Below are 54,730 nucleotides of genomic sequence, written 5' to 3' on the forward strand. Positions count from 1 at the left end.
GTACGCCCGCTCCCTGGCCGCCGACGTGGTGGCCGAGGACGGCACGCTGATCGCGCAGGCCGGCCAGGACCTCGGCGACGTGCTGATCGGCCAGCTGGTCGACGCCAACGTCGCGGAGGTCAAGGTCCGCTGCGTCCTGACCTGTGAGTCGCTGCTCGGCACCTGCGCCACCTGCTACGGCCGCTCGCTGGCGACCGGCAAGCTGGTGGACGTCGGCGAGGCGGTCGGCATCATCGCCGCCCAGTCGATCGGTGAGCCCGGCACCCAGCTGACGATGCGCACCTTCCACACCGGTGGTGTCGCGGGTGAGGACATCACCCACGGTCTGCCGCGTGTGGTGGAGCTCTTCGAGGCCCGCGTCCCCAAGGGCAAGGCGCCGATCGCCGAGCTGGCCGGCAGGGTCCGCATCGAGGACGGCGAGCAGTTCCGCAAGCTCACGATCACGCCGGACGACGGCTCCGACGAGGTCGTCTACGACAAGCTGTCGCGCCGGTCGCGGCTGCGCGTCGAGGACGGCGGCCACGTCGAGGTCGGCGAGCAGCTCACCGAGGGTGCGGTCGACCCGCACGAGGTGCTGCGGATCATGGGCCCGCGCGAGGTGCAGCTGCACCTGGTCCGCGAGGTCCAGGAGGTCTACCGCAGCCAGGGTGTGTCGATCCACGACAAGCACATCGAGGTGATCATCCGGCAGATGCTCAAGCGGGTGACCATCATCGACTCGGGCGCGACGGAGTTCCTGCCCGGTGCGCTGGTCGAGCGGACGCTGTTCGAGACCGAGAACCGCCGGGTCGTCGCCGAGGGCGGCGAGCCGGCCTCGGCCCGCCCGGTGCTCATGGGCATCACCAAGGCCTCGCTCGCGACCGAGTCGTGGCTGTCGGCCGCCTCCTTCCAGGAGACGACCAAGGTGCTCACCGACGCCGCGATCCAGGGCAAGAGCGACAGCCTGCTCGGCCTCAAGGAGAACGTGATCATCGGGAAGCTGATCCCGGCCGGTACCGGGATCAGCCGCTACCGGAACATCACGGTCGAGCCGACCGAGGAGGCCCGCGCCGCCGTCTACACGATGGCCGGGTACGACGACGGGCAGTACTACAGCCCGGACGTCTTCGGGCAGGGTTCGGGCGAGGCCGTCCGCCTCGAGGAGTACGACTGGCGAGGCTGATCCACGCTCGTGTATGAGAAGGGCCCCGCAGATCGCGAGATCTGCGGGGCCCTTCTCGTTGCCGTCCCCGTCCAGCCGACGACCTGCCGTCACGTGACGGAACTCGGGCCCTCTACCGGTCCGCGATCCGGCGCATCGTCTCGACGGTCCGGAGCCGGCCCTCGGGACTGGCGTCGAGCGGCTGCAGCATCAGCGTCGTCACGCCGGCCTCGCGGAAGGCGGCGACCCGCTCGGCGACGTGGGACTCCGGCCCGATGAGCGACGTCGCCCGCACCAGTTCGTCGGGCACCGCCGCGGCCGCCTCGTCCTTCTTGCCGTCGAGGTAGAGGTCCTGGACGGCGCGGGCCTCCTCCTCGTACCCGTAGCGACGGGCCAGGTCGTTGTAGAAGTTCTTGCCGCGGGCGCCCATGCCGCCGATGTAGAGGGCCAGCTGCGGCCGCACGGCGTCGAGCAGCCCCTCGACGTCCTCTCCGACGGCGACCGGGACGCCGGTCACCACCTGCAGGTCCCCGAGCGCGGGGTCGCGCTTGGCCCGCCCCGCGGCCAGGGACTCGCCCCACACCGAGGCCGCCTTCTCCGGCACGAAGAAGATCGGCTCCCAGGCCTCGGCGATCTCCGCGGCCAGCTCGACGTTCTTCGGGCCCAGGGCGGCCAGCAGGACCGGGATCCGCTCGCGCACCGGGGTGTTGATCAGCTTGAGCGGCTTGCCCAGGCCGGTGCCCTGCTCGGCGGGGAGCGGGACGGTGTACTTCGGCCCGTCGTGGACCAGCCGGTCGCGGCGCCACACCTGCCGGCAGATCTCCACGATCTCGCGGGTGCGCTGCAGCGGGGCGTCGTAGGGGACGCCGTGCCAGCCCTCGATCACCTGCGGGCCGGACGCGCCCAGGCCGAGGGTGAACCGGCCGCCGGACACGAAGTCCAGCCCGGCCGCGGTCATCGCGGTCAGGGCCGGGGTGCGGCTGTAGATGGGGAAGATGCCGCTCATCAGCTCGACGCGCTCGGTCACCGCGGCCAGGTAGCCCAGTTGGCTCACCGCGTCGAAGGTGTAGACCTCCGCCACCATCGCGAGGTCGAGCCCGGCGGACTCGAGGTCGCGAATCTCCGCGGCGGTCTCGCGGAACCCGCCGCTGTAGCTGGCCTGGATGCCGATGCGCACGTCCACTCCTCAGGTCGGCGGCGCCGTCGTCGGCGCCCGCGGCCGACCGTATCGGCAGGGACGAGCGGCGGTGGCTCCGTCCGGGGTCCGCCCCGCGCTCGCGGGGCGGGGAGAGGGGCCTCCGTCAGACGGCGCGGACCACCCCGACGACCTCGGTGACGACGCGGACGCCGTCCACGTCGCCGGGGACCCGGCTGGCCGCGCGCGCGTCGGCCAGGTTCACCTTCACCACGTAGCCGCTCTCGCCCCGGGCCAGGCCCACGCCCACGACCCCGGGGTCGGCGGCCAGTCGCGCGCTGAGGGCGCTCTTGGCGGCTCGGGCGGAGGCGCGGTCGGTCATGGCCCCATGGTGCCCCCGATCAGCCCGGCGCGACAGTAGGAGGACCCTGCGGGGCCGAGGGCCGGCAAGTCAGGCGGGGACCCACTCCAGGTCGAGCAGCTCCAGCACCGTGGCCATGGGGTTGGCGTAGGTGACGCCGCCGCCGTTGCGGCCGCCGGTCTCACTGCCGGCGAACAGCAGGCCCATCGGCGCCCGGTCCGAGCTCCGCCAGATCACCGACCCGCTGTCACCGCCCGCGCTGAACCCCCCGCTGAGCCCCTCGACCTCGACCTGGTCGTCGAAGGTGTGCACCGCGTCGTCGTACTGCACGGTCACCCCGTCGACCTCGACGGCGGTGATCCGGCCGAGCGTGTGCCCGGTTGTGCGGCCGACCTTCTCCACTCGCTCGTCGGGGTCGACGTCGTCGGTGTCCGGCGCCTCGTCGGCGAGCGGGCCACCCGGGAGCCGGCCGGGCTCGGCCGGCACCTCGGGGTCGAGGACCGCGGCGGCGGCGTCGACCAGGTTGGTCCCGCCGTCGCCCCGGAACCGGACGAAGGCCGCCAGGGAGCCCACCCGGTCGGTGGGGAGCACGCCGCCGTCGGCCGGACCCGGCTGCAGCACCGGGTCGCCGAGCGAGGCGGCCCCGCTGGCGGCCAGGACGTGGTTGTTGGACAGCAGCGCCAGTCGCCCGTCCACCCGCACGAAGCCGCCCAGCGTCCCCGCCGTCACCGCGGCGTGGGCCACGGACAGCCCCGGGTACAGCGGGCGGGTCCGGCGCTGCAACTGGTCGGGCGTGGGGGAGGACAGCGCCCGCACCGGTCCGATCACGCGGACGTCGATCTCGTCGAGCACGGCGTCGTCCAGGCCGGCCAGCAGGACGTCGGCGTCGTCCTTGACCGCCAGCCGGATGGCCAGGTGGGCCTGCTCCGGGCCGATGGGTGCCAGGCCGAGGGCCGGCCGCGCCCAGCCGCGGGGCCCGGCGACGTCGCTGGCGGTGACCCGCCCCCCGGTCTCGGCCAGGCGCGCGGCCAGGTGGGTCTTCAGCTCGCGGGCCAGGTCGACGTGCACGGCATCCTCCGGTGGCGGTCGGTGGGCGTCCTGACACCGACCGTAGGGCCGGGGTACGACAGCCGGTGCGCCGCCCCCCGGGGCCGTCGGCGTCGCGGGGTGTCGCGCGTCGCAGTGGCCGGCGGTCGGCAGGCAGCCGGTACAGTCGCCGCACCGCCGGCCCCGCCGTCCGGTCCGCCCCCGTCCGAGGGAACACCCCGGCCGGCAGAGGTGTTGACCAGGGCGTACGGACCCGGCGGGTGGCTTGACCCTCGCCTGTCGACATGTGGCGGACCCGGCTTTGACCGGTCTCCGGCACACGGGTATCGTGGTCAGCCGTGCCCAGGGTGCCCTGGGCCTGCTCCCGTTCGCGGTGCGCCTGCCGACAAGGTGGTGGCGCCGAGTCGCGGGGGGCGACCGATCCGGTAGACCTCGCCGGCCGGTCCTGGGGACGGCGACACGCCCGACCGCGGGGACCGGTGGTGGTTGGCGGGCCGGCCCGGGTACGACCCCAGCAGGACCGGCACCCCGAGTACGCCAGAGCAGAGCACCATCCACAGCACGACCCAGCGCAGGTAGGAGATCCAGGCCACCCATGCCCACGATCAACCAGCTGGTCCGCAAGGGCCGCGAGGACAAGGTCGAGAAGACCAAGACCCCGGCGCTGAAGGGCTCCCCTCAGCGTCGTGGCGTGTGCACCCGCGTGTACACGACGACGCCGAAGAAGCCGAACTCGGCGCTGCGCAAGGTCGCTCGTGTCCGCCTCACCAGTGGCATCGAGGTGACCGCCTACATCCCCGGTGTCGGTCACAACCTGCAGGAGCACTCGATGGTGCTCGTGCGCGGCGGTCGCGTGAAGGACCTGCCCGGCGTGCGTTACAAGATCATCCGCGGCTCGCTCGACACCCAGGGTGTCCGCAACCGCAAGCAGGCTCGCAGCCGGTACGGCGCGAAGAAGGAGAAGAGCTGACATGCCGCGCAAGGGCCCCGCGCCGCGCCGGCCGCTGGTCGCCGACCCGGTGTACCAGTCGCCTCTGGTGACCCAGCTGATCAACAAGGTGCTCGTCGACGGCAAGCGCTCGGTCGCCGAGTCGATCGTCTACGGCGCCCTCGAGGGCTGCCGCACCAAGACCGACACCGACCCGGTGGTCACCCTCAAGCGCGCGCTGGACAACGTCAAGCCGGCCCTCGAGGTCCGCAGCCGCCGCGTCGGTGGTGCGACCTACCAGGTCCCGGTCGAGGTCCGCGCCTCGCGCAGCACGACGCTGGGCCTGCGCTGGCTGATCCAGTACAGCCGGGCGCGCCGTGAGAAGACGATGACCGAGCGGCTGATGAACGAGCTGCTCGACGCGAGCAACGGCCTCGGTGCCGCGGTCAAGCGCCGCGAGGACACCCACAAGATGGCCGAGTCGAACAAGGCCTTCGCGCACTACCGCTGGTAAGCGCCATCCCGGCTGGCTCCGCCAGCCCCCGCGGCCCGCGGGTGGTCCGGGCCAACCCCTGGACCACCCGCACGCGCACAGCGAACCAAAGAGGAGAGACGAATGGCCGACACCCAGGCCACCCTCGCCAAGACCCGCAACATCGGGATCATGGCGCACATCGACGCCGGCAAGACCACGACGACCGAGCGCATCCTCTTCTACACCGGTATCAACTACAAGATCGGTGAGGTCCACGACGGCGCGGCCACGATGGACTGGATGGAGCAGGAGCAGGAGCGCGGCATCACCATCACGTCCGCCGCGACGAAGTGCTCCTGGAACGGCCACGACATCAACATCATCGACACCCCCGGGCACGTCGACTTCACCGTCGAGGTGGAGCGGTCGCTGCGGGTGCTCGACGGTGCCGTCGCGGTCTACGACGGTGTCGCCGGCGTGGAGCCGCAGACCGAGCAGGTCTGGCGGCAGGCGGAGAAGTACGGCGTCCCGCGCATGTGCTTCGTCAACAAGCTCGACCGCACCGGCGCGAACTTCTTCCGCTGCGTCGACATGATGGTCGAGCGCCTGGGCGCCAACCCGGCGGTGCTGCAGCTCCCGATCGGTGCCGAGGCCGACTTCATCGGTGTCGTCGACCTGGTCGGGATGCGGGCGCTGACCTGGCGTGGCGAGACCCAGATGGGCGAGGACTACTCGGTCGAGGAGATCCCGGCCGAGCTCGCCGACCAGGCCGCCGAGTACCGCGAGAAGCTGCTCGAGACGATCGCCGAGACCGACGACGACCTCATGGAGGCCTACCTCGGCGGCGAGGAGATCTCCGTCGAGCGGCTGAAGGCGGCCATCCGCAAGGCCACCATCTCGGCCCAGGTCAACCCGGTCCTCACCGGCACGGCGTTCAAGAACAAGGGCGTGCAGCCCCTGCTCGACGCCGTCGTCGACTACCTGCCCAGCCCGCTGGACATCGAGGCGATCGTCGGCACCGCGCTGGACGGCGAGACCGAGGTCATCCGGCACGCCGACGAGGACGAGCCGTTCTCCGCGCTGGCCTTCAAGATCCAGACCGACCAGCACCTCGGCAAGCTGACCTACGTCCGGGTCTACTCCGGCAAGGTCTCCTCCGGGTCCCCGGTGCTCAACAGCACCAAGGACCGCAAGGAGCGGATCGGCAAGATCTACCAGATGCACGCCAACAAGCGCGAGGAGCGCGAGGGCGTGGGCGCCGGCCAGATCGTCGCCGTGGTGGGCCTCAAGCAGACCACCACCGGTGACACGCTCTGCGACCCGCAGAAGCCGGTGATCCTGGAGTCGATGACCTTCCCGGCCCCGGTCATCTCGGTCGCCATCGAGCCGAAGACCAAGAGCGACCAGGAGAAGCTCGGCACCGCCATCCAGAAGCTGGCAGAGGAGGACCCGACCTTCCAGGTCCGCCTCGACGAGGAGACCGGCCAGACGGTCATCTCCGGCATGGGCGAGCTGCACCTGGAGATCCTCGTCGACCGCATGCGGCGCGAGTTCAAGGTCGAGGCCAACGTGGGTAAGCCCCAGGTGGCCTACCGCGAGACGATCCGCAAGGCCGTCGAGAAGGTCGACTACACCCACAAGAAGCAGACGGGTGGGTCCGGCCAGTTCGCGAAGGTCCAGGTGACCCTGGAGCCGCTGGAGATCAGCGGCGACTCCGCCACCTACGAGTTCGTCAACGCCGTCACCGGTGGTCGCATCCCGAAGGAGTACATCCCGTCGGTCGACCAGGGCATGCAGGACGCCATGCAGTACGGCATCCTCGCCGGCTACCCGGTCGTGGGCGTCAAGGCGACCCTGATCGACGGTCAGTACCACGAGGTCGACTCGTCGGAGATGGCGTTCAAGATCGCCGGCTCGATGGTCTTCAAGGAGGCCGCGCGCAAGGCCAGCCCGGCCCTGCTCGAGCCGATGATGGCCGTCGAGGTCGTCACGCCCGAGGACTACATGGGCGACGTCATCGGCGACCTGAACTCCCGGCGCGGGATGATCCAGGCGATGGAGGAGCGCTCCGGCGCCCGCGTCGTCCGGGCCCTGGTCCCGCTCTCGGAGATGTTCGGCTACGTGGGCGACCTGCGCAGCCGCACCCAGGGGCGGGCGAGCTACACCATGGTGTTCGACTCGTACGCCGAGGTCCCGGCCAACGTCGCCAAGGAGATCATCGCCAAGGCGACCGGCGAGTGACCTGCCGGGCGGGGTAGCCCCCCGCCCGGGCCCCAGCAAGCCCACCCCAGAGTTCGCGCACGACGCGAGACCACGAGGAGAGGAACCCAGTGGCCAAGGCCAAGTTCGAGCGGACCAAGCCGCACGTCAACATCGGCACCATCGGGCACATCGACCACGGGAAGACCACCCTGACCGCGGCGATCACCAAGGTGCTGCACGACAAGTACCCGGACCTCAACGAGGCGTCGGCCTTCGACCAGATCGACAAGGCGCCCGAGGAGAAGGCCCGCGGGATCACGATCTCGATCGCCCACGTCGAGTACCAGACCGAGAACCGGCACTACGCGCACGTCGACTGCCCCGGTCACGCCGACTACATCAAGAACATGATCACCGGTGCGGCGCAGATGGACGGCGCCATCCTGGTGGTCGCGGCGACCGACGGCCCGATGCCGCAGACCAAGGAGCACGTCCTCCTGGCCCGCCAGGTCGGCGTCCCCTACATCGTCGTGGCGCTCAACAAGGCCGACATGGTCGACGACGAGGAGATCCTCGAGCTCGTCGAGCTGGAGGTCCGCGAGCTGCTCAGCGAGTACGAGTTCCCGGGCGACGACGTCCCCGTGGTGCGCGTCTCCGCGCTGAAGGCCCTCGAGGGCGACGCGAAGTGGGGCGACGCCCTCATGGAGCTGATGGCCGCCGTCGACACCGCCATCCCCGAGCCGCAGCGTGAGATCGACAAGCCGTTCCTCATGCCGGTCGAGGACGTCTTCACCATCACCGGTCGCGGCACCGTCGTCACCGGTCGCGTGGAGCGCGGCATCGTCAAGGTGAACGAGGAGGTCGAGATCGTCGGGATCCGCTCCTCGTCGACCAAGACCACCGTCACCGGCGTCGAGATGTTCCGCAAGCTGCTCGACCAGGGCCAGGCCGGCGACAACGTCGGTCTGCTGCTGCGCGGCATCAAGCGCGAGGACGTGGAGCGCGGCCAGGTCGTCGTGAAGCCCGGCTCGATCACCCCGCACACCAACTTCGAGGGTTCGGTCTACATCCTCTCGAAGGACGAGGGTGGCCGTCACACGCCGTTCTTCAACAACTACCGTCCGCAGTTCTACTTCCGGACCACGGACGTCACGGGCGTCGTGACCCTGCCGGCCGGCACCGAGATGGTCATGCCGGGCGACAACACCGAGATGACGGTCGAGCTGATCCAGCCGATCGCCATGGAGGAGGGCCTGCGGTTCGCCATCCGTGAGGGTGGCCGCACCGTCGGCGCCGGTCGCGTCACCAAGATCCTCAAGTAACACCCCGACGGGCGGCGGTGCGCACGTGTGCGCCGCCGCCCGTCCCCGGGTGGCCGCCTGTGTGCAGTGCCACCCATCCCGCTGGGGCCAGACCGGATGCGGTCAGGACCACCCGGCGTTCCCCAGCTACGAACAGACACCGATCGGCAGGAGCAGAAGACAGCGATGGCGGGACAGAAGATCCGCATCCGGCTGAAGGCCTACGACCACGAGGCGATCGACGCCTCGGCGCGGCGCATCGTCGACACGGTGACCAAGACCGGTGCGCGCGTCGTCGGCCCGGTGCCGCTGCCGACGGAGAAGAACGTGTACTGCGTCATCCGCTCGCCGCACAAGTACAAGGACTCGCGGGAGCACTTCGAGATGCGCACGCACAAGCGGCTCATCGACATCCTCGACCCGACGCCGAAGACGGTCGACGCGCTGATGCGCATCGACCTGCCGGCCTCGGTCGACGTGAACATCCAGTAAGGGCAGTCAGCAGACATGGCGAGCACATTCCGTGGTCTCCTCGGCGAGAAGCTGGGCATGACCCAGGTCTTCGACGAGAACAACCGCATCGTGCCGGTGACCGTCGTCAAGGCGGGCCCGTGTGTGGTGACCCAGGTGCGCACCCCCGAGGTCGACGGCTACTCCGCCGTCCAGCTCGGGTTCGGTGAGATCGACCCGCGCAAGGTGAACAAGCCCGAGGGCGGGCACTTCGCCAAGGCGGGCGTCACGCCGCGTCGTCACCTGGTCGAGCTGCGCACCTCGGACGCCTCGAACTACACGGTCGGCCAGGAGCTGACCGCCGAGGTCTTCGACGGCGTCGCGAAGGTCGACGTCATCGGCACCAGCAAGGGCAAGGGCACGGCCGGTGTCATGAAGCGGCACGGCTTCCGCGGCCTGGGCGCCGCGCACGGCACCCAGCGCAAGCACCGGTCGCCCGGTTCCATCGGCGGGGCGTCGACCCCCGGCCGCGTCTTCAAGGGCCTGCGCATGGCCGGCCGCATGGGCGCGGTGAAGACGACGACCCTCTCGCTCAACGTGCACAAGGTGGACGCCGAGCGTGGGCTGCTGCTGATCAAGGGCGCGATCCCGGGCCCGAAGGGCGGCCTCGTGCTCGTCCGCTCGGCCGTCAAGGGCGGCCCCGTGGGGAGTGACAACCAGTGACCCAGTCGACCCAGACCCGGTCCGACCGCCAGGTCGACGTCCGGACCCCGGCCGGGGAGACCTCCGGCAGCGTGACGCTGCCCGGTGAGCTCTTCGACGCGTCGGCCAACGTCGCGCTCATGCACCAGGTCGTGGTGGCCCAGCTGGCCGCCGCCCGCCAGGGCACGCACGCGACCAAGACGCGCGGCCAGGTCAGCGGTGGTGGCGCCAAGCCGTACCGCCAGAAGGGCACCGGCCGCGCCCGCCAGGGCTCGACCCGTGCGCCGCAGTTCGAGGGCGGTGGCACCGTCCACGGCCCGCAGCCGCGCGACTACTCGCAGAAGACCCCGAAGAAGATGAAGGCCGCCGCGCTGCGTGGCGCCCTCTCCGACCGGGCCCGCGAGGACCGCGTGCACGTCGTGAGCACCTTCGTGGACGGCGACGCCCCGAAGACCAAGGCCGCGCAGGCCACCCTCCAGGCGATCACCACCGCAAAGCGGGTCCTGGTCGTGCTCGACCGCGAGGACGTCCTCAACTGGGTCAGCCTGCGCAACCTGCCGCAGGTGCACCTGATCGAGGCCGGCCAGCTCAACACCTACGACGTGCTGGTGTCCGACGAGGTGGTCTTCACCGAGGCCGCGCTGGCCGAGTTCGTGGCCGGGCCGGCCACCGGCAAGCGCCGGGGCGTGGAGAAGCCCGACCTGACCACGCCGGACGTCCCCGGTGCCATCCCGTCGATCCAGCCGGTCGAGGGCACCACCGACCTGGACATCGCCACCGAGACCACCGAGGAGAAGGCGTGAGCGTCCGCGACCCCCGGGACGTCCTGCTGTCCCCGGTCATCTCGGAGAAGAGCTACGGGCTGCTCGACGAGAACCAGTACACGTTCGTCGTCCTGCCTGAAGCGAACAAGACGCAGATCAAGATCGCGGTCGAGCAGATCTTCAACGTGAAGGTCCTCGGCGTGAACACCATCAACCGCCAGGGCAAGCGCAAGCGCAGCCGGGGCAACAAGCTCGGCAAGCGCAAGGACACCAAGCGCGCCATCGTCTCGCTGGCGCCGGGCGACCGCATCGAGATCTTCGGGGGCCCGGGCGCCTGAGCCCGGGACCGCCGGACCAGAGATAGAGGACTGAGTCAGCAATGGCTATCCGCAAGTACAAGCCGACGACGCCGGGCCGCCGCGGCTCCAGCGTCGCCGACTTCGCCGAGGTCACCCGCGACCACCCCGAGAAGTCGCTGGTCCGGCCGCTGCACGGTCGCGGCGGGCGCAACGTCCACGGGAAGGTCACCGCGCGGCACCAGGGCGGCGGGCACAAGCGCGCCTACCGGGTGATCGACTTCCGCCGGGCCGACAAGGACGGCGTGCCGGCCAAGGTCGCGCACATCGAGTACGACCCGAACCGCACCTCGCGCATCGCGCTGCTGCACTTCGCGGACGGCGAGAAGCGCTACATCATCGCGCCGGCCCGCCTGAAGCAGGGCGACACGGTGGAGTGCGGTCCCTCGGCCGACATCAAGCCGGGCAACAACCTCCCGCTGCGGAACATCCCCGTCGGCACCGTCGTTCACGCCATCGAGCTCCGTCCCGGTGGCGGTGCGAAGATCGCCCGCTCGGCCGGCACCAGCGTCCAGCTGGTCGCCCGAGAGGGTCGCTTCGCGCAGCTGCGCATGCCGTCGGGCGAGATCCGCAACGTCGACGTCCGCTGCCGCGCGACCGTCGGCGAGGTGGGCAACGCCGAGCAGTCGAACATCAACTGGGGCAAGGCCGGCCGCATGCGGTGGAAGGGCAAGCGCCCGACCGTCCGCGGTGTCGCCATGAACCCGGTGGACCACCCGCACGGTGGTGGTGAGGGCAAGACCTCCGGTGGTCGCCACCCGGTGAACCCGAAGGGCAAGCCGGAGGGCCGCACGCGCAAGCGCAAGGCCAGTGACGCCCTGATCGTGCGCCGCCGGCGCACCAACAAGAAGCGCTGAGCGGGTAGAGGAGTCCGACAGACATGCCACGCAGCCTGAAGAAGGGCCCGTTCGTCGACGACCACCTGCTCAAGAAGGTGGACGCGCAGAACGAGAAGGGCACCAAGACCGTCATCCGGACCTGGTCCCGCCGCTCGACGATCATCCCCGACATGCTCGGGCACACCATCGCCGTCCACGACGGTCGCAAGCACGTCCCGGTGTTCGTGACCGAGGCCATGGTCGGGCACAAGCTGGGCGAGTTCGCGCCCACCCGCACGTTCCGTGGGCACGTCAAGGACGACCGCCGGTCCCGGCGCGGCTGAACCAGGTAGAGAGAGAATCCACATGACTTCCCAGGTGGGACAGGAGGCGCCGGTCGCCCGGGCTACGGCCCGGTTCGTCCGCGTCACCCCCATGAAGGCACGCCGGGTGGTGGACCTCATCCGCTACCTGCCGACCGACGAGGCGCTGGCCCTGCTGCGCTTCGCGCCGCAGGCCGCCAGCGAGCCGGTGCTCAAGGTCGTCGCCAGCGCCGTCGCCAACGCCGAGCACAACCTGCGGCTGGACCCGGCCGCGCTGGTCGTGAGCGCCGCGTACGTCGACGAGGGCCCGACGCTCAAGCGCATCCGTCCGCGGGCCCAGGGCCGCGCGTACCGGATCAACAAGCGGACCTGCCACATCACGGTCGAGGTCGCCGAGGTCTCGGCGAACGCCGAGCTGGCCGGCAAGTCGCGCACCGCGCGCCGTCGCACCGGTCAGTCCGGGCCGGCCACCCAGCAGCAGAGCAGCAACACGAGGGGAGGGACCCGCTAGTGGGTCAGAAGGTCAACCCGCACGGGTTCCGACTGGGCATCACCACGGACTACAAGTCCCGGTGGTACGCCGACAAGCTGTACAAGGACTACGTCAAGGAAGACGTGGCCATCCGCAAGCTCATGAGCAAGGGGATGGAGCGGGCCGGGATCTCCAAGGTGGAGATCGAGCGCACCCGCGACCGCGTCCGCGTCGACATCCACACCGCCCGGCCGGGCATCGTCATCGGCCGCCGCGGCGCGGAGGCCGACCGCATCCGCGGCGAGCTGGAGAAGCTCACCGGCAAGCAGGTGCAGCTGAACATCCTCGAGGTCAAGAACCCCGAGTCCGACGCGCAGCTGGTCGCCCAGGGCGTCGCCGAGCAGCTCTCCAGCCGGGTGAGCTTCCGTCGCGCCATGCGCAAGGCCATGCAGTCAGCGCAGCGCAGCCCGCAGGTGAAGGGCATCCGGGTGCAGTGCTCGGGTCGCCTCGGCGGCACGGAGATGAGCCGGTCGGAGTTCTACCGCGAGGGTCGTGTGCCGCTGCACACGCTGCGGGCGAACATCGATTACGGCATCTACGAGGCCCGCACCACCTTCGGCCGCATCGGCGTGAAGGTCTGGATCTACAAGGGCGACGTCAGCGGCTCGCGTGCCGAGCGGGAGGCCCTCGAGGCCCTCGCGGCCCGTCAGCAGCGCCGTGAGCGGGCCCAGCGTCCGCGCCGGTCCGGCTCGTCCGGCACCACCGCCGGCGGCACCGAGGCCGGTCGCGCTGCGGCCGAGTCCTCGACCGGTCCCGCCGTCGACACCACCGAGAGCGCGGTCGCCGCGACGTCCGGCGAGGTCGCTCCCGAGCAGACCGTCGCCGAGAACGTGGGCACCGAGGCGACCGCTGCGGCCGAGAACACGGCCGCGCAGAACACCACGGAGGGCTGACACGTGCTGATCCCACGGCGCGTCAAGCACCGCAAGCAGCACCACCCGAGCCGCTCGGGTCGTGCCAAGGGCGGCACCGCCATCAACTTCGGCGAGTACGCCATCCAGGCGCTCGAGCCGGCGTACGTGACCAACCGGCAGATCGAGTCGGCCCGTATCGCCATGACCCGGCACATCCGTCGTGGCGGCAAGGTGTGGATCTCGATCTACCCGGACCGCCCGCTGACCAAGAAGCCGGCCGAGACCCGCATGGGTTCCGGTAAGGGTTCGCCCGAGTGGTGGGTGGCCAACGTCAAGCCCGGCCGCATCATGTTCGAGCTCTCCGGTGTCGCCGAGCCGGTGGCCCGCGAGGCCATGCGCCGCGCCATCCACAAGCTGCCCATGAAGTGCCGCTTCATCACTCGCGAAGGAGAGGTGTGATGGCCGCCGGTCTGACCGCTCCCGAGCTGCGTGAGCTCTCCGCCGAGGAGCTCGCCACGCGGTTGCGCGAGTCGAAGGAAGAACTGTTCAACCTGCGGTTCCAGGTGGCCACCGGCCAGCTGGACAACAACAGGCGGCTGCAGACCGTCCGCCGCGACATCGCCCGGATCTACACGATCATGCGCGAGCGCGAGCTGGGCCTGTCGGTCGCCCCGAACGAGGGTGTGGCATGAGCGAGCCCCAGTCGGCGCAGCCGAACACTGCTGCAGCGTCGGGCCCCGGCCTGGCCGGCCGTGGCTACCGCAAGGTCCGCGAGGGCCTCGTGGTGAGCGACAAGATGGACAAGACGATCGTCGTCGAGGTCGAGGACCGCGTGAAGCACGGCCTCTACGGCAAGGTCATCCGTCGCACGAGCAAGCTGAAGGCCCACGACGAGCAGGGGGTCGCCGGCATCGGTGACCGCGTGCAGATCATGGAGACCCGACCGCTGTCGGCCACCAAGCGGTGGCGGCTGGTCGAGGTCCTCGAGAAGGCGAAGTGATGGTCGGTCACTCGGCCCGCACCTGGGCCGAGTGACCAACACCCCTCCGGGGGAGCGTCCGCAGAGCAGGTACGCTGGACGACTGGCGCGCCCTCCGGGTGTGCGCCGCATCCCGGTACCCGTGCCTCGGACGCACCGGCGGCTGACGCTGCCGGTGCGTCCGCACGTGGGTATCGGACAGCCGGTTCACCGATCCGGCCCGGCTGTCACCACGAAAGATCAGGAGTAGGACGTGATCCAGCAGGAGTCGCGACTGCGGGTCGCCGACAACACCGGGGCAAAGGAGATCCTCTGCATCCGGGTGCTCGGCGGTTCCGGGCGACGCTACGCGGGCATCGGCGACGTCATCGTCGCCACCGTGAAGGACGCCCTGCCCGGCGCCGGCGTCAAGCGCGGTGACGTGGTCAAGGCCGTCGTCGTGCGCACGGTGAAGGAGCGTCGTCGTCCGGACGGCTCCTACATCCGCTTCGACGAGAACGCCGCGGTCATCATCCGCGACAGCGGCGACCCGCGCGGTACGCGCATCTTCGGCCCCGTCGGCCGGGAGCTCCGCGACAAGCGCTTCATGCGGATCATCTCGCTCGCCCCGGAGGTGCTGTGACCATGGCGGAGAAGACCCCCTCGATGAAGGTCAAGAAGGGCGACACCGTCGTGGTGCTGTCCGGTAAGGACAAGGGCGCCAAGGGCCGCGTCATCGCCGCCTACCCCAAGCAGCAGAAGGTCCTCGTTGAGGGCGTCGGCCGGGTCAAGAAGCACACCCGGATCAGCTCCAACCAGCGTGGCGCCCAGTCGGGCGGGATCGTCACGCAGGAGGCTCCCATCCACGTCAGCAACGTGATGGTGATCGACTCCGAGGACAAGCCGACCCGGGTCGGTTACCGCAAGGACGAGGAAGGCCGCAGCATCCGGGTCTCGCGGCGCACCGGTAAGGACCTCTGACCGACATGAGTGCACCCACCCGTGAGCTGCCCCGCCTGCTCGAGCGCTACCGCGCGGACATCGCGCCGGCGCTGCAGTCGGAGTTCAACTACGACAACGTCATGCAGATCCCGCGGCTGACGAAGATCGTCGTCAACATGGGCGTCGGCGAGGCGACCCGCGACGCGAAGCTGATGGACGGCGCGGTCCGCGACCTCACCGCCATCACCGGGCAGAAGCCCGCCGTCGTCCGCGCCCGCAAGTCCATCGCGCAGTTCAAGCTGCGTGAGGGCATGCCGATCGGCGCCAAGGTCACCCTGCGCGGCGACCGCATGTGGGAGTTCCTGGACCGGCTGCTGTCGCTGGCCCTGCCCCGCATCCGTGACTTCCGCGGCCTCAACGCGAAGCAGTTCGACGGTCACGGCAACTACACGTTCGGGCTGACCGAGCAGTCGATGTTCCGCGAGATCGACGTCGACAAGATCGACCGTCCCCGCGGCATGGACATCACGCTGGTCACCACCGCCACGAACGACGAGGAGGGTCGCGAGCTCCTCCGCCTGCTGGGCTTCCCGTTCGCCGGCCAGCCCGTCGTGACCACCACCCGCTGAGCCGGGGCGAGGAGACAGACAGATGGCAAAGAAGGCGCTGATCAACAAGGCGGCCCGCAAGCCGAAGTTCGCGGTCCGCGGCTACACCCGCTGCCAGCGGTGCGGCCGTCCGCACTCGGTCTTCCGCAAGTTCGGCCTGTGCCGGATCTGCCTGCGGGAGATGGCCCACGCCGGCGAGCTCCCGGGCGTCAGCAAGTCCAGCTGGTGAAGGACCCCGCTACCCCGCACGCCTCGCACGCTCGGCGCGGGACCCGGTAGCGGGCCGACCCCAGCAGCTCACCACCACTGAAGCACCACCGATCGCCGAGAGGCCCGCGCCACACCGCGTGAGGAACCGCGGCGAGAGAGGCAACACACCCATGACGATGACCGACCCGATCGCGGACATGCTCACGCGGATCCGGAACGCCAACCAGGCGTACCACGACTCCACGACGATGCCGTCCTCCAAGTTGAAGACGCACATCGCGGAGATCCTCCAGCAGGAGGGGTACATCGCCGGCTGGCGGGTCGACGAGGTCGAGCAGGACGGCACCGCGCGCAAGCAGCTGGTGGTCGACCTCAAGTACGGCCCGAACCGTGAGCGGAGCATCGCCGGTGTCCGGCGCGTCTCCAAGCCCGGTCTGCGGGTGTACGCCAAGTCCAACGCGCTGCCCAAGGTGCTCGGTGGCCTCGGGGTGGCGATCATCTCCACCTCGACCGGTCTGCTGACCGACCGGCAGGCGAACAAGAAGGGCGTGGGCGGGGAAGTCCTCGCCTACGTCTGGTAAGGGGACGAGCAGATGTCACGGATCGGACGACTCCCGATTCCGGTGCCCAGCGGCGTGGACGTCGCCATCGACGGCCAGACGGTCAACGTCAAGGGCCCCAAGGGCGCGCTCAGCCACACGGTCGCGGCGCCCATCACCGTGGCCCGCGGCGAGGACGGCGTGCTGAGCGTGCAGCGCCCCAACGACGAGCGGGAGAGCCGGGCCCTGCACGGGCTGTCGCGCACCCTCATCGCCAACATGATCACCGGCGTCACCACGGGGTACAGCAAGACCCTCGAGATCGTCGGTGTCGGTTACCGCGTCCAGGCGCGTGGCTCGGACCTCGAGTTCGCCCTGGGCTACAGCCACCCGGTGCCGGTGCGTGCCCCGGAGGGCATCTCCTTCACCGTCGAGTCGCCGACCCGCCTGCGGGTCGAGGGCATCGACAAGCAGCAGGTGGGCCAGGTCGCGGCCAACATCCGCAAGCTGCGCCGTCCGGACCCGTACAAGGGCAAGGGCGTGCGCTACCAGGGTGAGGTCGTCAAGCGCAAGGTCGGGAAGACGGGTAAGTGATGGCACAGACCGAGAAGGCTGCTGCTCGGGTGCACAAGCCCGTCGGCACCGACGTCAGCACCGCGCGGCGGACCTCCCGCCTGCGCCGGCACACCCGGCTGCGCAAGCGCGTCTCGGGCACGCCGGAGCGTCCGCGCATGGTGGTCAAGCGCAGCTCGCGGCACATCCACGTGCAGGTTGTCGACGACACCGTCGGCCGTACCCTGGTCAGCGCCTCGACGCTCGACCCGAGCCTGCGCAGCGCCGAGGGCGACAAGTCCACCCTGGCCCGCCAGGTGGGCGCGCTGGTCGCCGAGCGGGCCAAGGCCGCCGGTATCGCCGCGGTCGTGTTCGACCGGGGTGGCAACCGCTACCAGGGTCGGATCGCCGCGCTGGCCGACGGTGCCCGTGAGGGTGGCCTGGACTTCTGATGAGCTACACCGCGAACAAGATCGAGAGGGACGTCTGATGCCAGGACCACAGCGACGCGGCGGCGGCGCCGGCGGCGGCAACGACCGCCGCGACCGTCGTGACGGCGGGCGGGGGCCCGGCGGCGCGCCTGCCGAGAAGAGCAACTACATCGAGCGCGTGGTGGCCATCAACCGCGTGTCCAAGGTCGTCAAGGGCGGTCGGCGCTTCAGCTTCACCGCCCTGGTGATCGTGGGCGACGGGGACGGCACCGTGGGCGTCGGCTACGGCAAGGCCAAGGAGGTGCCCGCGGCGATCGCCAAGGGCGTCGAGGAGGCCAAGAAGCACTTCTACAAGGTGCCGCGCATCGCCAGCACCATCCCGCACGCGGTGCAGGGCGAGGCCGCTGCCGGTGTCGTGCTGCTCAAGCCGGCCAGCCCCGGTACCGGTGTCATCGCCGGTGGTCCGGTGCGCGCCGTCCTCGAGTGTGCGGGCATCCACGACGTGCTGTCGAAGAGCCTCGGGTCCTCCAACCCGATCAACATCGTGCACGCGACCATGCAGGCGCTGAAGGACCTCGTCCGCCCCGAGGAGATCGCGGCTCGCCGTGGTCTGCCGCTCGAGGACGTCGCCCCGGCGGCCATGCTGCGTGCCCGTGCGGGCCAGGGGGTCTGACATGGCACAACTGAAGGTCACCCAGGTCAGGTCCGCCATCGGGACCAAGCCGAACCAGCGTCAGACGCTGCGGTCGCTGGGCCTCAAGCGGATCAACGACTCGGTCGTCCAGGAGGACCGTCCCGAGATCCGCGGGATGGTCGCGACGGTGCCGCATCTCGTGCGCGTCGAAGAAGTCTGAGGAAAGACTCGCTATGACACTGAAGGTCCACCACCTGCGTCCGGCTCCCGGCGCCCACACCAAGAAGACCCGCGTGGGTCGCGGTGAGGGCTCCAAGGGCAAGACCGCCGGTCGCGGCACCAAGGGCACCGGCGCGCGCGGCAACACCTCCGCGCGGTTCGAGGGCGGGCAGACGCCGCTGCACATGCGGCTGCCGAAGCTCTCGGGCTTCAAGAACCCGAACAAGGTCGTCTTCCAGGTCGTCAACCTCGACCGGATCGCGTCCCTGTTCCCCCAGGGCGGCTCGGTGAACCCCGACTCCCTCGCCGAGGCCGGCGCGGTGCGCCGCGGCCAGCCGGTGAAGGTGCTCGGCACCGGCGACCTGGGCGGTGTCGAGGTGCACGTGCACGCGCACGCGTTCTCGGCGTCCGCCGCGGAGAAGATCTCCGCGGCCGGGGGCAGCACCACCCGCATCTGAACAAGGACCCCCTGCCCCCACCGGGGGCCTGCAGGGGGCCGCACGCGGCCCGGTGGCTATCGCAGCCACCGGGCCGCGCATTGCTAACCTCATTCGACCGAGCAGGGGAGGGCACGTGCTGCAGGCGTTCGCTGCGGCGTTCCGGACGCCAGACCTCCGGCGCAAGCTGCTGTTCTCCCTGGCGATCATCGCCGTGTACCGGCTGGGGGCCTCCGTCCCCGGGCCGGGCGTGTCCGTCGAGGCCATCAACAGCTGTCTCGAGCAGGCGCAGGCCTCCGACCAGCGGGACCTCTACTCGCTGGTGAACCTCTTCTCCGGTGGCGCGCTGCTGCGGCTGTCGGTGTTCGCGCTCGGGATCATGCCGTACATCACGGCGAGCATCATCGTGCAGCTGCTGGTCGTGGTCATCCCGCGCTTCGAGCAGCTGAAGAAGGAAGGGCAGTCGGGCCAGCAGAAGCTGACCCAGTACACCCGCTACCTGACGATCGCGCTCGCCATCCTGCAGAGCACCGGCATCATCGCCCTGGCCCGCTCCGGTCAGCTGTTCCCGGGCTGCTCGCAGGACATCATCCCGGACACGTCCATCTGGACGACGGTGGTCCTGGTGATCGCGCTCACCGCCGGCACCGCGGTGATCATGTGGCTCGGTGAGCTGCTCACGGAGAAGGGGATCGGCAACGGCATGTCCGTGCTGATCTTCACGTCGATCGCAGCCCGCATCCCCGCCGAGGGCGGCCAGATCCTGCAGACCCGCGGCGGCTTCGTCTTCGCCGTCGTCTGCGTCATCGCTGTCGTCATCATCGGCACGGTGGTCTGGGTCGAGCAGGCCCAGCGGCGCATCCCCGTCCAGTACGCCAAGCGCATGGTCGGTCGCCGCATGTACGGCGGGACGTCGACCTACCTGCCGCTCAAGGTCAACCAGGCCGGCGTCATCCCGGTCATCTTCGCGTCGTCGCTGCTGTACCTCCCGCAGCTGATCACGCAGCTGCAGGGCAACGAGACCGGCCCGGTGCGGCGCTTCTTCGAGAACTACGTCATCAACCAGAGCAGCCCCGCGCACATCGCCATCTACTTCGGGCTGATCGTGTTCTTCACGTACTTCTACGTGTCGATCACCTTCAACCCGGAGGAGCGGGCCGAGGACATGAAGCGCTACGGCGGCTTCATCCCGGGCATCCGGCCGGGTCGGCCCACCGCCGAGTACCTGCAGTACGTGCTGTCCCGGATCACCCTCCCCGGGTCGATCTACCTGGGGCTGGTGGCAGTCTTGCCCAACCTGTTCCTGTCGATCACGCAGCAGGGGCAGAACCAGAACTTCCCGTTCGGCGGGACCGCGGTGCTGATCATGGTCGGAGTGGGGTTGGAGACGGTGAAGCAGATCGAGACGCAACTCAACCAGCGCAACTACGAAGGGTTCCTGAAGTAGTGCGCGTCGTGCTGCTCGGGCCCCCCGGGGCGGGCAAGGGCACCCAGGCGCAGATCATCGCCGGCCGGCTCGGCGTCCCGGCGATCTCGACCGGCGACATCTTCCGGGCCAACGTCAGCGGGGGGACCCCGCTGGGTCTCGAGGCCAAGGTCTACATGGACGCCGGCGACCTCGTGCCCGACGAGATCACGGTGGCGATGGTCAAGGACCGGCTGGCCGAGGCCGACGCCAAGGGCGGCTTCCTGCTCGACGGGTTCCCGCGGACCATCGCGCAGGCCGAGCAGCTGCGCACCTCGCTGGAGGACCTGGGGCACGCCCTCGACCGCGTCCTCGAGCTGGTCGTGGACGAGGAGGAGCTGGTGCGCCGGCTCTCCGGTCGGGTCATGGTGGTCGACGGGGAGACCGTGCAGCGCGAGGATGACAAGCCGGAGACCGTGCGGCACCGGCTGCAGGTCTACCGGGAACAGACCGCGCCGCTGTCGGGGTTCTACGAAGCTGAGGGGCTGCTGGCCCGCATCGACGCGATCGGGGCGATCGAGGAGGTCACCGCGCGGGCGATGGCGGCCCTCGGGGTGACCGGGGCCGAGGTGGCCGCGCAGCCCGAGGGACCGACCGGGCAGCCGAGCGCGGGCTGAGGAACGGCGGCGCAGATGACGGCCGCCGGGATCCTCGGACGCCTCCCGCTGCTGGCGAAGTGGAGTGGACGGATGATCCAGATCAAGACGCCGCACGAGATCGAGCTCATGCGGGCCGCAGGCCTGGTCGTGGCCGGTGCGATCGCCGCGGTGCGTGCCGCGGTGCGGCCGGGTGTCACCACCGGTGAGCTCGACGCGATCGCCGAGGACCACATCCGCAGCGCCGGCGCCGTCCCGTCCTTCCTGGGCTACCACGGCTTCACCGGCAGCATCTGCGCGTCGATCAACGACGAGATCGTTCACGGCATCCCGGACAGGGGCCGCGCGCTGGCCGAGGGCGACAACATCTCCATCGATTGCGGGGCCATCCTGCAGGGCTGGCACGGCGACTCCGCCGTCACGGTCACCGTGGGCCCCCCGTCGGCCGAGGACGCCGCGCTGATCGCCGTCACCGAGCGGTCGATGTGGGCCGGCCTGGCCCGGGCGATCGCCGGGGGCCGGCTGACCGACATCAGCCACGCCGTCGAGGAGGCGATCACCGCCGAGGAGCACCCCTACGGGATCGTCGACCACTACGGCGGCCACGGCATCGGATCCGAGATGCACCAGGACCCGCACGTGCTGAACTACGGCCGCGCCGGCCGTGGTCCGCGGCTGGTCCCCGGGCTCGCGCTGGCCATCGAGCCGATGGTCACCGTGGGGGACCCGGCCACCGTCGAGCTCGAGGACGGCTGGACCGTGGTCACCAAGGACGGGTCCCGCGCGGCCCACTTCGAGCACACCGTCGCCATCACCCCGGAGGGCCCCTGGGTCCTGACGGCGGAGGACGGCGGCGTCGCGGGGCTGGCCCCCTTCGGGATCACCCCCCGCACCTGAGCAGGGTCCCTGCCCCCGCCACGCGCACGTTCGTGGCGGGACCCGGCAGGAGGACCGTCCCGGTGTGACGTTCCACCCTCCGTCCTGATCGGGGCCGGGTTGGAGAGGCGCGCCGGAGCGGGGTACAGTGGCCGATGGCGCTCGCGCCGCCCTGTTGTCGTGCTGTGGCCGTACGACGCGGGGCGCCCTCGCGGGAGTGTCTGCACCACCTGTTCTGCAATCAACCAGCGCGTCCGGCGGGTCTCCGCGTGGGCGCAGTCGAGCCGGGAGGCCGTGTCGGGTATGGCGAAGAAGGACGGGGCCATCGAGGTCGAGGGTCGCGTCGTCGAGCCGCTGCCCAACGCGATGTTCCGGGTCGAGCTGCAGAACGGGCACCGGGTGCTCGCCCACATCAGCGGCAAGATGCGCCAGCACTACATCCGCATCCTGCCCGAGGACCGCGTGGTCGTGGAGCTCTCGCCCTACGACCTGACCCGCGGTCGCATCGTCTACCGGTACAAGTAACCGCCGTTGCGCGCCGCCCCGACCGGGGTGGGTGTGCGCGGCTCACGATCGACAGGAATGAGGGGCGGCACCGGTGAAGGTCCAGCCGTCGGTGAAGAAGATCTGCGACAAGTGCAAGGTGATCCGCCGGCACGGCCGGGTCATGGTCATCTGCGACAACGCCCGCCACAAGCAGCGGCAGGGCTGAGGGAGTACCTGGACATGGCACGACTGGCCGGCGTCGACCTGCCCCGCGAGAAGCGGATGGAGATCGCGCTCACCTACATCTACGGCATCGGCAAGGCCCACGCGAAGGAGACCCTGGCCGCGACGGGCGTCAGCCCCGACCTGCGCGCCAAGGACCTCAGCGACGAGGACCTGCTGAAGCTGCGTGACTACATCGACGAGCACTTCCGCGTCGAGGGTGACCTGCGCCGCGAGGTGGCCGCCGACATCCGCCGCAAGGTGGAGATCGGCTGCTACCAGGGCCTGCGTCACCGTCGCGGCCTGCCCGTCCACGGTCAGCGCACCCGGACCAACGCTCGCTCGAGCAAGGGTCCGCGCAAGACCATCGCCGGCAAGAAGAAGGCCGGCAAGAAGTAAGCCGTGCAGCGCGCCGTCGCAGGCGACCCGTGAGGGCGGGAGCGACGGCGCGCACACGTGCTGCATCTGGCCACTGATCAGAAGGAAACCGGAGAGACATGCCTCCCAGGGCTCGCGCCGCGGCTGGTGCCAAGAAGGTCCGCCGCAAGGAGAAGAAGAACGTCGCCCACGGCGCCGCTCACATCAAGAGCACCTTCAACAACACCATCGTGTCGATCACCGACCCCAACGGGAACGTGATCAGCTGGGCCTCCGCCGGCCACGTCGGCTTCAAGGGCTCGCGCAAGTCGACGCCGTTCGCCGCGCAGATGGCCGCCGAGAACGCCGCGCGCAAGGCGCAGGAGCACGGCATGCGCAAGGTCGACGTCTTCGTCAAGGGCCCCGGCTCCGGCCGTGAGACCGCCATCCGGTCCCTCCAGGCCACCGGCCTCGAGGTGGGTCAGATCCAGGACGTGACGCCGCAGCCGCACAACGGCTGCCGCCCGAAGAAGCGCCGCCGGGTCTGACCGGCCACCGACGAGAGCGAAGGTAGAGAAACGTGGCCCGTTACACCGGAGCCGACTGCCGCATGTGCCGGCGCGAGAAGATGAAGCTGTTCCTCAAGGGCAGCAAGTGCGAGTCCCCGAAGTGCCCGATCGAGATCCGGCCCTACCCGCCGGGCGAGCACGGCCGGGGCCGCAGCAAGGACAGCGAGTACCTGCTGCAGCTGCGCGAGAAGCAGAAGGCCCGCCGCATCTACGGCGTGCTGGAGAAGCAGTTCCGCGGCTACTACGAAGAGGCGAACAAGAAGTCGGGCAAGACCGGTGAGGTCCTGCTGCAGATCCTCGAGTCCCGCCTCGACAACGTGGTCTACCGGGCCGGCTTCGCCGAGTCCCGCGACATGGCCCGCCAGCTGGTGCGCCACGGCCACATCCGCGTCAACGGCCGCAAGGTGGACATCCCGTCCTTCCGCGTGAGCGCGAACGACATCATCGAGGTCGCCGAGAAGTCGCGGCGGATGCTGCCCTTCGAGGTCGCCCAGGCCCGCGCCGGCGAGCGCCCCGTGCCGCCGTGGCTGGAGGTCATCAGCAGCCAGCTGCGCGTGCTCGTGCACAGCGTGCCGGCCCGCCAGGTGATCGACACCCCGGTGCAGGAGCAGCTGATCGTCGAGCTCTACTCCAAGTAAGAGCTCGCCTCCGGGGCCGGGTCGCACCGGCCCGGCCCCGGAGCCGGCTCCGGCGGGTGGACAGATGCCCTCCGGAGCCCGCACCACCCCCTCACGGCGTCATATGGCGGGCGCCGGAGGACCCCAAGGAGAACACCGCAATGCTCATCGCACAGCGACCGACGCTGACCGAGGAGACCCTCTCCGAGCAGCGCTCGCGGTTCGTCATCGAGCCGCTCGAGCCGGGCTTCGGCTACACCCTCGGCAACTCACTGCGCCGCACCCTCCTCTCCTCCATCCCCGGCGCTGCTGTCACCAGCATCCGGATCGAGGGGACCCTGCACGAGTTCACCACCGTGCCCGGGGTCAAGGAGGACGTCACCGAGATCATCCTCAACCTCAAGGGCCTGGTCGTGAGCTCCGACTCCGACGAGCCGGTGACCATGTACCTGCGCAAGCAGGGCCCGGGCGAGGTCACCGCCGCGGACATCGCGCCGCCGGCGGGGGTCGAGGTGCACAACCCCGAGCTGCACATCGCCACCCTCAACGGCAAGGGTCGGCTGGAGATCGAGCTCGTCGTCGAGCGGGGCCGCGGTTACGTGCCGGCGCCGCAGAACAAGCAGCCCGGCCAGGAGATCGGCCGGATCCCCGTCGACTCCATCTACTCGCCGGTCCTCAAGGTCACCTACGCCGTCGAGGCCACCCGCGTCGAGCAGCGGACCGACTTCGACCGTCTGGTCGTCGACGTCGAGACCAAGCCGTCGATCGCCCCGCGCGACGCCATCGCCAGCGCCGGCTCCACGCTGGTCGAGCTGTTCGGCCTGCTGCGCGAGCTGAACATCGACGCCGAGGGCATCGAGGTCGGGCCGAGCCCGGCCGAGGCCGCCGACATCGCCAACTTCTCGATGCCGATCGAGGACATGGACCTCACGGTCCGGTCCTACAACTGCCTCAAGCGCGAGGGCGTGCACACCGTCGGTGAGCTCGTCACCCGCTCCGAGGCCGACCTGCTCGACATCCGCAACTTCGGGGCCAAGTCGATCGACGAGGTCAAGATGAAGCTGGCGGCGATGGGCCTCGCGCTCAAGGACAGCCCGCCCGGGTTCATCCCGACGTCGGTCGAGAGCTACGACGAGGGCTACGAGACCGACGCCTACCAGCAGCACGGCGAGTACGCCGCCGCGTACGACCAGGCGCAGTACGACGACGGCTCCTACCAGGAGACCGAGCAGCTCTGAGGCCGGTGCCGGACGGCGGGGGAACCCGCCGTCCGGCACCGCCGACCGGGCCGCCACACTGGGTCCGGACGCACCACCGCGCGTCCAGCGCGCCGATCGACAGCACCACCACGGAACGCAGCCGGCACCGCGGCCCGGCCGCCTGAGGAAGGACCGACATGCCCACCCCCACCAAGGGCCCCCGTCTCGGCGGGTCCCCTGCGCACGAGCGGCTGATGCTGGCCAACCTGGCCACGTCGCTGTTCGAGCACGGGCGGATCACCACCACCGAGGCGAAGGCGAAGCGGCTGCGCCCGTTCGCCGAGAAGCTGGTGACCTTCGCCAAGCGCGGTGACCTGCACGCCCGCCGCCAGGTGATGACCGTCATCCGGGACAAGGACGTCGTCCACCAGCTGTTCGCCGAGATCGGTCCGCGCTACGAGAACCGGCCCGGCGGCTACACCCGCATCACCAAGGTCGGTTCGCGCAAGGGCGACAACGCCCCCATGGCCGTGATCGAGCTGGTCGAGGGCCTGACCGTGGCCCAGGAGGCAGTCGGCGAGGCCGAGCGCGCCCGCGGCACCCAGTTCGCCTCCGGCGCCGGTGCGGCTGCGGCGTCCGGTGAGGTCACCGCCGAGGCGCTCGAGACCGCCGACGCCGACGAGCCCGCGGAGGTCACCGAGGACGCCCAGGCCGGCGGCGACGCCACCGACGCCGAGGCCCCCGAGGCTGTGACCACCGAGGCTGCCACCACCGAGGCCGAGGCTCCCGAGGCCGCGACCGCCGACGCCGAGGACACGGACGGCACGCGATGAGCGACCGGGCGAACCCGGGCGAGGGCGGCAACGCCGGCGCCGTCGGGGTGCCCGCCAGCGGCGGTGACCAGGGCGCGACCCTCGCGGGCGAGACGACCGGGCCCGGTGGCGACACCTCCCCGGCCGTGACCGGCGGCGGGGTCGACGCCGAGGCGCAGCAGGTCGTCACCGACGTCTACAGCCCCGACGACGAGCGGCAGGACGACGGCGACGTCACCCCGGAGCCCGAGCCGGTGAACACGGTGCTCGTCGACGACCCGGCGCTCTCCCCGGACCTGCAGAAGGCCGCGGCCGCCGAGATCAACCCGGCCGAGACGATGGACGCGGCCACGGCCGGCACCCACACCGAGGGTGGGGACGCCGCGCCCGACCCGAAGTGAGCACTCGCTGAACCCTCAGCACACCGACGAGCCCGTCACCGACCCCGGTGGCGGGCTCGTCCGTCTCCGGCTGGAGATCTCCTACGACGGCACGGCACTGCACGGCTGGGCGCGCCAGCCGGGACAGCGCACGGTGCAGGGCGACCTCGAGGCGGCCCTGGGCACGGTGCTGCGCGCCCCGGTCGAGCTGACCGTCGCCGGGCGCACCGACGCCGGGGTGCACGCCACCGGCCAGGTCGCGCACGTCGACGTCGCTCGCGGGGTCTGGGACGCGCAGCGCCTGAAGCTGGTCCGCCGGCTCCGCGGGGTCCTCCCACCCGACATCGCGGTGACCGCCGTGACCGAGGCGCCACCGGACTTCGACGCCCGCTTCGGTGCCCTGCGCCGCCACTACGTCTACCGGCTCACCGACGTCGACGCGGGTCCGCCCCCGCTGCGCCGGTTCGACACCGTCGGGTGGCCGCGGGCGCTCGACGTCGACGCGATGGCGCTGGCGGCCGCTCTGCTCCTCGGCGAGCACGACTTCGCCGCGTTCTGCCGCCGCCGCGAGGGCGCGAGCACCGTCCGCACCCTCTTGGAGCTGTCGGCCGAGCGGGAGGGCGCGCTGGTGCTCGTGCGCGCCTCGGCCGACGCGTTCTGCCACTCGATGGTGCGCAGCCTGGTCGGGGCCCTGCTCGCGGTGGGGGAGGGGCGCCGTCCCCCCGAGTGGCCGGCCTCCCTGCTGCCGCGGACGGAACGGGCCGGCGAGGTGGTCGTGGCCCCCGCCGGCGGCCTGACGCTGGTCGCGGTGGACTACCCGCCCGCCGGTGAGCTCGCCGCCCGCGCGCTGGTCACCCGCGCCCGCCGCGACTGAGCCGTCACGGCAGGGCCGCCACCGCGTCGGGGATCGGGGTGGGGCCGCTGACGAGCTCCACCACCTCGTCGGTCTTCCCGGCGTCGAGCAGGGCGACCAGGACCGCGGCGACGTCGTCCCGGGGCACCTCCCCGTACTCGACACCGTGGGCCAGGGTGACCCGCCCCGTGCCGGGGTCGTCGGTGAGCCGTCCCGGCCGCAGGACCACCGTGTCCAGGCCCGCGCGCGGCAGGATGACGTCCTCGGCGGCCAGCTTGGCCTGCAGGTACGCGGCGAACACCGGGTCCATGCCGTGCGGAGTCCCCTGCCGCGCCTGCTGGACCCCCATCGAGGAGACCAACAGGTACCGGCGGACGCCGGCGCGCTCGGCGGCGTCGGCCAGGAGGACCGCCGCCCCGCGGTCGACGGTGTGCTTGCGCGCGGCGCCGCTGCCGGGCCCGGCCCCGGCGGCGAAGACCACCGCGTCGGCCCCGCGCACGACCTCGGCGACCTCGTCGACGGCGGCCTGCTCGAGGTCCAGGACGACCGGCTCGACGCCGTCGCCCCTCAGGTCGGCCTGGTGGTCGGGGTTGCGGACGATGCCGGCCACGGTGTCCCCGCGGCCGGTCAGGAGGCGGCCGAGGCGGCGGGCGACCTGCCCGTGGGCGCCGGCGACGACGATGCGCATGGCCGGTGCGCTACCCGCGGCGCCGCCGTCCCATCCGGGCCGCCTCGGCGGCCGCGGCGCGCGCTCGCGCGAGGTCGGCGGGGGTGTCGCAGTCGGTCCAGGGCGGTGGCAGGCCGGGGGTGAGGGTCGGGTGCAGCCGCCGCACCGCCAGGGGGGCGAGCACCTTGCGCACCGAGGTGGGGCCGGTGACCCCGTCGACGGCTGCCCGGAGCGCGGCGGTCCGCCACACGCCGAGCAGCAGCTGGTCGCGGTCGGTGTCGTCGACGACCAGCACGCCGTCGCCGGTCAGCCGCTCGCGCAGGGCGCGGATCAGGTCGGGCGTGAGGAACGGCAGGTCGCCGGCGAGCACGGCGACGACCTCCGTGTGGACGGCGGCCAGCCCGGCCCGCATCGCGGCCACCGGCCCACCCCGGGGCGGCTCCTCGCGGACCACGAGCACACCCGGGGGCACCGGCTGCGGCGGGCCCACCACCACCCGCGGCTCGGCGTCGGCCGCCGCGGCGAGGACGGCGGCCAGCATGGTCCGGCCGCCGACGTCGAGCTGCGGCTTGGCCTGCCCGCCCATCCGCGCGGCGCGGCCGCCGGCCAGGACGACGGCGGCGTAGGGCGGCAACGCGGACACAGCCAGCACCGTAGGGCCCGGGCGTGGGTACCGTCGCCCTCCGTGGGACGAGTCACGAGCCGGACGCCGGTGCTGCGGATCCGCGGCTCGGCACGCACCACCCGACCGGACACCGTGGCGGCGGAGGAGCCGCTGGAGATCCGCCTGTCCGGCACGCCGCTGGCGGTGACCATGCGGACCCCGGGGGACGACTTCGACCTGGTGCACGGCTTCCTCGCCACCGAGGGCGTGATCGGCAGCGCGGACGACGTCCTGGGGCTGCGCTACTGCGACTCGGTCGACCCCGACGGCCGCAACACCTACAACGTCGTCGACGTCGACCTCGCCCCCGGGGTCGAGGCGCCCGACACCGCGCTGGACCGGAACTTCTACACGTCCAGCTCCTGCGGCGTCTGCGGCAAGGCGAGCATCGAGGCGATCCGGACGCGGACCCGCTACGACGTCGCGGGCGACGCCGTCCGGCTGGAGCTGTCGACGCTGCTCGCGCTGCCCGACCGGCTGCGCGCGGCGCAGCAGGTGTTCGACAAGACGGGCGGTCTGCACGCGGCCGGCCTGTTCACCGCCGCGGGCGAGCTGGTGGCGCTGCGGGAGGACGTCGGCCGGCACAACGCCGTCGACAAGGTGGTCGGCGACGCGGTGCGCGGGGGCCGGCTGCCGCTGGCCGGGCACGTGCTCATGGTCAGCGGGCGGGCGAGCTTCGAGCTGACCCAGAAGGCGGCGATGGCCGGCATCCCCGTGCTGGCCGCGGTGTCGGCGCCGTCGTCGCTGGCCGTGGAGCTCGCCGCCGACGTCGGCGCCACCCTCGTCGGGTTCCTCCGCGGCGACGGCTGCAACGTCTACACCCGCCCCGAGCGCCTGGTCCTCCCCGAGTAGGGAGCCACCCTGCGAGGCGGTGGCCTGACGGCGGGCCCGGAGGGTCCCCGGCGGGTCGCCGGAGTGGGCTCAGCGCCGGTCGGGGACGACACCTGGCCGCGGTGCGACGCGGAGCGTCGCAGTGTCATCGCTCAGTGGTCGCCGCCGCGCAGTTGGCTCACCACGTGCGGCAGCAGGGGACCGAGCACCGCGAGCCCGTCGCGCACCCCGCCGGTGGAGCCGGGGAGGTTGACGATGAGCGTCCGCCCGGCCGTGCCGGCCAGCCCCCGGGAGAGCACCGACGTCGGCACCTTCGGCTCGCCGTACCGGCGGACCGCCTCGGCGAGGCCCGGGGCCTCCCGCTCCAGCACCGCACGGGTCGCCTCGGGGGTGACGTCGGTGGGGGAGAGCCCGGTGCCGCCGGTGGTGAGGACGACGTCGGCGCCGGAGGCGACCGCCTCGCGCAGCACCACCTCGAGCTCGGCGACGTCGTCGGGGCGCACGTGCGGGCCCTCGACGGTGAACCCCAGCTCCCGCAGCCCCTCGGCGAGCGCCTGCCCGCTGCGGTCGGCGTAGACCCCGGCGGCGGCGCGGTTGGAGGCGGTGACGACCACGGCGCGCGCGTCGGCCGGCAGCTCGCTCACCTCCGCCACTCCCCGCTCTTCCCGCCGGACTTGGCCAGCAGCCGGACGTCGGTGATCGTCGCCCGCGGGTCCACCGCCTTGACCATGTCGATGACGGTCAGCCCGGCCACGGCGACGGAGGTGAGCGCCTCCATCTCCACCCCGGTGCGGTCGGCGGTGCGCGCGGTCGCGGTGATCTCGACCGCGTCGTCGGCCACGGTCACGTCCACGGTGACGCCGTGCAGCGCGATCGGGTGGCACAGCGGCACCAGGTCCGGCGTCCGCTTGGCCCCGGCGATGCCGGCGATGCGCGCGACGGCGACCGCGTCGCCCTTGGGCACCCCCTCACCGCGCAGGAGCGCGACCACCTCGGGGCTGACCAGCACCCGTCCGGCCGCGGTCGCCTCCCGGGCCGTCACCGGCTTGGCCGAGACGTCGACCATGCGGGCGGCGCCGGCCGCGTCGACGTGGGTCAGCCGCGGCGCCTCGGCCAGGGGCGAGTGCACGCCCTCCTCGCGGGTGGGGTTGTCCGCCGTCGGGTCGATGCTCGTGGGGTCACCTGTCACTGTGCACTCCTGTTCGTCTCCGGCACTGCTCCGCTCCTCGCTCGGTGGCGCTCGCTGCGATGCTCACAGCGCCGTCGACTCACTGCAGCGCTCCTTCGATCAGCACGACGTCCACCTCGGCGCCGGCGGGCAGTTCGGTGACGTCCTCGGGGACGACGACCAGGCAGTTGGCGCGGGCCAGGTGCGCGACCAGGTGCGACCCGGGGCCGCCGACCTGGGATACCTGCCCGCCGTCGAAGCGCCCGCGCAGGAACTGGCGGCGGCCGGCGGGGGAGCGCAGCGGGGCGGTCAGCGTCGCCGGGGCGCGCAGCCGGCCGGGCGTGGCGTGCCCCAGCGCCCGGCGCAGCGCGGGCCGCACGAAGACCTCGAAGGACACGAAGGAGCTCACCGGGTTCCCGGGGAGGGTGACCACCGGGACGCCGTCCACCGTGCCCGCGCCCTGTGGGCCGCCCGGCTGCATCGCCACCTTGACGAACTCGACGGTGCCCAGCGCCCGGAAGGCGTCCTTGACCACCTCGTAGGCGCCCGCGCTCACCCCGCCGCTGGTGACCAGCAGGTCGGCGGTGGCCAGCTCGGCGCGCACGGTGGCGAGGAACTGGTCGACGTCGTCGGGGACGAAGTGCAGCCGCCGGGCCGTCCCGCCGGCGTCCTCGACCGCGGCGACCAGCAGGGCGGAGTTGGACTCGTAGATCTGGCCGGGCAGCAGCGGCTCGCCGGGGGCGACGAGCTCGCTGCCGGTGGAGAGCACCAGCACCCGCGGGCGGCGACGGACGGTGAGCGTCCGGGCCCCGACGGCGGCGGCCAGGCCCAGCTGTGCGGCGCCCAGCGGGGTCCCGGCGGTCAGCGCCACCGTGCCGGCGGCGATGTCCTCCCCGGCCCGGCGCAGGTGGGTGCCGGCCGCCGGGGCGTCCCGGATCTCCACCACGTCGGTGCCGCCGTCGGTGAGCTCCACCGGCACGACGACGTCGGCGCCGGCCGGCAGGGGCGCGCCGGTCATGATCCGCTGCACGGTCCCCGGCGCCAGGGGCCGGACGTCGGTGCGACCGGCGGGGATGTCGTCGGCGACGGGGAGCCGGACCGGCAGGGAGGAGACCTCCGCCGAGCGCGCGGCGTACCCGTCCATCGCGGAGTTGTCGAAGCCGGGCAGCGGCACGGCGGCGGGCAGGTCCCGCGCGAGGACGCGGTTGTGCGCCGCGGCGAGCGCCACCTCCTCCTCGGGCATGTCCGGCAGGAGGGCGGCGACGACCGCCTGGTGTTCCTCGACCGTGCGCACGGGGCACATCCTGACCGATCGCCCGCGACCGCACCCGGGAGCCCGCAGGAGGCCAGCGGATGGCCGACGCCGGCGGCCGCCCGGACCTGTCGCCGGGCTCGCTGCGGGAGGTCGTCGGCCGGCACCGGCCGTCCTGAGGGTCCGGTCGCCGTCCCGGGGTGAGCCCGCCCGGCGCCGCCGCTAGGGTCGGCGCAGGCGTAGGCAGGAGGGGTGGGCGTGAGCGAGATCGACCGGATGCTGGCGGCCAACACGGACTGGGCGCGGCGGTTCCCCGGCTCGAAGGACGTCCGTCCGACCCGGCGCGTCGCCGTGGTGGCCTGCATGGACTCCCGGATGCCGCTGTTCCAGATGCTCGGCCTCGAGGTCGGCGACGCGCACGTCATCCGCAACGCCGGCGGCGTCATCACCGAGGACGTCGTCCGTTCGCTCACCGTCTCCCAGCACGTGCTCGGGACCCGCGAGATCCTGCTCGTGCACCACACGCAGTGCGGGCTGCAGGCCACCGACGACAACTCGTTCGCCGATCTCGTGGAGCAGGCCACCGGGCGTCGGCCCCCGTGGGCGGTGCGTGCCTTCCGCGACGCCGACGAGGACGTGCGCGAGTCGATGCGGCTCATCCACGAGAGCCCGTACCTGCTCTCCCGCGAGGTCCGGGGCACCGTCTACGACGTCGAGTCCGGCCAGTTGCACGAGGTGCGCTGAGCGGTCCGTCCGCTCCGGCTCGATGCCGGGGAGCCGCCGGCTGGTATCGTGACCGGCTGGCGCGCGGGCCGGCTGGTGCCCGCGCGTGCTGCACCGTCTCCCGTGCTCGGTGAGGCGATCCCACCAGCCGATCCGACGACGACGGAGGACACGAGCGCCGTGCGCACGTACACCCCCAAGCCCGGCGAGGTCAGCCGGGCCTGGCACGTCATCGACGCCACTGACGTGGTGCTCGGTCGACTCGCCAGCCAGACCGCGCAGCTGCTGCGCGGCAAGCACAAGCCCCAGTACGCCCCGCACGTGGACGTCGGCGACTTCGTCGTCATCGTCAACGCGGGCAAGGTCGCCCTGACCGGCACCAAGCGGGAGACGAAGAACGCCTACCGCCACTCCGGTCACCCCGGTGGTCTCAAGACCATCAACGTCGGCGACCAGCTGAAGACCCACCCCGACCGCGTCATCGAGCGCGCGATCAAGGGGATGCTGCCGCACAACAGCCTGGGCCGGCAGATGCTCAAGAAGCTGAAGGTGTACGCCGGGCCCGAGCACCCGCACGCCGCGCAGCAGCCCCAGCCCTACGAGATCAAGCAGGTGGCCCAGTGACCAGCGCACTGACCGTGACCGACGCCGAGGGGCGTCCGGTGCAGACCGTCGGCCGGCGCAAGGAGGCCATCGTCCGCGTGCGGCTGCTGCCCGGCACCGGCCAGTTCCGCCTCAACGGCCGCACCATCGAGGACTACTTCCCGAACAAGGTGCACCAGCAGCTCATCCGTGAGCCGTTCGTGATCCTGGAGAAGGCCGAGCAGTACGACGTCGTCGGCATCCTGCGGGGTGGCGGCGTCAGCGGCCAGGCCGGCGCGCTGCGCCTGGCGATCGCCCGCGCCCTGGTCGAGGTCGAGGCCGAGGACCGTCCGGCCCTGAAGAAGGCCGGCTTCCTCACGCGTGACGCCCGCGTCACCGAGCGGAAGAAGTACGGCCTGAAGAAGGCGCGCAAGGCGCCTCAGTACTCGAAGCGCTGACCGGTACGCCCGTGGGTCGCCTCTTCGGGACCGACGGCGTCCGGGGTCGGGCCAACGCCGACCTCACGCCGGAGTTGGCCCTCTCGGTGGCACGTGCTGCCGCCGGCGTGCTCGCCGACCGCGACGGGACCTCGCGTCCCGTCGCGGTCGTCGGCCGTGACCCCCGCGCCAGCGGGGAGATGCTCGAGGCCGCCGTCGTGGCGGGCCTCGCCAGTGCCGGTGCGGAGGTGCTGCGCGCCGGGGTGCTGCCCACCCCGGCGATCGCGCACCTCACGGCGCACACCGGCGCCGACCTCGGCGTGATGATCTCCGCCAGTCACAACCCGATGCCCGACAACGGCATCAAGCTGTTCAGCCGCGGTGGGCACAAGCTGCCCGACGCCGTCGAGGCCGCGATCGAGCAGGTCGTCGCCGCCGGTGACGCGGGAGCCCACCGGCCCACCGGTGCCGACATCGGGCGCGTCCGCGACCTCCCCGATGCCGCCACGACCTACGTCGAGCACCTGCTGACGACGGTGGACAAGCCGCTGACCGGCCTCACCCTCGTCGTCGACTGCGCGCACGGCGCCGCCGCCTCGGTCGCCCCCGAGGTCTACCGCCGGGCGGGTGCCACGGTGCACGTCATCGGCGGTGAGCCCGACGGCTGGAACATCAACGACGGCATCGGCTCCACCCACCTGGAGCCGCTGACCGAGGCCGTCCGGGCGCACGGCGCCGACCTGGGCATCGCCCACGACGGGGACGCCGACCGCTGCCTCGCGGTGAGCGCGACCGGGGAGCCGGTCGACGGCGACGCCATCCTGGCCGTCTGCGCGCTGGGGCTCAAGGAGCGCGGCGAGCTCGCCGGGGACACCGTCGTCGCCACGGTGATGAGCAACCTCGGCTTCCACCACACCATGCGCGACGCCGGCATCGCGGTGCACACGACCGCCGTCGGCGACCGCTACGTGCTCGAGGCCCTGCGCGCTCAGGGGCTCAGCCTCGGTGGGGAGCAGAGCGGGCACCTGGTGTTCCTCGACCACGCCACCACCGGCGACGGGCTGCTCACCGGCCTGGCGCTGCTGTCACGGATGGCGGCCACCGGCTCGTCGCTGGCGGAGCTGGCCTCGGTCGTGCGGCGGTTGCCGCAGGTGCTGGTCAACGTGCCGGTCCGCGACCGGCTGGCCGTCGTGGAGAGCGACGCCGTCGCCGCCGCGGTGAACGCCTGCGAGGCCGAGCTGGGCGACGACGGCCGGGTGCTGCTGCGCCCGTCGGGCACCGAGCAGCTGGTCCGCGTGATGGTCGAGGCGCCCACCCAGGAGCAGGCCGACGGAATCGCCGCCCGGCTCGCGGAGGTCGTCGCCTCCGTCGACTGAGCCCCGTTCGAGTGAGGCGAGCGTTACGCCGCACGACGGGGTGGATCACCGTCGCGAGGGACGGTGGCGTCCGCTTCCGCCGGTACCCTCGGGACAATGTGCGGAATCGTGGGATACGTCGGCCCGCAGAACGCCCTGGACGTCGTCCTGGACGGCCTGCGCCGGCTGGAGTACCGGGGGTACGACTCGGCGGGCGTCGCCGTCCTCGCTGACGGGGAGATGGCGACGGCGAAGAAGGCCGGCAAGCTGGCCAACCTGGAGAAGGTCCTCGCCGACCGTCCCCTGCCCTCGGCGACCATCGGCCTGGGGCACACCCGGTGGGCCACCCACGGCGGGCCGACCGACCGCAACGCGCACCCGCACGTGTCCGCCGACGGCAAGGTCGCGGTGGTGCACAACGGGATCATCGAGAACTTCGCCGCCCTGCGCGCCGAGTGCGAGGCTTCCGGTGTCGAGTTCACCTCCGAGACCGACACCGAGGTCGCCGCGCACCTGCTCGCGGCGCACTACGCGGAGACACCGGAGGGCCCGGGCCGGCTGGCCGAGGCGATGCGCGCGGTGAGCCGGCGGCTCGAGGGTGCGTTCACCCTCGTGGCCTCCCACGCCGACGAGCCCGACACCCTCGTCGCCTCCCGCCGCAACAGCCCGCTGGTGGTGGGCGTCGGCGACGGCGAGTACTTCCTGGGCTCCGACGTCGCCGCGTTCATCGCGCACACCCGGGAGGCCCGGGAGCTCGGCCAGGACCAGGTCGTCGAGATCGACCGCGAGCGGGGCCTCACGGTCACCGACTTCGCCGGCACGGTCGTCGAGCCGACCGCCTACACCGTGGACTGGGACGCCGCGGCCGCCGAGAAGGGCGGCCACGACTGGTTCATGCTCAAGGAGATCGCCGAGCAGCCGAAGGCCGTCGCCGACACCCTGCTGGGCCGGCTCGGCGACAGCGGCGAGCTGGTGCTCGACGAGGTGCGCCTGTCCGACCAGGAGCTGCGCGAGATCGACAAGGTCTTCGTCGTCTCCTGCGGCACCTCCTACCACGCCGGTCTGATCGCCAAGTACGCCATCGAGCACTGGACCCGCATCCCGGTCGAGGTCGAGGTGGCCAGCGAGTTCCGCTACCGCGACCCGGTGCTCGACCGCTCCACGCTGGTCGTCGTGATCAGCCAGTCCGGCGAGACCATGGACACGCTGATGGCGCTGCGGCACGCCAAGGAGCAGAAGGCCCGCGTGCTGGCGATCTGCAACGTCAACGGGTCGACCATCCCGCGCGAGTCCGACGCGGTGCTCTACACCCACGCCGGGCCCGAGGTCGCGGTCGCCTCGACCAAGAGCTTCCTGGCCCAGATCGTGGCCTGCTACCTGGTCGGGCTGTTCCTGGCGCAGGTCCGGGGCATCAAGTTCGCCGACGAGGTCGCCACGATCGTCGAGGAGCTGCGCCGCACGCCGGAGGCGGTGCGCGAGGTGCTGGCCCAGATGGAGCCGGTGCGCGAGCTCGGCCGCTCCCTGGCCGACGCCGACACGATCCTGTTCCTCGGCCGGCACGTCGCCTTCCCGGTGGCGCTGGAGGGCGCGCTCAAGCTCAAGGAGCTCGCCTACATCCACGCCGAGGGGTTCGCGGCCGGCGAGCTCAAGCACGGCCCGATCGCGCTCATCGACGAGGGCACCCCGGTCGTCGTCGTGGTGCCTTCACCGCGGGCGCGGGAGTCGGTGCACGGCAAGGTGGTCTCCAACATCCAGGAGGTCCGGGCCCGCGGTGCGCGCACGATCGTGATCGCCGAGGAGGGCGACGAGGACGTCGTCCCCTACGCCGACCACATCATCCGCGTGCCGCGGACCCCGACGCTCATGGCGCCGCTGGTGACCTCGGTGCCGCTGCAGGTGCTGGCCTGCGAGATCGCCGACACCCGCGGCTACGACGTCGACCAGCCCCGCAACCTGGCCAAGTCGGTCACCGTCGAGTGAGCTGATCGCCGACCGCACTCTGTCGCCGCCGACCTCGCCGCACACCGCGAGGTCGGCGGCGCTGTGCTGAGGTCGGTGTCCGCACCGGGACGCAGGCCGGACGGCGGCAGGGCAGACTGACCGGGTGATCATCGGGGTCGGCATCGACGTGGTGCCGGTGGACCGTTTCGCCGCCTCACTGGTCCGCACGCCCGGGCTGCGCGACCGCCTGTTCACCGCCGCCGAGCAGCGCACGCCCTCGGGGGCGCCGCGCACGGGGGAGTCGCTGGCCGCCCGCTTCGCGGCCAAGGAGGCCCTCGCCAAGGCCCTCGGCGCCCCCGGAGACCTGCGCTGGCACGACGCCGAGGTCACCGTGGGCGAGCACGGTCGGCCGCACCTGCAGGTCCGGGGCAGCGTCGCCGGCCGGGCCGCCCAGCTCGGCGTCAGCTCCTGGCACGTGTCCCTGAGCCACGACGGCGGCATCGCGTCGGCCGTGGTGGTCGCCGAGGGCTTCCCGCGCGGGGACGAGGCACCGTGATCGGGCTCCACCCCGCCGAGGAGGTGCGCGCCGCGGAGGCGCCGCTGCTCGCCGCCACGCCCGAGGGCACGCTGATGCAGCGGGCCGCCATGGGGCTGGCGACGGTCTGCCTGCGGCTGCTGGGCCGCGCCGTCGGCGTCCGGGTCACCGCCCTGGTGGGCGCCGGCAACAACGGCGGGGACGCGCTGTTCGCCGGCGCTGCCCTCGCCCGGCGCGGCGCGCGGGTGACCGCCGTCCTCCTGGACGCCGAGCGCGCCCACCCGGCCGGCCTCGCCGCGCTGCGGGCCGCCGGCGGGCGGGTCACCGGCCCCGACGGGCCCACCGGGCTCGACCGCGCCGACCTCGTGCTGGACGGGATCGTCGGCATCGGCGGCGCCGGCGGGCTGCGTCCAGCGGCCGCCACGCTGGTCGAGCAGGCAGCCTCCGGGCCCGGGCTGATGGTCGCCGTCGACGTGCCCAGCGGCGTCGACGCCGACACGGGCGCAGTGCCGGGCACGGCGTTCCCCGCCCAGCACACGGTGACCTTCGGCGCGGTCAAGCCCGGGCTGGTGGCGGGGGAGGGCCGCGGGTACGCGGGGACGGTCCACCTCGTCGAGATCGGGCTGGACCTGCCCGCCGCGTCGGTCCACCAGCTGGCCGACGCGGACGTCGCGGCGCGGATCCGCCCGCCGCACGCCGGCGACGACAAGTACACGCAGGGTGTGGTGGGGATCGTCGCCGGCTCGTCGACCTACCCGGGGGCCGCCGTCCTGTGCACCGGGGCGGCACTGCGGACCCGGCCGGGCCTGGTCCGCTACGCGGGGACGGCGGCGGCCGGGGTGCGCGCCGCCTGGCCGGAGGTGATCGTCACCGAGGGCCGGCCCGGCGACGCCGGCCGCGTGCAGGCCTGGGTGGTCGGCCCCGGCATGGGCACCGACGACGACGCGCGCAGCGTGCTGGCCGAGGTGCTGGCCACCGACCTGCCGGTCCTGGTGGACGCCGACGCGCTGACGATGGCCGCGCAGCAGCCGGAGCTGGTGCGCGACCGCGGCGCCCCCACCGTGCTGACCCCGCACGACCGGGAGTTCGCCCGGTTCGGCGCCGACGTCACCGCGGACCGGATCGGCTCGGCCCGCCGGCTGGCCGCCGACCTCGGCGCCGTCGTGCTGCTCAAGGGCGACGCCACGGTGGTCGCCGCACCCGACGGCACCGCGTTCGTCAACGGCACCGGCACCCCGTGGCTGGCCACGGCCGGCACCGGTGACGTGCTCTCCGGCATCGGCGGGGCGCTGCTGGCCACCGGGCTGCCGGCGGTCGAGGCGGCGGCGGTGGCCGCGCACGTGCACGGCCGCGCGGGGCAGGCGGCCGCCGAGCACGGCCCGCTGATCGCCGGGGACCTGGTCCGCCGGTTGCCCGCGACGCTGGCCCGCCTGCACGGGGCCCCGGCCGGTCGCCTGGGAGACTCGGGGACGTGACCGAGTTTGCGAGGTCACGCGGAGGCACAGCACCGAGGGGCACGTCTCCGACGAGCGCCAGCGAGGAGGAGACGTGACCGACCGAGCCCGCGCGGAGATCCTCGTCGACCTGGACGCCATCGCCGCCAACACCGCGGTGCTGCGCGAGCGGGTCGGGCGGCCGCTGATGGCGGTGGTCAAGGCCGACGGCTACGGGCACGGCATGCTCCCGGCGGCCCGCGCCGCCCTGGCCGGTGGCGCCGACGCGCTCGGGGTCGCCGTCCTCGAGGAGGCGCTGGCGCTGCGCGCGGCCGGCATCACCGCCCCCGTGCTCGCCTGGCTGCACGCCCCCGGCACCGACTACGCCGCTGCGCTCACCGCCGACGTCGAGCTCTCCGTCAGCGCCGAGTGGGCCCTGGCCGAGGTGGTGGCGGCGGCCCGCGCCACCGGCCGCACCGCCCGGGTCCACCTGTTCGCCGACACCGGGCTCTCCCGCGAGGGCGCCACCGAGGCCGACTGGCCGGGTCTGGTGGCCGCGGCGGCACGGGCGCAGGCCGGCGGCGAGGTCGAGGTGGTCGGGCTGTGGAGCCACATGGCCTACGCCGACGCCCCGACGCACCCGACGATCGGCGCGCAGGTCCGGGTGTTCGAGCAGGCCGTCGCGATCGCCCGCGCGGCCGGGCTGACCGACGCCCGGCGGCACATGGCCAACTCCGCGGCCACCGTCGCCCTGCCCGAGACCTGGTACGACATGGTCCGGCCCGGTGTCGCGATCTACGGCCTGGACCCGCTCGGCGGGGACCCCGCCGTGCACGGCCTGCGCCCGGCGATGACGGTCCGGGCCTCGGTGGCGCTGACCAAGCGGGTCCCGGCCGGGGTGGGCGTCTCCTACGGGCACACCTACTTCCCGGAGACCGAGACCACCCTCGCCCTCGTGCCGGTCGGGTACGCCGACGGCGTGCCGCGGGCGGCCGGCAACCACGCTCCCGTCCTGGCCGCCGGAGCGCACCGGACCATCGCCGGCCGGGTCTGCATGGACCAGTTCGTGCTGGACGTCGGCGACGCCGAGGTGCAGGCCGGCGACGAGGTCGTGCTCTGGGGGCCGGGGGACCGCGGCGAGCCGACCGCGCAACAGTGGGCCGACGCCGTCGACACCATCCACTACGAGCTGGTCACCCGGATCGGGGGCCGGTTCACCCGCCGCCACGTGGGCTCGGCGGGCGCGATCTGATGGCGGCCCGCAAGCAGCCGGCCCCGAGGAAGGGCTCCGCGCACCACCGCGTCGGCATCGTCGGCGCCGTCCTGGGTCTGGCCGCCGCCGGCACCGCGGTCGGCATCGGGCTCAGCCGCGCGGCGGCGCGGCGGGTGGGCGCCGAGCGGCTGGGGTCGGCGGCGGGGCTGCCGCCCGGGGCCACCGACGCGCAGCTGCGGGAGGACGACCCGCTGGGCCCGGCCGCGCGGCGGGCGGACCGGACGGCGCTGGTCCTGGCCGACGACGGCGTCCTGCTCGACGTGGAGGAGGTCGGCCCGGCGGACGCGCCGCTGACCGTCGTCTTCGTGCACGGTTACACGCTGTCGATGGCGTCGTGGACCTTCCAGCGGCGGGCGCTGGGTGCGGAGCTCGCCACCGCCAACGGCTCCCGTCCGAAGGCCCGGCTGGTCTTCTACGACCAGCGCGGCCACGGCTCCTCCGGTCGCGGACCGGCCGAGCACTCGACGATGGAGCAGCTGGGCCGGGACCTCGCCCGGGTCGTCGAGAGCCGGGCGCCGCGGGGACCGGTGGTGCTGGTCGGCCACTCGATGGGCGGCATGACGATCATGGCGCTGGCCGCGCTGCGGCCCGAGCTGTTCGGCACCAAGGTCGTCGGCGCCGCGCTGATGAGCACCTCCAGCGGGAACCTGGCCGACCTGGACTTCGGGATGCCCGAGCTGCTCACCCGGGTGCGGGCCGCGTTCCTCCCGGTGGCGGCGTTCACGATGCGCCGCCGTCCGGCCTTCGCCGAGCGCACCCGCCGGCTGGCCGCCGACCTCATCTCGCACGTGACGTGGGCGCTGTCCTTCGCGTCGGCCGACGTCGACCCGGCCCTCGGGCGCTACGTCGACTCGATGATCGCCGGCACGCCGGTCGAGGTGATCGCGGAGTTCTACCCGGCGCTGGCCGGCATGGACCACACCGCCGCGCTGGCGCCGCTGCGCGGCATCCCGACGCTGGTGCTCACGGGGGCCAAGGACACGCTCATCCCCAGCGAGCACAGCGACGCGATCGTCGAGCGGCTGCCGGACAGCGACTACGTGACGGTGCAGGACGCCGGCCACATGGTGCTGCTCGAGAAGCCCGACGAGGTGACCGCGGCGCTCTCGGCGCTGCTGCGGCGGGTGATCGCCGGGCTGCCCGACATCGCGGGTCGGGGGTGCTGACGGTGGCCGCCCCGCGTCCGCCGCGGTTCGACGCCGCCGCGCAGGAGGTGGCCCGCACCGCCGCCGCGGCGCCGGACTGGGCCGCCCTGGCCGCCGCCGCTCGGCCCTGCGTGGCCTGCCCGGAGCTGGCCGCCACCCGGCAGCACGTGGTGGTCGGCGACGTCCCGGCCTCCGGTCGTCCCCGGCTGGCGCTGGTCGGCGAGGCCCCCGGCGCGCAGGAGGACGCGAGCGGCCGGCCCTTCGTGGGGAGGTCCGGCGCCCTGCTCGACCAGCTGCTGGCCGAGGCCGGGCTCGACCGCGGCGAGGCCGCCGTGCTCAACGTGGTCAAGTGCCGCCCTCCGGGCAACCGGACGCCGAAGGCCCCGGAGGTGGCGCGCTGCAGCGGCTGGCTGCGGCGGCAGCTGGAGCTGCTGGACCCGCCGGTCGTCGTCGCCCTGGGCCTGTCGTCGGCCAAGTGGTTCCTGGGACCGCGCACCGTCCTGGCCGGGGTCCGCGGGCGGGCGCACGAGGTGGACGGCCGCGCGGTGTGGGCCACCTACCACCCGTCGGCGGCGATCCGGTTCGGACCCAACGGCGCGCCGCGGGCCGGGCTGCTCGCCGACCTGACCGCGGTCGCGAGGAGCCTGCCGTGAAGCGCGAGCACGTGCTGCCCACCCCGGAGGACACCCGCGCGTTCGGTGCGACCCTGGCCGGGCTGTTCCGCGCCGGGGACCTCGTCGTGCTGGTCGGCCCGCTGGGCGCGGGCAAGACCGCGCTCACCCAGGGCGTCGGTGACGCGCTCGGCGTGCGCGAGCCGGTCACCTCCCCGACGTTCGTCATCTCCCGGGTGCACCGGGGCGGCCGGCTGCCGCTGGTGCACGTCGACGCCTACCGCCTCGGCGGCGTGGCCGACGTCGACGACCTGGACCTCGACGCCTCGGCCCACGAGTCGGTCACCGTCGTCGAGTGGGGCCAGGGCAAGGTCGAGCAGCTCGCCGACGAGCACCTGGAGGTGCGGCTGGACCGCCGCGACGACGACGTCCGGACGGCGCTGCTCGTGCCGCACGGGCCCGGCTGGGAGCGGCGCCTGGACGGCGCTGCGTAACCTGGGCGTCCGTGCTCGTCCTCGCCCTCGACACCGCCACCCCGACGCTGGTCGCCGGCCTGGCGCGCTGGTCCCCGGAGGGCCCGGTCGAGGTCCTCGCCGAGCGGGCCGTCCCCTCCGGCAACCGGCACGCCGAGCTGCTCACCGTCGCCGTGACCGAGGTGCTCGGCGAGGGTGGCCTGTCGACCGCCGACGTCGACGCCGTCGTGACCGGCCTGGGCCCCGGTCCGTTCACCGGGCTGCGGGTCGGCGTGGTCACCGCCGCGGCCCTCGCCGACGCCCGCGGGCTGCCCGCCGTCGGCGTGTGCTCGCTGGACGCGATCGGCTCGGGCGCCCGCACCGTGGTGACCGACGCCCGCCGCAAGGAGGTCTACTGGGCCGCCTACGCCGCCGACGGGGCGCGCACCGCCGGCCCCGGCGTGGTGCGCCCGGAGGAGCTGACCGTCGAGGGCCCGGTGGTCGGCGACCCGCGGTTCGCCGAGCGGCTGGGCGTCGAGGTCACCCCGGCCGAGGTGACGACGGCGGGGCTGCTGCGGGCCGCGGCGGCGCAGCTGGCCGACCCGTCGGCTCTGTCGTCGCCCACCCTCGCCCCGCTGGTGCCGCTGTACCTGCGCCGCCCGGACGCGGTCCCGCCGACGTCGTTCAAGCCGGTGACCACGACGTGAGTGCGCGGCTGCGGCCGATGCGGCTGACCGACCTCGCGGCCGTCCTCGAGCTCGAGGAGGAGCTGTTCGCCCCGGACACCTGGACCGCGGCGATGTACCGCGACGAGCTGTCCCGCACCGACACCCGGTACTACCTGGTGGCCGAGGACGGCGACCGGCTCGTCGGGTACGCGGGGCTGATCGCCTACGACGACGAGGCGCACGTGGCCACCATCGGGGTGGCCGCCGACCGGCAGGGCGAGGGGATCGGCGCGCAGTTGCTCGACGCGCTGCTCGAGGAGGCCGACCGGCGCAGTCCGGTGGTGCTGCTGGAGGTCCGCGCCGACAACGAGGTGGCGCAGGGGCTCTACCGGCGGCGCGGGTTCACCGAGATCGGCCGACGCCGCGGCTACTACCAACCGAGCGGCACCGACGCCGTCGTGATGAAGCGGGAGAAGCTGTGAGTGAGCCGCTGGTCCTCGGTTTCGAGACCTCGTGCGACGAGACGGGGGTCGGGCTGGTGCGCGGGCGGACGCTGCTGTCCGACGCGCTGGCCACCTCGATGGCCGAGCACGAGCGCTTCGGCGGCGTCGTCCCGGAGATCGCCTCGCGGGCGCACCTGGAGGCGATGGTCCCCACATTGCACCGCGCCCTGGCCGAGGCGGGGGTGCGGGCCGACGACGTCGACGCGATCGCGGTGACCGCCGGCCCCGGGCTCACCGGCGCGCTGCTGGTCGGGCTGGCCGCGGCCAAGGCGTACGCGCTGGCGCTGGGCAAGCCGCTGTACGGGGTCAACCACCTCGCCGCGCACGTCGCCGTCGACGAGTTGCAGCACGGCGAGCTCGCCGAGCCCTCGCTGGCGCTGCTGGTCTCGGGCGGGCACAGCTCGCTGCTGCTCGTGCCCGACCTCTCCCGCGGGGTGCAGTCGCTGGGCCGGACCATCGACGACGCGGCGGGGGAGGCCTTCGACAAGGTGGCCCGCGTGCTGGGCCTGCCCTTCCCCGGTGGGCCGCCGATCGACAAGGCGGCCCGCGAGGGGGACCCGGCCGCGATCGACTTCCCGCGCGGGCTGACCGGCCCCCGCGACGCCCCCTACGACTTCTCCTTCTCCGGGCTGAAGACCGCCGTCGCCCGCTGGGTCGAGGCGCGGCAGCGGGCCGGGGAGCCGGTGCCGGTCGCCGACGTCGCGGCGTCGTTCCAGGAGGCGGTGGCCGACGTGCTGACGAGGAAGGCCGTCCGCGCCTGCCAGGAGCACGGCGTCGACCACCTGGTGCTCGGCGGCGGGGTGGCGGCCAACTCGCGGCTGCGGGCGCTGGCCGAGGAGCGGTGCGCGAAGGCCGGGATCGTGCTGCGCGTGCCCAGCCCCCGGCTGTGCACCGACAACGGCGCGATGGTCGCCGCGCTCGGCTCGCGGCTGGTCGCGGCCGGCGTGGCGCCGTCCGCCCCGGACCTCGGTGCGGACAGTTCCCTGCCGATCGAGGTCGTCACCCGCTGAGCGGAGTGGGTCCGTCCGACTCACGCGGACGGATCTCCTCCGCTCACCCCGCGACGTCGCACACCAGCGCCGTGGGGGCGCCGGCGACCCGCGTGACGACGACGACCGCCGACCCCGCGCCCGGGCCGCGCAGCTGCCGGGCCAGCTGCTCCGGCTCGATCGGCGACCCGCGCTTCTTCACCACGACCCGGCCGACGCCGCGCGCCCGCAGCAGCGCCTTGAGCTTCTTGAGGTTGAACGGCAGCACCTCGGCGACCCGGTACGAGGAGACCCACGGGGAGCCGGCCGGGGCGTCGGAGGTGAGGTAGGCGATCGTCGGGTCCACGAGGGTGGCGCCCAGCTCGTCGGCGACCAGCGCGACCAGGCCCGACCGGATCACCGCCGGCTCGGGCTCGTGCAGCCAGTCGCGCACCGGGCCCACGGGGGCCGGCCCGGGGTCGGCGTCGGCGGTCAGCTCCAGCACCGCGCCGTCGCGGACCAGCGACGCGCGCCGCCACGTCACGGTGAGCGCCTGCCCCCACAGCAGCGCCTCGACGATCGAGCCGCCCACCGACACCCACTCCGCCTCGACGCCGGCGGGCACCCGCTCGTGGTCCAGCCCGGGCGCCACCTTCACCACGGCGCGCGGCACGCGGTCCAGCAGCGCGGCGACGGTCGACCACGGCGGGGACCACCGGTCGGGGTTCAGCTGCCGCCGTCCGCCGGCCCGCCGCGCGGGGTCCAGGACGGCGGCGCCGCACCCGGCCACCTCTCCGCCGGCGGCTGCGGCCACGAGGTCGACGACGTCGCCGTCCACCGCCGTGACCCGGTCGGCGACGCCCAGCGCCGCGGCGTTGGCCGCGGTGAGCTCCCGGGCGAGCGGGTCCCGGTCGACGGCGACCACCGAGGCGCCTGCCCGGGCCAGCGCGACGGTGTCCGTGCCCGAGGCGCACCCGAGGTCGGCCGCCGTGGGCCCGCCGCCGGCCAGCAGCCGCGTCGCGCGGCGGGCGGCCAGGATCGGCCGGCCGGCCTGCTCCAGGGTGTCGGCGGTCAGGAACAGGACGTCGGCGTCCGGGCCGAACACCGGGCGGGCGCGGGCGCGCAGCCGCGCCAGCTCCCAAGCCGGCCCGGCGTGCGCGGGCCCCACCTCCGCCCGCAGCCGCCCCAGCGCGGTCAGCAGGTCGGCGCCCTCGGCGAGCAACCCGGCCGCGCGGGCCGCCGCCGACCGGCCCTCCGGCGTCTGCAGCCACCTGAGCTGGACGAGCGCGTCGGGAGCGGGCTCGTCGGGCACGGTGCCAGCGTGACGCACGGGTCCGTCGCCCGGTCCGGGGACCCGGTTGAGCGGCTGGCACTCTCATGGGTAGAGTGCCAATCGACACGGGCAGGTGCCTGATCCCCGCGACGGCAGGCCGTCCGCACCGTGCCACAGCATCAGCACCCACAGCCGTCCGACACCGAAGGGGGCGTCGCCGACGTGACGACCGCTACCAAGGTCAACATCAAGCCGCTGGAGGACCGTGTCGTGGTCCAGGCCAACGAGGCCGAGACCACCACCGCCTCCGGTCTGGTCATCCCCGACACCGCCAAGGAGAAGCCGCAGGAGGGCACGGTCATCGCCGTGGGCCCCGGTCGCATCGACGACAACGGCAACCGCGTCCCGCTCGACGTCAGCGTCGGCGACGTGGTCATCTACTCCAAGTACGGCGGCACCGAGGTCAAGTACGCCGGCGAGGAGTACCTGGTCCTCTCCGCGCGGGACCTGCTCGCCGTCGTCGAGAAGTGACCGCGACCTCCTAGGAGGACTCCTCTCCTCTTCGGCCTCGTCCGGAGGCTCGCGCCGAGCGTGCGAGGCGTGAGGGGGACGAGGTCCTTTCTCTGACCGCCCCGGCGACCCGCATCTGACCGGGTCCCGGGGCGGTCGTCGTCGGTCCCGCACCACCCTGAGATCGGAAGGGCCCATGGCCAAGATCATCAAGTTCAACGAGGACGCCCGCCGTTCGCTCGAGCGGGGCGTCGACAAGCTCGCCGATGCGGTCAAGGTGACCCTCGGCCCGCGGGGGCGCAACGTCGTCCTCGACAAGAAGTTCGGCGCGCCGACCATCACCAACGACGGCGTGACCATCGCCCGCGAGGTCGACCTCGAGGACCCGTACGAGAACCTCGGCGCCCAGCTGGCCAAGAACGTCGCCACCAAGACCAACGACGTCGCCGGCGACGGCACCACGACCGCCACCGTGCTGGCCCAGGCCCTGGTCAAGGAGGGCATGCGCAACGTCGCCGCGGGCGCGGGCCCGATGGCGCTGGGCACCGGCATGCGCGCGGCCGCCGACGCGGTGTCGAAGGCCCTCGACGAGGTCGCCATCCCCGTCTCCGAGCAGCAGGCCATCGCCGGCGTCGCCACGATCTCCGCGCAGGACGCCGAGGTCGGCCGGCTGATCAGCGAGGCCATGGAGAAGGTCGGCAAGGACGGCGTCATCACCGTCGAGGAGAGCAACACCCTCTCCACCGAGCTCGACGTCACCGAGGGCGTGCAGTTCGACAAGGGCTACCTGTCGCCCTACTTCGTCACCGACCAGGAGGCCATGGAGGCCGTCCTGGACGACGCTCTGGTCCTGCTCGTCCAGGGCAAGATCAGCGCGCTGGCCGACCTGCTGCCGCTGCTGGAGAAGGTCCTGTCGACCGGCAGCCGCCCGCTGCTGATCGTCGCCGAGGACGTCGAGGGTGAGGCGCTGTCCACCCTCGTCGTCAACTCGATCCGCAAGACGATCAAGGTCGTCGCGGTGAAGTCGCCCTACTTCGGCGACCGCCGCAAGGCGTTCATGACCGACCTCGCCGTCGTCACCGGCGGTCAGGTGGTCAGCGAGGACGTCGGCCTCAAGCTCGACCAGGTCGGCCTGGAGGTGCTCGGCACCGCGCGGCGCGTCGTGGTCGACAAGGACAACACCACGATCGTCGACGGCGGCGGCACCCGCGAGGCCATCGGCGACCGCGTGGCCCAGATCCGCCGCGAGATCGAGGCCACCGACTCCGACTGGGACCGCGAGAAGCTGCAGGAGCGGCTGGCCAAGCTCGCCGGCGGCATCGGCGTCATCCGCGTCGGTGCGGCCACCGAGGTCGAGATGAAGGAGAAGAAGCACCGCATCGAGGACGCCATCGCCGCCACCCGCGCCGCGGTGGAGGAGGGCGTCGTCCCCGGTGGTGGCTCGGCGCTGGTCCACGCGGCCGCGGCGATCGACTCCCTCGGCCTCTCCGGTGACGAGCTGACCGGCGCCCGCGCCGTGCGGACCGCGCTCGACGCCCCGCTGGTGCGGATCGCCGAGAACGCCGGCTTCGAGGGCCGGGTCGTCGTCGCCAAGGTGCGCGAGGCCGGCAAGGGCTCGGGCTTCAACGCCGCCACCGGCGAGTTCGGCGACCTGGCGGCGCAGGGCGTCATCGACCCGGTCAAGGTCACCAAGGCCGCGCTGAACAACGCCGTCTCGATCGCTGCGATGGTGCTCACCACCGACTCCGCCGTCGTCGACGCTCCCGAGGAGGAGCACGACCACGCCGGCGGCGGGCACCACACGCACGGTCACTCGCACGGCCACGGGCACGCCCACTGAGGTGAGCCCCGCCTCCTGACGAGATCGGGCGATCTCGCACGATTCCCGTCGTCGGGACGTGCGAGATCGCCGATCTCGCCACTCAGGAGGGCGCCAGAACGCCGAGAGGGCGGGTCCGGATCGACCGGACCCGCCCTCTCGGCGTTCAGCGTGTGGCGGCTTCAGACCCCCGCGGCGACGGCGGCGGGCTCCGCGGCGATCAGCCGGGCCCGCTCCTCCTCGCTCATGCCGCCCCAGACCCCGTAGGGCTCGCGGACGGCCAGCGCGTGCTTGAGGCAGGCGTCGATGACCGGGCAGCGGCTGCACACCGCCTTGGCCGCGGCCTGGCGACGGGCCCGGGCCGGCCCGCGCTCGCCGTCGGGGTGGAAGAACAGGGCCGTGCTCTCACCTCGGCAGGCGCCGTGCAACTGCCAGTCCCAGACCTCGGCGACGGGAGTGGGCAGGCGGCGGATGTCGGCCATCTCAGGTCCTCCTCGGCTCAGCGCGAGCCGGAGGGGGCGGTCCGGCTGCATGGGGGCCGGTGCCCGACGTGTCCGTGGGTCAAACACACCGTGACCCCGCATTTTCACGGTTGTCGTCTCCCCCCGCTGGGTGAGAGCGGCTGTCGTCCCGCCCGCCGGTCGATCAAGGTGACTGCAGGTCGTGCCGAACACCGGCGTGGGACACCCGTCCGGAGCGTCGGCCACGACCGGAGCGACGGCGGTGGGTCCCCGGACGGGGAGCTCCCGACCGAGCGACACCCGGCCGGGGGAACCGGGCGGTGGGACCCGGCAGTACCAGCCGGGGGAGCGAGGAGCAGGCGTGATCGACGACAGGATGCGCGGTCCGGGCCACGGCACGACGACCGTGTGGGTCTACGACGAGCGGCGGCGGGTCCGCGACGACATCGCGGGCCGTCTGGTGGCTCTGCCGTTCGTCGGCCGGGTGGAGGTCGTCGGCGACGCCGCGGCCCTCATGTCCCGGCTGGCCACCAGGATGCCCGACGTCCTGCTGGTCGGCACCCAGCGGGCCGTCGACTCGGGGCTGACGGTCGCCACCCAGGCGCTGCGCGCCTACCCGAAGCTGCCGGTCCTCGTGCTCGGCGCGCCGGACGACGCCGAGACGGTGCGGGCCGCGGTCGCGGTCGGTGCCCGGGGCTACCTGCGCTGGGACGCCACCGCCCTGGAGATGGGCCTGGGGCTGTCCCGCGTCGGTCTGCGGGTCGACGGGCGCGGTCCGGTGCCGGCGGTGCCGCAGCAGCCGGTGCCGCTCGCGTCGGTCGGCGCCTCCAGCAGCGCGCCGTCGTGGAACGGGGCCAGCCCGCTGGCCGGGATCAGCCCGACGACGGTGCGCTCCACCGTCCGCGAGCCGGCACAGGTCCAGCTGTCCATGCGTGAGATGCAGGTCCTCACCGGCATGAGCCAGGGCAAGAGCAACGCCCAGATCGGCCGCGAGCTCTACCTGTCCGAGGACACCATCAAGACCCACGCCCGCCGGCTGTTCCGCAAGCTGGGGGCCAAGGACCGCGCCGAGGCGGTCGCCACCGGTTTCCGCCGCGGCATGATGAGCTGACCGACCACGGACGGCGGGGGCCCTGGAGCAGCTGCTCCGGGGCCTCCGCCGTGTCCGGGCCCGGTCAGGTGCAGGAGTGGTTGCGGTCGAAGCCGTCGATGTATTGGGCCATCACGACCCGCCCGCCACGGGTCAGCGGGGGCAGCTGGCACGCGGCCCGGGCACCGGCGACGTTGCGAGCGCCGGCCAGCCAGCTGGGCAGCCCGTTGAGCGGGCTGGTCGACGTCACCGCGGACCGGACGATCGTCCCCCACTGGTAGGCCGTCGAGTACAGGCCGACCCCGGCGACGCCGGCGCTGCGCAGCTGGTCGACCATCCCCTCGAGGACGGCGACGTTCCTCGCCGCACCCGCCGCGGTGAGGTCCCAGGTGTTCTCCAGCTCGACGTCCAGCCACCAGACGAAGTCCTGCGGCCGGTTGACCCCGCGGACGGTGACGTCGTCCCGGGCCCGGTCCCGTCCGTACTGGTAGGCGCAGGCGGCCGAGTTGGTGCCGGTGCAGGTGCCGTAGCGGTTCTTCCCCGACCGCGGCCAGGACGCGGTGTTCAGGCCGCCGGGGTTGGCGGTGTTGACGTACAGCTGCACCCGCGGCTGCCCGGTGCCGCCGGCCGAGCGCTCGGCCCACGCCAGCTGCTCGGCCAGGCACGGGTTGGTCGTCGTGGCCGTCCCCGCGTTGACCCCGACGACGCCGAAGGCCTGACCGGTGGGCAGCGGCCCGCCGCACTGGGGGTGCGACACGTCGGCGCCCAGGACCGGCGTGCGGACGTCGGACCAGCCGTGCAGGAACGTCGCCGTCGTCGAGCGCGTGGCCGCGTCCCGGCTGCGGAAGGTCCCGTCCGGCATCCCGACGGCGATGCCCTGCGCCCGCAGCCACGCCACGGGGGCGCAGGCGCCGGACGTCACCGGGACGTCGCGGAACGGCGCGCTCGTGCAGGCCCGGGGCGGGGTGCCGCCCAGCCGGGAGACGGCGAAGGCGAGGAACTCCCGGGTCGCCGTCGCACCGGGGCTGAAGGTCGGCTTGGCGGTCACGATGCCGGCGCTCTTGAGCCAGGCGATCGCCCCGCACCGTGACGAGGACGTCGGCACGTCGCCGAACGGCTTGGTCGTGCAGGCGGGGGCGGTCTTCCCGGGGAACCTCGTCCGGTACAGGAAGACGGCCAGGTCCTGCCGGGTGACCGTCGCCGTGGGCGCGAACCTGCCGTTCGGGGCGGTGGTGATGCCCTGGTCGACCACCCACCGTGCGTCGGCCGCGTACGGGGCGTCCTTCGGGACGTCGGTGAAGGTGGTCGCCGCGGCCGCGGCCGGAGCCGTCGCCGGGAGTCCGGCGGTGACCAGCGCCATGGCGATGCCGACCACGACCGTCGCTGCCCGTCGCAGACCCATGCCCCGATCACGCTCCTCGCCTGTCGTCCGGTGGCCGACGTCGCGGCGGGGAGGGACCCCGGGCTCAGCCGTGCGGTCCCGAGCGGAACCGAGGCGTTCGTATCAACGGGACGACGGCCCGGCGGGGACCCGGGGCGCGTCGGTGTGACGGCTGATCCCGCCGGGAGGGGAGGTGTGGGTGTCGTTCGAGAGGCGGGCCGCCGGCCGCTGCGCCTGGCCGCGGTGGTCGGGAGGAGTGGGGCCCGGAGGGTCCCCGACGAGCGGCCGGGTGGGCTCAGCCCGACCGGGGGAGGGCCATTGGCCGCGGTGGTCGGGAGGAGTGGGGCCCGGAGGGTCCCCGACGAGCGGCCGGGTGGGCTCAGCCCAACCGGGGGACGGCCATTGGCCGCGGTGCGGTCCGGAGGACCGCAGTGACTCAGTCCTCGCGGGCGTGCCGGCCGCCGCGGCCCTCGCCGCCGGGCTCCTCGCGCTCGGCCATGGCGGCCACCCCGTCGGCGTAGCCGCTGGCGTAGTCCCAGCTCACGTAGGCGTCGGGGTCGGGGTCGAACGGCGGCTCGTGCCGGCCGGTTCGCCCCTCCTCGAGGAGCTGGCGCAGGTTGGCCTGCATCAGCGCCCAGTCGACGTGGTGCTCCTCGTCGCAGTCGGGGCAGTCGACGACGATGCCCTTGATGCCGGTCGGCTCCAGGAGCGTCCGGAACACCTCCAGCTCCGCGAGGTCGTCCAGGACGCCGGCCCGCTCCTCCATGGTCAGCGGCGGCGGACCTGGCTGGTCGGCGGGCCCGAAGTCGGGCCCGGAAGCGTCGTCCCACGTACTCACGCTTGCTCCTCGCTGGCGCTCGTCGCCGCGTTCGCTCGTCCTGCTCTGCTCTCTGCGCGGGCTCGCGAACTCGCCCGCGTCCCCCACGGTAGTGGCCCGACGGGGATCACATCGAGCGCGGAAGGCCGCCGCCTACGATCGGGAGAGGCTCCCCGCGCGCCCAGGAGAGGGTGCCGGCCGATCCGGAGGGGTGGCGGCATCCATGCAGCCCGACGAGTTCGTCCCCGAGCTGCCGGCGAAGTTCGCGCCGCTCGGCCTGACCTACGACGACGTCCTGCTCATCCCCGGGGCGTCCGACGTCGTCCCGGCCGAGGTGGACACCAGCAGCCGCTTGACCCGCGGCATCCGGCTGGCGGTGCCGCTGGTCTCCAGCGCGATGGACACCGTCACCGAGGCCCGCATGGCGATCGCCATGGCGCGGGTGGGCGGCGTCGGTGTCCTGCACCGCAACGTCGCCGCCGAGGAGCAGGCCGGCCAGGTCGACCTGGTGAAGCGGTCCGAGGCCGGGATGGTCACCAACCCGGTGACCGCCTCCCCGGACAACACCCTCGCCGAGCTCGACGCCCTGTCGGCCCGCTACCGCATCTCCGGGGCGCCGGTGGTCGACGCCGACGGCGTGCTGGTCGGCATCTGCACCAACCGCGACATGCGGTTCGAGACCGACAAGAACCGCCTCGTTCGCGACGTCATGACGCCGATGCCGCTCATCACCGCCCCCGTGGGGGTGCACGCCGACACCGCGCTCCGGCTGCTGTCCCAGCACAAGGTCGAGAAGCTGCCGCTGGTCGACGACACGGGCCGGCTGCGCGGGCTGATCACCGTCAAGGACTTCGTCAAGCGCGACCAGTACCCGCTCGCCACCAAGGACGCCGACGGCCGGCTCGTGGTCGCCGCCGCCGTCGGGGTGGGTGAGGACGCCTACAAGCGGGCCGGCCTGCTGGTCGACGCCGGGGTGGACGTGGTCGTCGTCGACACCGCGCACGGCCACCAGCGGGCGGTGCTGGACATGGTGGTGCGGGTGCGGGCCGACTTCGGCTCCGGCGAGCGCGGCGTGCAGATCGTCGGCGGCAACGTCGCCACCCGCGCCGGCGCGCAGGCGCTGATCGACGCCGGCGTGGACGCGGTCAAGGTCGGCGTCGGCCCGGGGTCGATCTGCACCACGCGGGTGGTCGCCGGCGTCGGCGTCCCGCAGGTCACCGCCGTCTACGAGGCGGCGCTGGCCGCCAAGCCGGCCGGGGTCCCGGTCATCGCCGACGGCGGGCTGCAGTACTCCGGCGACATCGCCAAGGCACTGGTCGCCGGCGCCGACACCGTGATGATCGGCGGGCTGTTCGCCGGCGTCGAGGAGGCCCCGGGCGACCTGGTCTTCGTCAACGGCAAGCAGTTCAAGACCTACCGCGGCATGGGCTCGCTCGGCGCGATGCAGAAGCGCGGCAACCAGTCCTACAGCCGCGACCGCTACTTCGCCGACGACGTCCTCTCCGACGACAAGCTCGTCCCCGAGGGCATCGAGGGCCAGGTGCCCTACCGCGGCCCGCTGGCCGGGGTGGCCCACCAGCTCGTCGGCGGCCTGCGCGCCTCGATGGGCTACGCGGGCGCGGCCACCGTCGCCGACCTGCAGGAGCGCGGTCAGCTCACCCGGATCACCTCGGCGGGGCTGGTCGAGAGCCACCCGCACGACATCCAGATGACGGTGGAAGCACCGAACTACCGGGGGCGCTGACCATGAACGTGCGCGACACCGTGGAGATCGGCCTCAACCGGTTCGCCCGCCGCGGCTACGACCTCGACGAGGTCTCCATCGTCCCGTCCCGGCGCACCCGGGACATGGACGACGTCTCGACCGCCTGGCAGATCGACGCCTTCCGGTTCGAGATCCCGCTGGTGGCCAGCCCGTCCGACGCCGTGGTCAGCCCGGCGACGGCGATCGCGGTCGGGCAGGCCGGGGGCCTGGGCGTGCTCAACGCCGAGGGGCTGTGGACCCGCTACGACGACCCGACGCCGGTGTACCGGCGGCTGCGCGACGCGGCGGGGGACGGCGCTCCTCCGGTCAGCCTGCTGCAGGAGGTCTACGCCGAGCCGGTCAAGCCGGACCTGGTCACCGCGCGGGTCAAGGAGATCCGCGACTCCGGGGTGACGACGGCGGTGCGCGTCTCCCCGCAGCACACGCTCCAGCTCGCCCCGACGGTGCTCGCCGCCGGCGTCGACCTGCTGGTCATCCAGGGCACGATCGTCTCCGCCGAGCACGTCACCAGCTCCGGCGAGGCGCTCAACCTCAAGGACTTCATCGCCGACCTCGACGTCCCGGTGATCGTCGGCGGTGCGGCCAACTACCAGACGGCGCTGCACCTGATGCGCACCGGCGCGGCCGGCGTGATCGTCGGCGTGGGCGCCGACAGCTACTCCACCACCGACACCGTCATGGGCATCCGGGTTCCGCTGGCCAGCGCGATCGCCGACGCCGCCGCGGCCCGCCGGGACTACCTCGACGAGACCGGCGGCCGGTACGTGCACGTGATCGCCAACGGCCGCATCGAGACCAGCGGCGCCATCGCCCGCGCGCTGGCCTGCGCGGCGGACGCCGTCCAGATCGGTGAGCCGCTGCGGGCCGCGGCGGAGGCCCCGGGCGGTGGCATCTGGTGGGACTCGGTGGCCGCCCACCCGCGGCTGCCCCGCGGCGGCACCTCGGCGCCGGTCACGCCGGCGGGGTCACTGCACGACGTCCTGCTCGGTGAGGCGCGCACCGCCGACGGCCGGACCAACCTGTTCGGCGCGCTGCGCCGGACGATGGCCAAGACC

At 73.0% G+C, this 54,730-nt stretch carries 70 protein-coding genes (2 of these 70 only partly in view); 58 read left to right on the top strand and 12 right to left on the bottom strand.

All coding sequences use genetic code 11. The features are described 5' to 3' along the window. A protein-coding gene (locus ACI789_RS06120) for a DNA-directed RNA polymerase subunit beta' (RefSeq protein WP_457007173.1) crosses the window boundary here: on the top strand, positions 1-1,162 show its 3' portion. The gene continues 2,744 nt to the left of window position 1, outside the view; the window shows 1,162 of its 3,906 coding nt (coding positions 2,745-3,906); its start codon lies off the left edge, out of view; it ends in the stop codon at positions 1,160-1,162. Positions 1,163-1,274: 112 nt separating this feature from the next. Here ACI789_RS06120 and ACI789_RS06125 read toward each other — a convergent pair whose 3' ends face one another. The 3 genes from ACI789_RS06125 to ACI789_RS06135 all read right to left on the bottom strand — a co-directional run bounded on the left by ACI789_RS06125 (position 1,275) and on the right by ACI789_RS06135 (position 3,705). Further along, positions 1,275-2,318, bottom strand: coding sequence for an LLM class F420-dependent oxidoreductase (locus tag ACI789_RS06125; RefSeq protein ID WP_457007174.1), 1,044 nt, complete (start codon positions 2,316-2,318; stop codon positions 1,275-1,277). 124 nt (positions 2,319-2,442) lie between these two features. Beyond that, positions 2,443-2,658 carry a hypothetical protein gene (locus ACI789_RS06130; protein WP_457007175.1) on the bottom strand — a complete coding sequence of 72 codons (216 nt, stop codon included), beginning with the start codon at positions 2,656-2,658 and terminating at the stop codon, positions 2,443-2,445. 69 nt (positions 2,659-2,727) lie between these two features. Beyond that, a complete protein-coding gene (locus tag ACI789_RS06135; RefSeq protein WP_457007176.1) occupies positions 2,728-3,705 on the bottom strand; it encodes a hypothetical protein in 978 nt (325 codons plus the stop codon). A gap of 574 nt (positions 3,706-4,279) precedes the next feature. On the opposite strand from ACI789_RS06135, the gene rpsL reads away from it, so the two are divergent. The 37 genes from rpsL (at position 4,280) to truA (ending at position 27,372) form a co-directional block, all read left to right on the top strand. Next, positions 4,280-4,654, top strand: coding sequence for a 30S ribosomal protein S12 (gene rpsL / locus ACI789_RS06140; RefSeq protein ID WP_012950487.1), 375 nt, complete (start codon positions 4,280-4,282; stop codon positions 4,652-4,654). Position 4,655: 1 nt separating this feature from the next. After that, the gene (gene rpsG, locus ACI789_RS06145) at positions 4,656-5,126 is read left to right on the top strand and encodes a 30S ribosomal protein S7 (protein WP_456909101.1); all 471 of its coding nucleotides are present in this window, start codon (positions 4,656-4,658) and stop codon (positions 5,124-5,126) included. Positions 5,127-5,228: 102 nt separating this feature from the next. After that, entirely contained in the window at positions 5,229-7,328 is a 2,100-nt protein-coding gene (gene fusA, locus ACI789_RS06150; RefSeq protein ID WP_457007177.1) for an elongation factor G, read from the top strand. Between the two features lie 89 nt (positions 7,329-7,417). Next, entirely contained in the window at positions 7,418-8,611 is a 1,194-nt protein-coding gene (gene tuf / locus ACI789_RS06155; protein WP_457007178.1) for an elongation factor Tu, read from the top strand. Between the two features lie 165 nt (positions 8,612-8,776). Continuing rightward, the gene (gene rpsJ, locus ACI789_RS06160; protein WP_014742859.1) at positions 8,777-9,082 is read left to right on the top strand and encodes a 30S ribosomal protein S10; all 306 of its coding nucleotides are present in this window, start codon (positions 8,777-8,779) and stop codon (positions 9,080-9,082) included. Positions 9,083-9,097: 15 nt separating this feature from the next. Further along, complete coding sequence (gene rplC, locus ACI789_RS06165; RefSeq protein WP_456917528.1) at positions 9,098-9,763, top strand: 50S ribosomal protein L3; 666 nt, start codon at positions 9,098-9,100, stop codon at positions 9,761-9,763. Then, entirely contained in the window at positions 9,760-10,545 is a 786-nt protein-coding gene (gene rplD / locus ACI789_RS06170; RefSeq protein WP_457007179.1) for a 50S ribosomal protein L4, read from the top strand. The genes rplC and rplD overlap by 4 nt, the downstream gene beginning before the upstream one ends. Continuing rightward, a complete protein-coding gene (gene rplW, locus ACI789_RS06175; RefSeq protein WP_448610260.1) occupies positions 10,542-10,844 on the top strand; it encodes a 50S ribosomal protein L23 in 303 nt (100 codons plus the stop codon). Before rplD ends, rplW begins: the two co-directional genes overlap by 4 nt. Before the next feature lie 41 nt (positions 10,845-10,885). Beyond that, positions 10,886-11,719: a 50S ribosomal protein L2 gene (rplB, locus tag ACI789_RS06180; RefSeq protein ID WP_387987748.1), complete on the top strand. Its 834-nt coding sequence runs from the start codon at positions 10,886-10,888 to the stop codon at positions 11,717-11,719. A 23-nt stretch (positions 11,720-11,742) separates the two neighbouring features. Continuing rightward, positions 11,743-12,024 (top strand): 30S ribosomal protein S19, encoded by a 282-nt coding sequence (gene rpsS, locus ACI789_RS06185; RefSeq protein WP_089402109.1) that lies wholly within the window; start codon positions 11,743-11,745, stop codon positions 12,022-12,024. Between the two features lie 22 nt (positions 12,025-12,046). After that, entirely contained in the window at positions 12,047-12,514 is a 468-nt protein-coding gene (gene rplV / locus ACI789_RS06190; RefSeq protein WP_456917526.1) for a 50S ribosomal protein L22, read from the top strand. Beyond that, the gene (gene rpsC, locus ACI789_RS06195; protein ID WP_457007180.1) at positions 12,514-13,428 is read left to right on the top strand and encodes a 30S ribosomal protein S3; all 915 of its coding nucleotides are present in this window, start codon (positions 12,514-12,516) and stop codon (positions 13,426-13,428) included. Before rplV ends, rpsC begins: the two co-directional genes overlap by 1 nt. A 3-nt stretch (positions 13,429-13,431) precedes the next feature. Next, on the top strand, positions 13,432-13,848 hold the full coding sequence (rplP, locus tag ACI789_RS06200) for a 50S ribosomal protein L16 (RefSeq protein WP_091362954.1): 417 nt from the start codon (positions 13,432-13,434) through the stop codon (positions 13,846-13,848). Further along, positions 13,848-14,081: a 50S ribosomal protein L29 gene (rpmC, locus tag ACI789_RS06205; protein WP_072919070.1), complete on the top strand. Its 234-nt coding sequence runs from the start codon at positions 13,848-13,850 to the stop codon at positions 14,079-14,081. The genes rplP and rpmC overlap by 1 nt, the downstream gene beginning before the upstream one ends. After that, complete coding sequence (gene rpsQ / locus ACI789_RS06210; RefSeq protein WP_456917524.1) at positions 14,078-14,389, top strand: 30S ribosomal protein S17; 312 nt, start codon at positions 14,078-14,080, stop codon at positions 14,387-14,389. Before rpmC ends, rpsQ begins: the two co-directional genes overlap by 4 nt. A gap of 232 nt (positions 14,390-14,621) precedes the next feature. Next, positions 14,622-14,990 (top strand): 50S ribosomal protein L14, encoded by a 369-nt coding sequence (rplN, locus tag ACI789_RS06215; RefSeq protein ID WP_012950472.1) that lies wholly within the window; start codon positions 14,622-14,624, stop codon positions 14,988-14,990. Positions 14,991-14,992: 2 nt separating this feature from the next. Further along, positions 14,993-15,328 carry a 50S ribosomal protein L24 gene (gene rplX, locus ACI789_RS06220; protein ID WP_456909084.1) on the top strand — a complete coding sequence of 112 codons (336 nt, stop codon included), beginning with the start codon at positions 14,993-14,995 and terminating at the stop codon, positions 15,326-15,328. 5 nt (positions 15,329-15,333) lie between these two features. Beyond that, the gene (rplE, locus tag ACI789_RS06225) at positions 15,334-15,918 is read left to right on the top strand and encodes a 50S ribosomal protein L5 (protein ID WP_457007181.1); all 585 of its coding nucleotides are present in this window, start codon (positions 15,334-15,336) and stop codon (positions 15,916-15,918) included. A 22-nt stretch (positions 15,919-15,940) separates the two neighbouring features. Beyond that, on the top strand, positions 15,941-16,126 hold the full coding sequence (locus tag ACI789_RS06230) for a type Z 30S ribosomal protein S14 (RefSeq protein ID WP_012950469.1): 186 nt from the start codon (positions 15,941-15,943) through the stop codon (positions 16,124-16,126). A gap of 157 nt (positions 16,127-16,283) precedes the next feature. Then, entirely contained in the window at positions 16,284-16,688 is a 405-nt protein-coding gene (gene rpsH / locus ACI789_RS06235) for a 30S ribosomal protein S8 (protein ID WP_457007182.1), read from the top strand. A 12-nt stretch (positions 16,689-16,700) separates the two neighbouring features. Beyond that, positions 16,701-17,240 carry a 50S ribosomal protein L6 gene (gene rplF, locus ACI789_RS06240; protein ID WP_456917520.1) on the top strand — a complete coding sequence of 180 codons (540 nt, stop codon included), beginning with the start codon at positions 16,701-16,703 and terminating at the stop codon, positions 17,238-17,240. Continuing rightward, positions 17,240-17,650: a 50S ribosomal protein L18 gene (gene rplR, locus ACI789_RS06245; RefSeq protein ID WP_456917519.1), complete on the top strand. Its 411-nt coding sequence runs from the start codon at positions 17,240-17,242 to the stop codon at positions 17,648-17,650. Before rplF ends, rplR begins: the two co-directional genes overlap by 1 nt. Before the next feature lie 37 nt (positions 17,651-17,687). After that, positions 17,688-18,302 carry a 30S ribosomal protein S5 gene (gene rpsE, locus ACI789_RS06250; protein ID WP_457007183.1) on the top strand — a complete coding sequence of 205 codons (615 nt, stop codon included), beginning with the start codon at positions 17,688-17,690 and terminating at the stop codon, positions 18,300-18,302. A 1-nt stretch (position 18,303) separates the two neighbouring features. Continuing rightward, a complete protein-coding gene (rpmD, locus tag ACI789_RS06255) occupies positions 18,304-18,483 on the top strand; it encodes a 50S ribosomal protein L30 (protein WP_457007185.1) in 180 nt (59 codons plus the stop codon). Positions 18,484-18,496: 13 nt separating this feature from the next. Continuing rightward, the gene (gene rplO, locus ACI789_RS06260; RefSeq protein ID WP_457007187.1) at positions 18,497-18,940 is read left to right on the top strand and encodes a 50S ribosomal protein L15; all 444 of its coding nucleotides are present in this window, start codon (positions 18,497-18,499) and stop codon (positions 18,938-18,940) included. Positions 18,941-19,055: 115 nt separating this feature from the next. Next, entirely contained in the window at positions 19,056-20,366 is a 1,311-nt protein-coding gene (secY, locus tag ACI789_RS06265) for a preprotein translocase subunit SecY (RefSeq protein ID WP_457007189.1), read from the top strand. Positions 20,367-20,374: 8 nt separating this feature from the next. Beyond that, positions 20,375-21,001, top strand: a complete 627-nt coding sequence (locus ACI789_RS06270) for an adenylate kinase (protein ID WP_457007191.1) — start codon at positions 20,375-20,377, stop codon at positions 20,999-21,001. A 15-nt stretch (positions 21,002-21,016) separates the two neighbouring features. After that, positions 21,017-21,877 (top strand): type I methionyl aminopeptidase, encoded by an 861-nt coding sequence (gene map / locus ACI789_RS06275; protein ID WP_457007193.1) that lies wholly within the window; start codon positions 21,017-21,019, stop codon positions 21,875-21,877. Positions 21,878-22,159: 282 nt separating this feature from the next. Beyond that, on the top strand, positions 22,160-22,381 hold the full coding sequence (gene infA, locus ACI789_RS06280) for a translation initiation factor IF-1 (RefSeq protein ID WP_012950459.1): 222 nt from the start codon (positions 22,160-22,162) through the stop codon (positions 22,379-22,381). 73 nt (positions 22,382-22,454) lie between these two features. After that, positions 22,455-22,568: a 50S ribosomal protein L36 gene (gene rpmJ, locus ACI789_RS06285; RefSeq protein WP_012950458.1), complete on the top strand. Its 114-nt coding sequence runs from the start codon at positions 22,455-22,457 to the stop codon at positions 22,566-22,568. A gap of 14 nt (positions 22,569-22,582) precedes the next feature. Continuing rightward, on the top strand, positions 22,583-22,963 hold the full coding sequence (gene rpsM, locus ACI789_RS06290; protein WP_456546202.1) for a 30S ribosomal protein S13: 381 nt from the start codon (positions 22,583-22,585) through the stop codon (positions 22,961-22,963). A gap of 98 nt (positions 22,964-23,061) precedes the next feature. Next, on the top strand, positions 23,062-23,469 hold the full coding sequence (gene rpsK, locus ACI789_RS06295; RefSeq protein ID WP_014377968.1) for a 30S ribosomal protein S11: 408 nt from the start codon (positions 23,062-23,064) through the stop codon (positions 23,467-23,469). 32 nt (positions 23,470-23,501) lie between these two features. After that, positions 23,502-24,128: a 30S ribosomal protein S4 gene (rpsD, locus tag ACI789_RS06300; protein WP_456917514.1), complete on the top strand. Its 627-nt coding sequence runs from the start codon at positions 23,502-23,504 to the stop codon at positions 24,126-24,128. Between the two features lie 140 nt (positions 24,129-24,268). Next, positions 24,269-25,345, top strand: a complete 1,077-nt coding sequence (locus tag ACI789_RS06305; protein ID WP_456917513.1) for a DNA-directed RNA polymerase subunit alpha — start codon at positions 24,269-24,271, stop codon at positions 25,343-25,345. A gap of 158 nt (positions 25,346-25,503) precedes the next feature. Continuing rightward, complete coding sequence (gene rplQ / locus ACI789_RS06310) at positions 25,504-26,139, top strand: 50S ribosomal protein L17 (protein ID WP_457007196.1); 636 nt, start codon at positions 25,504-25,506, stop codon at positions 26,137-26,139. Then, positions 26,136-26,519: a hypothetical protein gene (locus ACI789_RS06315; protein WP_457007198.1), complete on the top strand. Its 384-nt coding sequence runs from the start codon at positions 26,136-26,138 to the stop codon at positions 26,517-26,519. Before rplQ ends, ACI789_RS06315 begins: the two co-directional genes overlap by 4 nt. Next, positions 26,491-27,372, top strand: a complete 882-nt coding sequence (gene truA / locus ACI789_RS06320) for a tRNA pseudouridine(38-40) synthase TruA (protein ID WP_457007200.1) — start codon at positions 26,491-26,493, stop codon at positions 27,370-27,372. The genes ACI789_RS06315 and truA overlap by 29 nt, the downstream gene beginning before the upstream one ends. Positions 27,373-27,376: 4 nt before the next feature. On the opposite strand, the gene ACI789_RS06325 is transcribed toward truA, so the two are convergent. Beyond that, positions 27,377-28,039, bottom strand: coding sequence for an NAD(P)H-binding protein (locus ACI789_RS06325; RefSeq protein WP_457007202.1), 663 nt, complete (start codon positions 28,037-28,039; stop codon positions 27,377-27,379). A gap of 10 nt (positions 28,040-28,049) precedes the next feature. Beyond that, the gene (mobA, locus tag ACI789_RS06330) at positions 28,050-28,661 is read right to left on the bottom strand and encodes a molybdenum cofactor guanylyltransferase (RefSeq protein ID WP_457007204.1); all 612 of its coding nucleotides are present in this window, start codon (positions 28,659-28,661) and stop codon (positions 28,050-28,052) included. 42 nt (positions 28,662-28,703) lie between these two features. Between mobA and fdhD the strand changes: the two genes are divergently transcribed. Continuing rightward, complete coding sequence (fdhD, locus tag ACI789_RS06335) at positions 28,704-29,534, top strand: formate dehydrogenase accessory sulfurtransferase FdhD (RefSeq protein ID WP_457007206.1); 831 nt, start codon at positions 28,704-28,706, stop codon at positions 29,532-29,534. Positions 29,535-29,665: 131 nt separating this feature from the next. On the opposite strand, the gene ACI789_RS06340 is transcribed toward fdhD, so the two are convergent. The 3 genes from ACI789_RS06340 to moeA all read right to left on the bottom strand — a co-directional run bounded on the left by ACI789_RS06340 (position 29,666) and on the right by moeA (position 31,975). Further along, positions 29,666-30,157: a MogA/MoaB family molybdenum cofactor biosynthesis protein gene (locus tag ACI789_RS06340; RefSeq protein WP_457007208.1), complete on the bottom strand. Its 492-nt coding sequence runs from the start codon at positions 30,155-30,157 to the stop codon at positions 29,666-29,668. Further along, positions 30,154-30,702 carry a cyclic pyranopterin monophosphate synthase MoaC gene (gene moaC / locus ACI789_RS06345; RefSeq protein WP_457007210.1) on the bottom strand — a complete coding sequence of 183 codons (549 nt, stop codon included), beginning with the start codon at positions 30,700-30,702 and terminating at the stop codon, positions 30,154-30,156. Before moaC ends, ACI789_RS06340 begins: the two co-directional genes overlap by 4 nt. Before the next feature lie 79 nt (positions 30,703-30,781). Continuing rightward, on the bottom strand, positions 30,782-31,975 hold the full coding sequence (moeA, locus tag ACI789_RS06350) for a molybdopterin molybdotransferase MoeA (protein WP_457007212.1): 1,194 nt from the start codon (positions 31,973-31,975) through the stop codon (positions 30,782-30,784). Positions 31,976-32,191: 216 nt separating this feature from the next. On the opposite strand from moeA, the gene ACI789_RS06355 reads away from it, so the two are divergent. The 14 genes from ACI789_RS06355 (at position 32,192) to tsaD (ending at position 44,601) form a co-directional block, all read left to right on the top strand. Then, positions 32,192-32,677 carry a beta-class carbonic anhydrase gene (locus ACI789_RS06355; protein WP_457007214.1) on the top strand — a complete coding sequence of 162 codons (486 nt, stop codon included), beginning with the start codon at positions 32,192-32,194 and terminating at the stop codon, positions 32,675-32,677. A 159-nt stretch (positions 32,678-32,836) separates the two neighbouring features. Further along, complete coding sequence (gene rplM / locus ACI789_RS06360; RefSeq protein WP_456909039.1) at positions 32,837-33,280, top strand: 50S ribosomal protein L13; 444 nt, start codon at positions 32,837-32,839, stop codon at positions 33,278-33,280. Next, positions 33,277-33,696 (top strand): 30S ribosomal protein S9, encoded by a 420-nt coding sequence (rpsI, locus tag ACI789_RS06365; RefSeq protein ID WP_456917502.1) that lies wholly within the window; start codon positions 33,277-33,279, stop codon positions 33,694-33,696. Before rplM ends, rpsI begins: the two co-directional genes overlap by 4 nt. 11 nt (positions 33,697-33,707) lie before the next feature. After that, the gene (gene glmM, locus ACI789_RS06370) at positions 33,708-35,051 is read left to right on the top strand and encodes a phosphoglucosamine mutase (protein WP_457007217.1); all 1,344 of its coding nucleotides are present in this window, start codon (positions 33,708-33,710) and stop codon (positions 35,049-35,051) included. A gap of 96 nt (positions 35,052-35,147) precedes the next feature. Further along, positions 35,148-37,010, top strand: coding sequence for a glutamine--fructose-6-phosphate transaminase (isomerizing) (gene glmS, locus ACI789_RS06375; protein WP_457007219.1), 1,863 nt, complete (start codon positions 35,148-35,150; stop codon positions 37,008-37,010). A 124-nt stretch (positions 37,011-37,134) separates the two neighbouring features. Continuing rightward, on the top strand, positions 37,135-37,527 hold the full coding sequence (locus ACI789_RS06380; RefSeq protein WP_457007221.1) for a holo-ACP synthase: 393 nt from the start codon (positions 37,135-37,137) through the stop codon (positions 37,525-37,527). After that, positions 37,524-38,981: an NAD(P)H-hydrate dehydratase gene (locus ACI789_RS06385; RefSeq protein WP_457007223.1), complete on the top strand. Its 1,458-nt coding sequence runs from the start codon at positions 37,524-37,526 to the stop codon at positions 38,979-38,981. Before ACI789_RS06380 ends, ACI789_RS06385 begins: the two co-directional genes overlap by 4 nt. Positions 38,982-39,054: 73 nt before the next feature. Next, complete coding sequence (gene alr / locus ACI789_RS06390) at positions 39,055-40,191, top strand: alanine racemase (protein WP_457007225.1); 1,137 nt, start codon at positions 39,055-39,057, stop codon at positions 40,189-40,191. Beyond that, on the top strand, positions 40,191-41,378 hold the full coding sequence (locus tag ACI789_RS06395; RefSeq protein WP_457007227.1) for an alpha/beta fold hydrolase: 1,188 nt from the start codon (positions 40,191-40,193) through the stop codon (positions 41,376-41,378). Before alr ends, ACI789_RS06395 begins: the two co-directional genes overlap by 1 nt. Before the next feature lie 2 nt (positions 41,379-41,380). Beyond that, positions 41,381-42,010, top strand: a complete 630-nt coding sequence (locus tag ACI789_RS06400; RefSeq protein WP_457007229.1) for a uracil-DNA glycosylase — start codon at positions 41,381-41,383, stop codon at positions 42,008-42,010. Beyond that, positions 42,007-42,462 (top strand): tRNA (adenosine(37)-N6)-threonylcarbamoyltransferase complex ATPase subunit type 1 TsaE, encoded by a 456-nt coding sequence (gene tsaE, locus ACI789_RS06405; RefSeq protein WP_457007231.1) that lies wholly within the window; start codon positions 42,007-42,009, stop codon positions 42,460-42,462. Before ACI789_RS06400 ends, tsaE begins: the two co-directional genes overlap by 4 nt. A gap of 11 nt (positions 42,463-42,473) precedes the next feature. Then, positions 42,474-43,127, top strand: coding sequence for a tRNA (adenosine(37)-N6)-threonylcarbamoyltransferase complex dimerization subunit type 1 TsaB (tsaB, locus tag ACI789_RS06410; RefSeq protein ID WP_457007233.1), 654 nt, complete (start codon positions 42,474-42,476; stop codon positions 43,125-43,127). Next, a complete protein-coding gene (gene rimI, locus ACI789_RS06415) occupies positions 43,124-43,570 on the top strand; it encodes a ribosomal protein S18-alanine N-acetyltransferase (RefSeq protein ID WP_457007235.1) in 447 nt (148 codons plus the stop codon). Before tsaB ends, rimI begins: the two co-directional genes overlap by 4 nt. Continuing rightward, positions 43,567-44,601, top strand: coding sequence for a tRNA (adenosine(37)-N6)-threonylcarbamoyltransferase complex transferase subunit TsaD (tsaD, locus tag ACI789_RS06420; RefSeq protein WP_457007237.1), 1,035 nt, complete (start codon positions 43,567-43,569; stop codon positions 44,599-44,601). Before rimI ends, tsaD begins: the two co-directional genes overlap by 4 nt. Before the next feature lie 43 nt (positions 44,602-44,644). Here the strand turns inward: tsaD and ACI789_RS06425 are convergent, their stop codons facing one another. Continuing rightward, positions 44,645-45,871 (bottom strand): class I SAM-dependent methyltransferase, encoded by a 1,227-nt coding sequence (locus ACI789_RS06425; RefSeq protein WP_457007239.1) that lies wholly within the window; start codon positions 45,869-45,871, stop codon positions 44,645-44,647. A 183-nt stretch (positions 45,872-46,054) separates the two neighbouring features. Here ACI789_RS06425 and groES point away from each other — a divergent pair, with 183 nt between their 5' ends. Both groES and groL read left to right on the top strand, forming a co-directional pair. Next, positions 46,055-46,363 carry a co-chaperone GroES gene (groES, locus tag ACI789_RS06430; RefSeq protein ID WP_456917488.1) on the top strand — a complete coding sequence of 103 codons (309 nt, stop codon included), beginning with the start codon at positions 46,055-46,057 and terminating at the stop codon, positions 46,361-46,363. A 175-nt stretch (positions 46,364-46,538) separates the two neighbouring features. Beyond that, positions 46,539-48,182, top strand: coding sequence for a chaperonin GroEL (gene groL, locus ACI789_RS06435; RefSeq protein ID WP_457007241.1), 1,644 nt, complete (start codon positions 46,539-46,541; stop codon positions 48,180-48,182). A 161-nt stretch (positions 48,183-48,343) separates the two neighbouring features. Here groL and ACI789_RS06440 read toward each other — a convergent pair whose 3' ends face one another. Further along, a complete protein-coding gene (locus ACI789_RS06440; protein ID WP_456909005.1) occupies positions 48,344-48,643 on the bottom strand; it encodes a WhiB family transcriptional regulator in 300 nt (99 codons plus the stop codon). A gap of 340 nt (positions 48,644-48,983) precedes the next feature. On the opposite strand from ACI789_RS06440, the gene ACI789_RS06445 reads away from it, so the two are divergent. Continuing rightward, a complete protein-coding gene (locus ACI789_RS06445) occupies positions 48,984-49,733 on the top strand; it encodes a response regulator transcription factor (RefSeq protein WP_456917486.1) in 750 nt (249 codons plus the stop codon). Between the two features lie 64 nt (positions 49,734-49,797). Here ACI789_RS06445 and ACI789_RS06450 read toward each other — a convergent pair whose 3' ends face one another. Together ACI789_RS06450 and ACI789_RS06455 are read right to left on the bottom strand one after the other, a co-directional pair. After that, on the bottom strand, positions 49,798-51,114 hold the full coding sequence (locus ACI789_RS06450) for an S-layer homology domain-containing protein (RefSeq protein ID WP_457007243.1): 1,317 nt from the start codon (positions 51,112-51,114) through the stop codon (positions 49,798-49,800). Between the two features lie 415 nt (positions 51,115-51,529). Then, positions 51,530-51,931: a DUF5319 family protein gene (locus tag ACI789_RS06455; RefSeq protein WP_457007245.1), complete on the bottom strand. Its 402-nt coding sequence runs from the start codon at positions 51,929-51,931 to the stop codon at positions 51,530-51,532. A 202-nt stretch (positions 51,932-52,133) separates the two neighbouring features. Between ACI789_RS06455 and guaB the strand changes: the two genes are divergently transcribed. Both guaB and ACI789_RS06465 read left to right on the top strand, forming a co-directional pair. Further along, positions 52,134-53,654, top strand: a complete 1,521-nt coding sequence (gene guaB / locus ACI789_RS06460) for an IMP dehydrogenase (protein ID WP_457007247.1) — start codon at positions 52,134-52,136, stop codon at positions 53,652-53,654. A gap of 2 nt (positions 53,655-53,656) precedes the next feature. Beyond that, on the top strand, positions 53,657-54,730 hold the 5' portion of the coding sequence (locus ACI789_RS06465) for a GuaB3 family IMP dehydrogenase-related protein (RefSeq protein WP_457007249.1). The gene runs 75 nt beyond the window's last position; the window shows 1,074 of its 1,149 coding nt (coding positions 1-1,074); its start codon is at positions 53,657-53,659; its stop codon lies off the right edge, out of view.

This window comes from Geodermatophilus sp. SYSU D00965, assembly GCF_054050075.1.

Bases quoted from the DNA above. Each gene is read 5' to 3' on its own strand.
- ACI789_RS06130 (WP_457007175.1), bottom strand. From the start codon at position 2,658: ATGACCGACCGCGCCTCCGCCCGAGCCGCCAAGAGCGCCCTCAGCGCG.
- rpsL (WP_012950487.1), top strand. From the start codon at position 4,280: ATGCCCACGATCAACCAGCTGGTCCGCAAGGGCCGCGAGGACAAGGTC.
- rpsG (WP_456909101.1), top strand. From the start codon at position 4,656: ATGCCGCGCAAGGGCCCCGCGCCGCGCCGGCCGCTGGTCGCCGACCCG.
- fusA (WP_457007177.1), top strand. From the start codon at position 5,229: ATGGCCGACACCCAGGCCACCCTCGCCAAGACCCGCAACATCGGGATC.
- rpsJ (WP_014742859.1), top strand. From the start codon at position 8,777: ATGGCGGGACAGAAGATCCGCATCCGGCTGAAGGCCTACGACCACGAG.
- rplC (WP_456917528.1), top strand. From the start codon at position 9,098: ATGGCGAGCACATTCCGTGGTCTCCTCGGCGAGAAGCTGGGCATGACC.
- rplB (WP_387987748.1), top strand. From the start codon at position 10,886: ATGGCTATCCGCAAGTACAAGCCGACGACGCCGGGCCGCCGCGGCTCC.
- rpsS (WP_089402109.1), top strand. From the start codon at position 11,743: ATGCCACGCAGCCTGAAGAAGGGCCCGTTCGTCGACGACCACCTGCTC.
- rplV (WP_456917526.1), top strand. From the start codon at position 12,047: ATGACTTCCCAGGTGGGACAGGAGGCGCCGGTCGCCCGGGCTACGGCC.
- rpmC (WP_072919070.1), top strand. From the start codon at position 13,848: ATGGCCGCCGGTCTGACCGCTCCCGAGCTGCGTGAGCTCTCCGCCGAG.
- rpsQ (WP_456917524.1), top strand. From the start codon at position 14,078: ATGAGCGAGCCCCAGTCGGCGCAGCCGAACACTGCTGCAGCGTCGGGC.
- rplX (WP_456909084.1), top strand. From the start codon at position 14,993: ATGGCGGAGAAGACCCCCTCGATGAAGGTCAAGAAGGGCGACACCGTC.
- rplE (WP_457007181.1), top strand. From the start codon at position 15,334: ATGAGTGCACCCACCCGTGAGCTGCCCCGCCTGCTCGAGCGCTACCGC.
- ACI789_RS06230 (WP_012950469.1), top strand. From the start codon at position 15,941: ATGGCAAAGAAGGCGCTGATCAACAAGGCGGCCCGCAAGCCGAAGTTC.
- rpsH (WP_457007182.1), top strand. From the start codon at position 16,284: ATGACCGACCCGATCGCGGACATGCTCACGCGGATCCGGAACGCCAAC.
- rplF (WP_456917520.1), top strand. From the start codon at position 16,701: ATGTCACGGATCGGACGACTCCCGATTCCGGTGCCCAGCGGCGTGGAC.
- rplR (WP_456917519.1), top strand. From the start codon at position 17,240: ATGGCACAGACCGAGAAGGCTGCTGCTCGGGTGCACAAGCCCGTCGGC.
- rpsE (WP_457007183.1), top strand. From the start codon at position 17,688: ATGCCAGGACCACAGCGACGCGGCGGCGGCGCCGGCGGCGGCAACGAC.
- rpmD (WP_457007185.1), top strand. From the start codon at position 18,304: ATGGCACAACTGAAGGTCACCCAGGTCAGGTCCGCCATCGGGACCAAG.
- rplO (WP_457007187.1), top strand. From the start codon at position 18,497: ATGACACTGAAGGTCCACCACCTGCGTCCGGCTCCCGGCGCCCACACC.
- map (WP_457007193.1), top strand. From the start codon at position 21,017: ATGACGGCCGCCGGGATCCTCGGACGCCTCCCGCTGCTGGCGAAGTGG.
- infA (WP_012950459.1), top strand. From the start codon at position 22,160: ATGGCGAAGAAGGACGGGGCCATCGAGGTCGAGGGTCGCGTCGTCGAG.
- rpsM (WP_456546202.1), top strand. From the start codon at position 22,583: ATGGCACGACTGGCCGGCGTCGACCTGCCCCGCGAGAAGCGGATGGAG.
- rpsK (WP_014377968.1), top strand. From the start codon at position 23,062: ATGCCTCCCAGGGCTCGCGCCGCGGCTGGTGCCAAGAAGGTCCGCCGC.
- ACI789_RS06305 (WP_456917513.1), top strand. From the start codon at position 24,269: ATGCTCATCGCACAGCGACCGACGCTGACCGAGGAGACCCTCTCCGAG.
- rplQ (WP_457007196.1), top strand. From the start codon at position 25,504: ATGCCCACCCCCACCAAGGGCCCCCGTCTCGGCGGGTCCCCTGCGCAC.
- ACI789_RS06315 (WP_457007198.1), top strand. From the start codon at position 26,136: ATGAGCGACCGGGCGAACCCGGGCGAGGGCGGCAACGCCGGCGCCGTC.
- ACI789_RS06325 (WP_457007202.1), bottom strand. From the start codon at position 28,039: ATGCGCATCGTCGTCGCCGGCGCCCACGGGCAGGTCGCCCGCCGCCTC.
- glmS (WP_457007219.1), top strand. From the start codon at position 35,148: ATGTGCGGAATCGTGGGATACGTCGGCCCGCAGAACGCCCTGGACGTC.
- ACI789_RS06395 (WP_457007227.1), top strand. From the start codon at position 40,191: ATGGCGGCCCGCAAGCAGCCGGCCCCGAGGAAGGGCTCCGCGCACCAC.
- groL (WP_457007241.1), top strand. From the start codon at position 46,539: ATGGCCAAGATCATCAAGTTCAACGAGGACGCCCGCCGTTCGCTCGAG.
- ACI789_RS06440 (WP_456909005.1), bottom strand. From the start codon at position 48,643: ATGGCCGACATCCGCCGCCTGCCCACTCCCGTCGCCGAGGTCTGGGAC.
- ACI789_RS06450 (WP_457007243.1), bottom strand. From the start codon at position 51,114: ATGGGTCTGCGACGGGCAGCGACGGTCGTGGTCGGCATCGCCATGGCG.
- guaB (WP_457007247.1), top strand. From the start codon at position 52,134: ATGCAGCCCGACGAGTTCGTCCCCGAGCTGCCGGCGAAGTTCGCGCCG.